Genomic DNA, 57671 nt, shown 5'->3' on the forward strand with positions numbered 1-57671 from the left:
CATTCGCCAGGCCAAACTCGCCCATACCGTAAATCAAACCAAAATTAATCGCCTTGGCTGACCGCCGCTGTTCCGATGTAACCTCATCGAGTGCCACGCCAAAAATTTCGGCAGCCGTTGCACGGTGAATATCCAGGCCATCGGCAAACGCTTTCTGCAAACTTTTATCGCCGGAAACATGCGCCATTACCCTCAATTCAATTTGCGAATAGTCGGCCGACACAATTTTCCCGCTTCTGGATATGAACGCCGCGCGGACCCGACGCCCTTCCGGTGTACGAACCGGGATATTCTGCAGATTGGGGTCGGATGATGCCAAACGCCCTGTAATGACCGCCGCCTGAGAGTAACGCGTATGCACCCGGCCGGTATCCAGGTTAATCATCTTGGGCAGTTTATCGGTGTAGGTTGATTTAAGCTTGGCCAGGCCGCGGTATTCCAGAATGACCTGCGGCAACGGGTAGTCGTGCGCCAGCCGGGTTAAAACTTCCTCGTCGGTAGAAGGAGCTCCACCGGCAGTTTTACGAACCACGGGCAATTTCATCGTGTTGAACAAAATTTCGCCCAGTTGCTTGGGAGAGTTCAAATTAAACGGCTGCCCCGCCAACTCATGCGCCTTTGCCTCGAATTCGGCCATTTTCCGCCCAATCTCACCACTTTGCTCACCCAGCAATTTCGCATCGATTAGAACGCCGTTGCGCTCGATTGTCGTGAGCACCGCCGACGCTTCCACCTCCAGCGCGTAAATGCGCTCAAGGTCGGAAGACGCTTTTATTTTTGGTGATAACACCTCGTGAAGCTGCCAGGTAAAGTCGGCATCTTCTGCGCCATAGAACGCCGCTTTTTCGACTTCCACCTGCTCAAAACCAATTTGCTTGGCCCCCTTGCCGCACAAATCTTCATAACTGATTCCTTTGCGCCCCAGCCAACGCTCGGCCAGTTCCTGCATGTTCACACGGCGATGGGATTCAAGAACATAAGCTTGCAACATGCTGTCGTGCACAATACCCGCCAGTTGAATTCCTTCATTCATAAACACATGCGCATCATACTTCGCGTTATGCAACAACTTAGGCGCTTTCTTGTTCTCCAGCCACGGGCGTAATCGATCCATGACTTCGTCAAACGGCAGTTGATCAACCTGATCGGGGCCGCTATGGCGCAAAGGTATGTAGCATGCTGTGCCCGCTGCCGTTGACATCGACATTCCCACCAACCGCGCGGCCATCGGGTCGAGCGACGTCGTTTCCGTATCCAGCGCCACTAACGGCGCAGACTCAATTCGCCCCAACCAGGTATCAAAATCCTTCCAGTCAAGAATCGTATCGTATTCGACGTTATCGGGCGCCGCAGGCGGGTCGGCCGCCACGCGACTGTCCTGGCTTGGCACCCGCTCTTCATCCCCTGTCAATTCGCGCAACCAGGTTCTGAAGCCGAATTCGTCGTACAACTGCACCAATTTTTCGTGATCGGGCTGTTTCGGAACCAAATCTGAGAAGTCATCAGCCAGGAAAGGGATATCGCAGTCTATCTTTACCGTTAATAATTGCCGCGTCATATCGAAATTAGGAATCGCGTTACGCAAATTCTGGCCCGCCACCCCTTTTATTTCATCGGCATGTTTTACAATTTCCTCGATTGACCCATATTGGTTAAGCCACTTGGCAGCCGTTTTCGGCCCCACTTTTTCAACGCCGGGAATGTTATCAACCGCATCGCCGGTCAGCATCAGGTATTCAACGATTTGGTCGGGGCGCACCCCGAATTTGTCGATCACCCCCTGAACATCCTGTTTCCCGCCGTTCATGGTGTTCACAAGCTCGACGTGGTCGTTAACCAATTGAGCCAAATCTTTGTCGCCGGTGGACACCACCGTGCGCACCCCCTTCTCGGTTGCACGATGCGCCAACGTGCCAATGATATCGTCGGCCTCAACCCCCGACACCGTTAACACGTGCCAGCCCATGGCCTTCACGGCTTCGTGAATCGGTTCGATCTGTAAAGCTAAATCGTCAGGCATGGAAGGCCGATGCCCTTTATACTCAGGGTAGATTTCGTCGCGAAACGTACTGCCTTTGGCATCAAAAATACAGGCAGCGTAATCTGCCTTGTAATCCTGAGACAGCCTCCGTAACATTGATATGACACCATACAAGGCTCCGGTTGGCTGACCCTTGGCGTTTCTAAGGTCAGGCAGCGCGTGAAACGCCCGGTACAGATAACTGGAACCATCAACAAGTAACAAGGTTTTTTTCATGAGTCGTAATAAAGTCGTACGTACGCCGGTTAACCGGCAGATCCCCGTGATTATGTCAGAGATGCAGACCGCTGCCGACACGCTTCAGGAAATTGGCTGGGGCGTAAGCGTTTTTGGCAGTGCCCGTATTAAACCAGACTCACCATACTACGCCATGGGCGAAGCATTGGGCACCAAATTGGCACAGGCCGGCCTGCCGGTTATCGCCGGTGGTGGTCCGGGCATTATGGAGGCCGCCAATAAAGGGGCTTACACGTCGGGCGGGCAAAGCATCGGCCTGAATATTAAACTACCCAAAGAAACCAAGAACAACGACTACCAAACACATAGTCTGCATTTTGAGTATTTTTACTCACGTAAAGCAACCTTTTTCATGCACAGTGCGGCGTTTATCGCTTTGCCCGGCGGCTTTGGTACGCTAGATGAACTATTTGAGGTTCTTACTTTAATCCAAACCGGCAAAATTCCACATGCCCCTATTATTTTAATAGGCAGCGATTATTGGTCCGGCTTGCTGAAGTGGATTGCCAACGAGCTTGAACCACGCCAGTTAATTGGGCCAAACGACCTGCAACTGATGACCATGACAGACGATATCGACGAGGCCATGCATACAATCCAGACATTCATGCAAAGCCAGGCCGATCAATTGGGATATGCTGCAATTATTCCTGAATAACGTCCCCACTCCGATCCCAGCCAGGAAACCGAACCGCGTGTTTCCTGCCCAATGAAAAACACCCCAAAACTTGAAACGATGTTCAGTTTTGGGGTGTGGTTCAATTTGGTCCGGCTTGTTTCTTCTTGTCGGCCCAATGCATTAAGTTAGCTTGTTACGGTTTCACGTGCCATGCGACGGCGCTCATGCTCTTGCAAATAGCGCTTGCGCAAACGAATCGATTTTGGCGTCACCTCAACCAACTCATCGTCATCGATAAATTCAACGGCATATTCAAGCGTAAGCTTAACAGGCGGCACCAAATCGATATGTTCATCTTTACTGGTCGTACGAATATTGGTTAGCTTTTTTTCCTTGATGGGATTAACCACCAAATCGTTGTCCCGGCTATGAATGCCAATAACCATGCCTTCATATACCGCCTCACCAGGACTGACGAACATACGGCCACGCTCTTGTAACTTCCACAACGCGTAGGCAACGGCATTACCGTTATCCTGACTGATCAATACACCGTTGCGTCGTTCACCAACCCCCCCTTCACGCATGGGGCCATACTCGTCGAAATTGTGGCTCATCAAGCCGGTACCACGGGTCAGCGTTAGAAACTCGCCCTGGAAGCCAATAAGCCCGCGAGCGGGGATGCGATATTCCAAACGGGTACGTCCGCGGCCATCTGATTGCATGTCAAGCAGATCACCCTTTCGACGCCCCAGCTCTTCCATAACGCCGCCCTGATGCGCTTCCTCAACGTCTACGGTTAGCAGCTCAAAAGGCTCCATTTTCTGCCCATCAACCTCTTTAATGAGGACTTGTGGGCGTGAAACAGCCAGCTCGTAGCCTTCACGGCGCATGTTTTCCAGCAGAATCGTCAAGTGTAATTCGCCTCGACCACGTACCTCGAACACCATATCGTCGTCGGTTGGATCCATGCGCAACGCAACATTCGATTTCAACTCCAGCTCAAGGCGATCGCGCAACTGACGGCTGGTAACGTATTTCCCCTCGCGGCCGGCCAAGGGCGAACTATTTACCATAAAGTTCATGGTTAGCGTCGGCTCGTCGATGCGCAACAAAGGCAATGGATCGGGTTGGGCGGGATCCATGACTGTACAACCAATACCGATTTCTTCAATGCCATTAATCAGCACAATATCACCGGCCTGAGCTTCGTCAACCAATTCACGCTCCAGGCCTCGAAATTTCAGCACTTGATTAATACGCCCCTTGATGGGCGCACCTTCAGGACCAAACTGAACCAGTACATCTTGAGCTGCTCTCACCCGACCACGATTAACCCGACCCACGCCGATCTTGCCGACATAACTGTTGTAGTCCATCGAAATAATCTGCAGCTGTAACGGGCCATCGGCATCGTCGTCACGCTCTGGAACATGTTTCAGAATCGCTTCGAACAGCGGTCGCATATTGCCGTCGCGCACATCGGGCTCGAGCCCGGCATAACCCGACAGACCCGATGCATAAACAATGGGGAAATCGAGCTGCTCTTCGGTTGCGCCTAATTTGTCGAACAAGTCGAACGTAGCGTTAATAACGTGATCAATACGGGCGCCGGGACGATCGATTTTATTGACAACCACAATCGGTTTAAGACCCAGTGCCAATGCTTTGCGAGTCACAAAACGTGTTTGCGGCATCGGCCCTTCAACGGCATCGACCAGCAATAACACACCATCCACCATCGACAAGACCCGCTCAACTTCCCCACCAAAATCGGCGTGACCGGGGGTATCAACAATATTGATATGCGTACCTTCGTATTCCACCGCACAGTTCTTCGACAAGATCGTGATACCTCGCTCACGCTCAATATCGCCTGAATCCATCACGCGTTCAGACACTTGCTGGTTATCACGAAAAGTACCCGACTGGCGCAATAGCTGGTCAACCAGAGTCGTCTTCCCGTGATCAACGTGGGCAATAATGGCAACATTACGCAACGCACGGCTCATAAATTCATCCTTTCTGTTTAGTGCCCGACGGCAGCAGGCCCTCGGGTAAATTTTCCGGCAATATCAACGCAGTTTGGGGCGTAGGCATTGCCTGTAAAGTATCCAAATCGACCGCATCCTGTAACTGAAACGGCCCGACGCAGGTGCGTCGTAATGCAACTAGATGAGCGCCGCAACCCAACATACGCCCAATGTCCTGTGCCAATGTCCGTATATACGTACCCTTGCTGCAATGCACATAAATGGTGGCTTGGCGCCCGTCAAATGCACGGGTTACAAGTTCACGGATTACGACCTGACGTGGCGGACGCTCTATTTCCACCCCTTTTCGGGCGTACTCATACAGCGGACGCCCGTCTTTCTTCAATGCCGAATACATTGGGGGAATTTGCGAAATTTCTCCCCGAAACGTCTCCAGCGCGGCCTCAAACCGGGCACGTTCAACCTCTTGAAAGTCCGATCCGGCCTGGCTAACGATATTTCCGGTCAAGTCTCCGGAGTCGGTCTCTTCACCGAACAACAACGTAGCTTCATATGCCTTATCGGCGGCAAGCATATTGCCGGCAATTTTGGTGGCACGACCCAGACAACAAACCAGTAATCCGGTTGCAAAAGGATCCAGCGTACCGGTGTGTCCAGCTTTACGCGCATCCAATGTGCGCTTGGCCCGCTGTAGTGCGTGATTACTCGACAAACCCTGAGGTTTATCAAGCAACAATACGCCATCGAGCAACTGCCCGCGTCGGGATGCCATCGTTAATAACTCTAAAGAAAATACGACAGCCCGAATCAGGACCGTTCGTCGGGTTCGTCGGGCTCGGCCCCAGCTTCGTGGGACCGCGGCGCATTGGCCTGATCGATAAGCCGCGAGAGCGCCAGGCCCCGCGCAAGCTGATCATCATGATGAAAGTGCAATGTGGGCACAGTGTGAATGTGCAACATTTTAAATAACAGCGAATGTAGCCAACCCGCTTTTTCGTCGAGCACTGCTTTAGCCGCCTCAGGCTCGGCACCCATCACGGTAAAGTATACCTTTGCATGAGCGTAATCGGCAGACAGCTCAACGCCGGTTAGCGTAATAAGCCCCGCCCGCGATACATCAACCTCGCGTTGGATCAGAATCGCAAGGTCTTTTTGTATCTGGTCAGCCAACCGCGTGTTGCGGCTGGTGGCGGGTTTTGACTTGTGACGTCCCATATTTACAGCGTCCGAGCGACTTCCTTGATTTCAAATACTTCAAGCTGATCGCCCACCTCAAGATCAATACTACTCTTCAAAGTAATACCGCAATCAAAGCCGGCTTTAACTTCTTTAACGTCATCTTTGAAGCGACGTAAGGAATCGATTGCACCTGTCCAGATGACAACATTGTTGCGCAACAAGCGTACTTGCGCGTCGCGGCGAACGACACCATCGGTAACCATACAACCGGCAATATTGCCGACTTTGGAAATAGTAAACACTTCGCGAATGTCGACCGAGCCGATCACCTCTTCACGCTGCTCAGGGGCAAGCATGCCCGACATGGCTTTGCGAACATCGTCGATAGCGTCGTAAATGATGTTGTAGTAGCGCAAATCGATGCCGTTGTTTTCAGCCAGCTTCTTCGCACTTTGTTCCGCGCGCACATTGAAACCGATAATGACGGCATTCGAAGCGATCGCCAGGTTCACGTCACTTTCAGAGATACCACCCACAGCAGCATGCACAACCTGAACCCGAACCTCTTCGGTTGAAAGTTTAAGCAATGACTGCACCAATGCTTCCTGCGAACCTTGAACGTCGGTTTTAACGATAAGCGCTAACGTTTGGCTGCCTTCGCCCATGTTTTCAAACATGGATTCAAGCTTGGCTGCCTGTTGACGTGCCAGCTTGACATCACGGAACTTGCCCTGACGGAACAAGGCGATTTCACGTGCCTTGCGTTCATCGGCCATCGCAATCACTTCATCACCGGCGGCCGGCACTTCCGTTAAGCCCTGAATTTCAACTGGAATGGACGGGCCTGCGGTGTTTACCGGCTTACCGTTCTCATTCAACATCGCGCGAACCCGACCATAGCTGGCTCCTGCCAAAATGGAATCGCCACGGGTTAATGTGCCGCTTTGAACCAATACAGTCGCAACCGGTCCTCGGCCCTTATCGAGTCGCGCCTCAATGACGATACCCTTGGCAGGCGCCTCTATAGGTGCCTTAAGCTCAAGGATCTCCGCCTGCAATAACACATGTTCAAGCAGATCATCGATGCCTTGACCTGTTTTGGCCGACACCGGTACGAAGGGCACATCACCACCATATTCTTCCGGCACAACTTCTTCCGAAATCAGCTCTTGCTTGACACGATCTGGATTAGCTTCCGGTTTATCGATTTTGTTCACCGCAACAACCAACGGAACGCCGGCAGCCTTGGCATGATGAACAGCTTCTTTGGTTTGCGGCATCACGCCGTCGTCGGCGGCCACCACCAAAATCACAATATCAGTCGCCTTGGCGCCACGCGCACGCATAGCCGTAAATGCCTCGTGACCGGGGGTGTCAAGAAAGGTAACCATGCCACGATCTGTTTTGACACTGTATGCACCAATATGCTGCGTAATACCGCCTGCCTCACCGGAGGCCACCTTCGCGCGTCGAATGTGATCAAGCAAAGATGTTTTACCGTGGTCAACGTGACCCATCACCGTGACAACAGGTGCGCGCGGCAAGGACTCGACCTGCACGTCCACCTCAGGCGAAACAAGGAAAGCCTCGGGATCATCGAGTTTCGCCGCAATAGCGGTGTGACCCAATTCCTCAACAACAATCATGGCCGTTTCCTGATCAAGAACCTGATTGATGGTCACCATTTGGCCCAGCTTCATAAGATGCTTGATAACCTCGGCCGCTTTAATTGCCATTTTATGTGCCAGATCGCCCACTGTGATGGTTTCAGGCACATGTATTTCACGTGCAATAAACTCAACGACTTGCGGCTCTTTGCGCTCGGGTTGAGCTTGACGGCTATTACGACCGCGACCGCCCTTGCCCGCCTTGCCGCCGGCACGCCATCCCTCACGGCCTGGCGGAGGCGCAGCAACTGCTTCGCGAGCCGCGGGCTTCTTGCGAGCACCGCCTTCTTCAACCCAACCGGCATCACCTGCACGACCTTTCTTGCCGTCGGCCGCTTTGCCGTCTTTCTTGCCTGCTTTACCTGCAGGCTTGTGCAAAGTACCGGATATGCCACCTTCGTCTTCAGGTGCCTTAAGCACTTTACGCGGACGATTTAACATTTGGCGCAGTGCTGCGGCTTCAGCTTCAGCCGCCTTACGGGCACGGTCACGTTCCTCATCGGGCGCATCGGTATCGTCTTGCGCAGCAGCGCGTTTCCCCGCGGGCGCCTTGGCCGCCACTTTCTTGGCGGCGACTTTTTTACCGGGCCCGGATGAGCCGACCTTATCATTCTCAGATTTAGCCCGGCGCTCAACCGCTTTTTGGGCCGCTTCTGTGTCCGCATCGGGCACTTCAGCAGTTGGCTCCACAGCCTCAGCCTTTGCCACCACCTCGGCTTCTTTAGCCTCGCCGGCGCTCTCTTGCTGACCTGTTTCGGTGACCTGATCGGAAACAGATGTCTCAGCCGTGTCGACCGTCGGCTCAGTGATGTCTTTAGGTTTAGCGTCAGCTTCCTCTTCTGTACCGGCAGCATCATCGTCACGAGTGTGATCATCAGCAACAGGCTGACTAGACACCGACTTTGCTTCCTCTGCGTCCTTTTCCTGCCCTTTGGCAGCGGTGGCGTCCACATCAGACGTTTCCGACGTAGATGCTGCACTTTCGACAGCCGCAGAATTTGCAGTTTGCTCGTGAGACACAGGAATATCGGTTACAGGCGCCGTCGTTTGCACATTCTGATCGTCATCTTTCCCTGCGGTTGTCGCATCAGCTTCTGAACCAGGCGCTTCGGCAGCTTTACGTGCGCTTTCAAGGTCAGTAGGTTCCCGCTTAACAAAAACCCGCTTCTTACGAACCTCAACCTGAATGGTGCGCGAACGACCGGAACTATCAGCTTGACGAATTTCTGACGTTTGACGTCTGGTGAGCGTAATTTTCTTTCCATCGCCGGCTCCTTTGGAGCGACGCAACGAATCGAGCAGTTTCGCCTTGTCTGCATCGGTGACACTATCGTCAACCGATTTCAAATCAACGCCTGCAGCGCGTAACTGCTCCAGCAGTGCGTCTGCGGGCATTTTCAGTTCAACGGCGAACTGGGCGACGGTGTTACTCGACATTCGACTCTCTCTTATACGACAACTTTATTCAATACATACGGGCTCAAAAACGAAGCGTACAAAGCTAGGCTTCATCGCTGAACCAATGCGCTCGCGCTTTCATGATCAATTCACTGGCTTCTTTTTCATCAAGTTCGCACATTTCCGACAACTCATCGGTAGCGAGTTCCGCCAAATCATCACGCGAAAACACTTCATGCTCAGCCAGACGGGCAGCCAACTCTGGGGTCATCCCTTCCAGCTCAAGCAACTCAGGTTCGGTACGCTGCACGCGCTCTTCCTGGGCAATTGCCTCGGTAAGCAAGGCGTTTCGAGCCCGGGAACGCAACTCATTGACCGTATCCTCGTCGAACGCCTCGATATCCAGCAATTCCTGGATCGGCACATACGCCACTTCCTCAAGGCCGGTAAACCCTTCATCTATAAGGATATCGGCCACCTCTTCATCAACATCAAGCCTGCTCATAAACATCTGACGCAACTCGGTACGCTCTTGCTCAAGGCGGCTTTGGCTTTCTTCCGGCGTCATGATGTTGATCTGCCAGCCCGTCAGTTCCGAGGCCAAACGAACATTTTGGCCTCGAGACCCGATTGCCTTGGGCAGGTTCTCTTCATCCACCACAACGTCCATGGCATGTTTGTCTTCATCGACAACGATCGACTCAACAGTTGCCGGTGCCAACGCGCCAATGACAAATTCGGCGGGGTCTTCCGACCACAAAACGATGTCTACTTGCTCACCGCCCAGTTCATTACGAACTGCGGTTACACGAGAACCGCGCATTCCCACGCATGTGCCGATTGGATCGATACGTTTATCGTAGGCCACCACCGCAATCTTGGCCCGCACACCCGGATCGCGAGCGGCAGCTTTAATTTCAAGCAAACCTTGCTCGATTTCAGGCACTTCGTTCTCGAACAACTGACGAATGAAGTCGGGCGCCGTGCGCGACAAGATGACCTGCTGCCCGCGTGCTGAATGATCGACACGCAGCACCCAGGCACGAATACGATCGCCCACACGGATGTTTTCTTTCGGGATCATTTCTGAGCGGGGCAGGCGCGCTTCGATTTTACCGGCCTCGATAATGACGTCACCTTTATCGATACGTTTGACCGTACCGGAGATAATGGTTTCGCCGCGTTCGAGGAAATCATTCAGCAATTGCTCACGCTCCGCATCACGGATACGCTGCAAAATTGCCTGTTTGGCAGCTTGTGCGCCAATACGCCCGAACTCCACAGGCTCAAGCGGCTCTTCAATATACTCGCCCACTTCAATATCGGGCACAATTTCCTGAGCCTCAGAAAACAATTCCTGTTGATCCGGCTCTTGAAGGCCGGCCTCGTCGGGCACAACCAGCCAACGCCGATACCCCTCGTGCGAACCTGTGTCCCTATCAATCGAGACACGAATGTCGGCGTCTTCCTTGAAACGCTTTTTCATGGCCGAAGCCAACGCGTTCTCAAGCGCACCAAAAACCACTTCGCGTGGTACGTTTTTCTCACGCGCCAAGGCGTCAACCAACAGAAGAATTTCGCGACTCATCGCTTTTTACCCTTGAAATCAAGTACGGGATCCAGTTTGGCACGATCAATGTCGTCCAACGTAAAACTAAGCTCCTCAGCCGGGCTTTTCTTTGATTTCGGCTCGAGTTCGAGCCGAAAAGCCATCGGGGAAGAGCCACCTGCATTCTCGTCGACACGCAGAACTCCGGAAAAAACCTTGCGATTATTAACCGGCTGGCGCAACCGAATCTCGATTCGCTCGTTGGCGAATCGAAAAAAATCCTGTTCCTGGCGAAGCGGCCGATCAACGCCCGGCGACCCCACCTCAAGACGTTGATAATCGATATTTTCAACTTCGAAAACGCGGGACAGCTGCTTGGAAACCATTTCGCAGTCTTCTATTCGCACACCACCCGGTCGGTCGAGCGTGATACGCAACAAACCCATGGGCGCACGTTCAATGTCGACGAGCTCCAAGTCGGTACCATGCAAGACTTCCTGCGTTAATGCGAACAGATCTGCCATAAATTCAAAAAAAAAGGGCTGTACACCAGCCCACTGTTATTACGCCTTCAAAAGGTTCGAGCAGATATTTTGCCCAACCCACAAGACCCATAAGACGCATTCAAGAATGCGTCGCTATACGCTCGCCTGTTGCGGCCGAAAACTATATAGCTGGTAAAGCCCTACATTCTAACAGATTTTCATAGAAATTCCTGTTTTCACGAAGGCTTACACAAAAAAACTTTATTTCAGCACGCCCAGACGAGACTCATGCGCCGATGCACCTTTGGGCTGCCAATCATCTCCTTTCGCCGGCCCGCGCCCGCCCTTGTTCCCACGACCGGGACGAGCGGGTTTGGGTGCCCCTGGGCGCGCATTGCGAGGGGCCGCTTTGCGAGATGGTGCCGGCCCTGCGGCCGCAGCGGGCTGCTTACGCCCTTTACGTTTTTTATTTTTATTGCCCCCTGGACCTTCAGGGTGACCATTGGGCAACCCACCGGATAACGTTAAGCCTGTGCCGTAGGGATCCGAAGGATACGACGCGCCCGTTGCCACCGCCGCGCGCCCTCCTGATAATTTACCCCGCCGGCTGATTTTCGCTCCGCTTAACCCATTGCGTTCCAATGTGCCAAACCCTGGCGGTAATGCGCTATCGTGCGAAATAGGCTGTTGCGAACTACGTCCGCGACGGCCTTGAGGCTGCTCTTCGCCATCGCGAATCAGGCCAAACTTAACCATCAACGCAGTCACCAACGTTGCGTCAAGCTCCTCCCAACGACCCCGGCGTAAATTGCGGGGAAGGATAATTTCACCAAAACGCGTACGAATAAGGCGGCTGACTGTAACACCCACCGCTTCAAACATACGTCGCACTTCACGATTCCGGCCTTCGGTTAGCATAACGCGGTACCAACGGTTACTGCCTTCACCGCCAAGAAACTCGAGCGAACCAAACTTTGCTTCACCGTCGTCTAACTGAATCCCCTTTACCAGCGACTTTTGTTGAGCTTCATCCAGTTCACCCAATACGCGCACGGCATATTCCCGCTCAGCACCATAACGAGGATGCATCAAACGATTAGCCAAGTCACCGGACGTCGTCAAAATAAGCAGACCCTCGGTGTTTAGGTCGAGACGCCCGACAGACAGCCATTTACCCACTTTCATTTTGGGCAATCGGGCAAAAACATTGGCACGACCCGCGGGATCATCATGACTGACAATCTCACCGGCAGGTTTATGATAAAGAATGACGCGCGGCGGCTTGGCCGGATTCCTGCGCGTAATGGGTTTGCCATTAACCCGAACCTGGTCGTTTGGCTTGACGCGCTGGCCGATATGGGCCGGTTCGCCGTTAACCGAAACACGACCAGCGATAATCAGTTCCTCCATTTCACGGCGGGACCCGATGCCGGCATCGGCCAGCACCTTATGCAGCTTCGGCGCAATAGCATCGCTACCCAAATACTTGCTGAGACGCTGCTCGGTTTTCTGTGCGGTATCAAGATAAGCTAGCGCGTTGTCGCTGTCTCCGTCAGGAGCGTCAACCTTTTTACGCGGCTTGCGGGGCGTACGTTTATTTGTAGTCCTGGGTTGCTGGGGTGCGCTCTGCTCGGCTTTCGGAGGCGCCTCACCCGCTTCAACCGTCGAATTTTGATCGGTTACTTCCGCATCGCCCCGACGACGTCGAAAAGGGGTACGCAGCTTTCGCCCTCGCCCTTTCGCGTTCGACGTGTTTTCTTTATTTTCGTTTTGGACGTCGATACCCTGCTTGGGCATCTCGGTGGTGGAATCGTTCATAAGTAAAAAGCAAACTCCGTTTTAATCAGAACTGCGTGTCGGCGAATCGGCTTCGCCTGTTTGTGATAAATCTTCTGAAGTGTCTGTCTCGATTTCATCAGCCCTTTCCATCGCCTGATCCGCCTGTTCACCAAGATCAAGACCTTCAAGGACATCCAGCGCCTCGTTCGACTCAACGGCAGGCAACTCGTCGAGCGAGCGTAAACCGAGATCATCCAGAAACTGTTTTGTTGTGCCAAACAAAGCCGGGCGACCGGGAGCATCACGATGCCCCAAGACTTCAATCCAACTGCGCTCCTCGAGCGTACGGATTATCTGAGACGACACTGTTACACCACGAATGTCTTCGATGTCGCCCCGGGTGACCGGTTGACGCCAAGCGATGATCGCAAGCGTTTCCAGAACCGCTCTGGAATAACGAGGAGGCTTCTCGGGATTAAGGCGTTCAAGGTATCGCTGCATTTCAGGACGGCTTTGAAAACGCCAGCCACTTGAAAGAGATACCAGTTCAAGACCCTTTTCTGCCCAGTCTAGCTGCAACAGAGACAACAACCTGCGGATGTCATCGGGAGAGACTTCCTCCGATGCAAAAAGTTTTCGCAGCTCTGTCGTGGACAACGGTGCATCGGCACACAATAGCGCCGTTTCAAGCACCCGTATGATTTCGTTATCTGTCATGTATTTGAATGAATTTAATTTTACGCTGTAATTGAAATAAGTGCACAACATTCAATAAAACATTGTGCACTATTTACCACGCGACTTGCTATGACCGTAATAGTACGTTAATATTATGTTTTCCCAGACGCGGGGTGGAGCAGTCTGGCAGCTCGTCGGGCTCATAACCCGAAGGTCGTAGGTTCGAATCCTGCCCCCGCAACCAAGAATCTGCACTAAAGCCTGCTTAATAGCAGGCTTTTTTGTTTGCAGCGTTCCCGGAAAAAACAACGCTCGGTTAATGACCAATAAAAATTTATAAATCAGAAGGCGTGCCAGGCCCCTGCCGCTCAAGCGCCCGCGCTTTGGCAAGTGCAGCCCCCATTACTCCCACACAAGCGGAAGGGGTTTGGCCGGTTTCACTATATTCATATCTATCGGCCAAAAATGGGTCCAGCACCAGCGCTCGTGCCAAAGAAATAGCATCCAGCGGCTCCGTTGTATGAACAACCACAGCCGCAAACGGCTTGATCTTACGATGCAACGCCTGTAAAAACACGTCGCGCAAAAGAGCCAACACCGGACCTTGCGCCTTACAGCAAAAGCAAACATACTCATTCAGCGAAAGCTGCCGCTGGTAATGCCATGCGGCACCCTTGGCTGTTTCAACCAACGACTCCGAGCAAGACAACAAGATGGCCGACTGCGCGTCATCTTTTTCAAACCATTGCCAAAGCGGATCAGCGCGCGCCTGGTCGTCGCTCTGGGCAACCAAAACGTGCAGCTTTATTCGCGTCATTACACTTACACCCAAAAAACAAGAGGCAGGCACTCTGCAAGCCGGCGCGCCATTCTAAAATAGGCCCGTTTTTTTACTATTTGCCAACCGAGCCAACTATTGTCTGAACAATACTCTTTAATTCGCGACCTGACAAAGCTGAATCGTCAAAGCTGGAATAAATTAGCAGGGAATCAACCCATGCTTCAGCTCGAGTTTCTGCAATTACTCACTCAAACACAATGTGCCTGCGAACAAACAGGCTGGGCGCCCCACTTCCTTGTACTGGAACGACATGGTGAATTGGCTGCCGCCATGCCAATGTATGTTAAGTCGCACTCGCGCGGCGAGTACGTATTCGATTACGCGTGGGCGCGGGCATTCATGCAACATGGCCTGGAGTATTACCCAAAACTATTAAGCGCTATCCCATTTACCCCCGTTCCCGGACCCAGGCTCCTGGCCACTTCGCACGAAGACCGCGTAAAACTGGCTATCGCTGCACAATCCATCGCACAACAAAACAACCTGTCATCAGTGCATATTCTCTTTCCAAACGACGATGACCGGGCTGCATTGCTTGAGGCCGGCTACATGCTCCGTGAAACAGTACAGTTTCATTGGCTGAATCAAGACTACGCGTCATTCGAACAGTTTTTGGCGTCGATGAATCAAAAGCATCGAAAAAAAATTCGCCAGGATCAGAAGAAAGTACAGAATGCCGGCATTACGTTCAAATGGCTCAGTGGATCAGACATCAACCTGGCCGACCTGTCTTTCTTTTATCAATGCTATGAAAAAACCTATTACGAGCACGGTAATCCGCCCTATCTGAGCTTCGATTTTTTCCAACAACTGCACGACGCGATGCCAAACAGCGTCATGTTGGTACTTGCAGAACGCGCCAATAAACCAATTGCTTGCGCGCTTAACCTGAAAACGCCCAACCGCATGTATGGGCGCTACTGGGGTAGCATGGAATTTATTCCAGGCCTGCACTTCGAAACCTGTTATTTGCAATCGATTGCTTATTGCATTGAGAACGGCATTGAGGTTTTCGAGGGCGGCGCACAAGGCGAACACAAACTTTCGCGAGGGCTGTTGCCTGTGAAAACGTGGTCGGCACACTGGGTTGGCGAACCTGGCTTTGCAAAAGCCATTGCCCGATTCCTCGACGAGGAAACCCAGGCGGTGGATCATTACGCCCAGGTTTTATCGACTCACAGCCCTTTTCGCAAGAGCACCTAATTACTGCGCCCAGCCGCTTGCGACCACTCAGGAGTCATCATTTTTCTTGTTTTGCGGCGCCGCAGGATTAAACGGAAACGTGGAAAACAAATTACGGGTTTGATCCTGCATCTGATCCTGCATTTGCACGAATAAATTTTTACTTTGATCGATGTACTGGCTCATCATGTTTTGCAACACCGGCGTTTGCACACTCATGAATTGCGTCCAGGCTTCAGGCCCTGCGGCTCCACCGTACAAATTTTTCGATTGTTCGGCCATCCCTTCCTGGATTTCAATGAAGGCTTTAATGTTCTTTTCCAGGAAAACACCCATTACCGACTGCATTGAGTTGCCGTAAAAACGAATAATTTGCGCCAGCGCATCGGCGGAAAACATCGGCATGCCGCCGGTTTCCTCTTCAAGAATGATTTGCAGCAGAATACTGCGGGTGAGATCTTCACCCGATTTGACATCGACCACAGTAAAAGACTCGTTGTCGAGCACAAGTTGCTTGACGTCGGCCAACGTAATGTAGGCACTGTTACGTGTATCGTACAACCGCCGATTGGGATATTTTTTAATTAACCGGCTTTTCGATTCGGCTGATTTTGCTGCTCTTGCCATAGTTGTCCATTATGAATTGAACTTAACCCATGTGCAGGCCGCCGTTCAGTGAAAAATCGGCACCGGTTGCAAAGCCCGCGTCGTCAGACGCGATCCATGCAATGATGGAACCAATTTCCTCTGGTGTGCCAAGGCGACGCACTGGAATCGTATTAACGATTTTCTCGAGAACATCCGGGCGCATTGCCCGAACCATATCTGTACCAATATAACCCGGGGATACCGTATTCACAGTAACGCCTTTGGCAGCGACCTCTTGGGCCAAGGCCATGGTGAAACCATGAATACCCGCCTTGGCGGTAGAGTAGTTGGTTTGCCCAAACTGCCCTTTCTGCCCATTAACGGAACTAATATTGATGATGCGACCCCACTGTCTCTCGACCATGCCTTCAATAACCTGCTTGGTCACATTAAACAAGCTATTCAAATTGGTGTCCATGACGGCGTACCAATCATCGCGTGACATTTTGCGAAATAGCCCATCACGCGTAATACCGGCATTATTCACAAGCACGTCGATAGGCCCGAGTTCAGTCTTAACCTTATTGAAAGCATCAACCGTAGAGTCCCAATCAGCCACATTCCCCATTGAGATGTGAAACTGATAACCCAGCGCGGCCTGCTCTTCGAGCCACTGCTGATAGTTACGTTTCGGACCACAACCGGCCACCACAGTGAATCCTTCTGTCGCCAGACGCTGGCAAATGGAAGTTCCAATGCCACCCATGCCCCCGGTTACATACGCTATTTTTCCGGCCATTTTTATCCCCTGCTTTAACTTTCGAAATCCTACACTGCCCGCAACCGGACGTAACGACCCGGCGCGGCTTCCACAGGATGATGTCTGGCATTACCCATGCGTTTGGTCGCGCGCTTTTTAACCCCGGAATGGTTTGCCAGCCAATCAGACCAATCGGGCCACCAGCTTCCGGGGTGCTCCTTGGCCTGGTCAAACCACTGTTGTGGGTCGCCAGGCTTTTTGGGCAAATCGGCCGTCCAGTATGAGCGCTTTTGCCGGGCGGGCGGATTCACGACCCCTGCAATATGCCCAGACGCGCCAAGCACGAATCGCTGGGTATTGGGCAACCATTTGGCACTGGCATAGGCCGATCGCCAGGGCACAATATGATCCTCGCGCGATCCATATAAATAAACGGGCATGTCTACTTTGCCCAAATCAACCGGCGTGCCGTCGACAGTCACCTTACCGGGTTGAACCAGGCTGTTTTCCAGATATGTGTGACGCAAATACCAGGCAAAGAACGGGCCCGGCAAGTTGGTGCCGTCGGCGTTCCAGTAAAGCAAATCGAACGCGGGTGGTGACTGCCCTTTCAGGTAATTGCTGACCACATAGTTCCACACCAATTCATTGGGGCGCAAAAACGAAAACGTGGACGCCAACTCGCGCGCCGACATTAGGCCGCCTTGCGCAAGCTGCAATTCGCGATAAGCCACATGCGCGTCGTCGACAAAAATATCCAGAATTCCCGTATCGGCAAAATCCAGAAAAGTCGTGAGCAGGCTTAGGCTATTAACCGGATTTTCGCCTCGCGCGCGCGCCACGGCCAAAGCGCTGGCCAACAAAGTTCCCCCAACGCAAAAGCCCAGTGCGTTGATTTTCTCTTCACCGGAAATATCGCGCGCGACATCAATAGCCTGCAATACACCGTGTTGCAGGTAGTCGGCCCACGTGGCTTTATCGATGCCATCAGTGTCGGCGGGTTGTGGATTACGCCACGAAATCATGAACACCGTAAAGCCTTGTTCGACCGCATACTGAACAAAAGAATTATCGGGCTGAAGATCGAGAATATAGTATTTGTTGATGCAGGGCGGCACCATGAGCAATGGTGTTTTATATACCTGCGCGGTTTGCGGCGCGTATTGAATTAACTGAAACAATGTATTTTCGTATACGACCTGGCCGGGTGTAACCGCCAGATTCACACCGACCTCGAAACGGCTTTCATCCGTTTGCGACATGCGCCCTTTTTTCATGTCTTCAAGGAAATTCGTCATTCCCTGAAGCAATGACATCCCCTTTGTCTCCAGCAGCGTTTGCTGTACATCGGGGTTTGTCGCCAAATAATTCGATGGCGCCACGGCATCAAGCCATTGCATGGCTGAAAATTTCAAACGCTCACGCTGATCTTCGGGTAGGTCGGCGGCATCAATCATGCGTTGCATGGTTTGTGTTGCCAGTAAATGCGCGTGCGCCAGAAAAAGAAAATTGGGATGCGCCTGCCAGGCTGAGCTGCTAAAGCGGCGATCTTTGGGAACCGTTAAAGCACCTGACTGTGCCTGCGCCAGCAAATCTTGCCAGCCAGACATGAATTCGCCCTGGAGTTGGGCCAGATTATCGGGGAAACGAGGTGAATTCATTACGACGACCTGCCTGCATTTTGTGATGTACCGGTTTCATAAGGATAGTGACCGCCATTGATGCACGTGTCAATTCGGGTTAGTCGGTAGCGCCGTTTAACCATGCCACCGTCGCCATTCGGCCGGTATGCGGCGTACGTCGATAAGAATAGAAAAGCGCCGATTCACGAAAAGTACAGTGACCGCTTAATTCGATATTGGCCACGCCCGCGGCCCACAGGCGATGACGCGCCAGCCCGGGTAAATCTGCCAGCCATTTTTGCCCAACGGCAGGATATTTGGCATAACGCTGCACAAAATAAACCGACGTCGACGCATCAGCGTCGACAAAAGCCGCACGCACTTCAGGGCCAACCTCGAAAGCAGGTTGCGAAATACCAGGCCCAATCCAGGCTCTTAAAACACTTTGAGGCTTTAGATGTTTTCGCATCGCCGCAATGGTATTTTCCAACACACCAGTTGCCAGGCCACGCCAACCCGCATGCGCAACCCCCAAAACCGAACCCGCCTCATCGGCCAGCACCACCGGCAGGCAGTCGGCCGTCAGTATGGCAAGCACGCATTGTGAACGGGTTGTCACAGCGGCATCGGCACATACAACAGACGACCTGCACTGACTCGGGGCGTCGCTGTTGAACTCCGCCACATCCACTCCGTGGACCTGCTCCAGCCATTGAGGAGGCCCTGGCAGCAAAGCCTCAAAACGCGCCCTGTTTAGAGCCACTTTCTCAACGTTATCGTTAACATGCGTTGCCAGATTCAGACTACTGTAGGGCTCCGCACTCACCCCGCCCTGTCGGGTCGAGCAGAAATAATGAACACCGGGCCAGGGCGTGCCGGTAATGCGTAACAGGCCCCCATTCATTTCTTCAACCATTTACCTTACTAACCTCGGTTTGTTTGACTTCATCTTGCTTATTACACATCCCACGACAGTTGTTCCATCACAGCCTTAAAGTCGGGCGGTAAAGGAGCCTCAAACGACACCGAAGCATCAGAGGCAGGGTCAATAAAGCTCAAGGCATGTGCGTGAAGCATTTGTCGCTGCGCGCCCGCAACACACCTCCCACCGTACAACACATCTGCGACAAGAGGATGACGAATACTCGCCATATGGACACGAATCTGATGCGTACGCCCGGTCTCCAGCTCGCACCGGACATGCGAAACAGCGTGGCCGGCAAGATCGCGTCCACGCCCAACAGGTGCGTAATGAGTAATGGCCTCTTTAGGCGCAATGGGCCGCTCCACAGTCATCTTCACCGGAACATGGGGGTCGCGTCCGATCGGACGATTAACCGTTCCTTTTTTCATGACATTTCCGTGCACCAAAGCAGCATAAACGCGTTTGACTGATCTGGCCTGCAAAAGACGTACAAGATGTGTTTGGGTTGTTTCATTGCGTGCTACAACCAATAAGCCGGACGTATCTTTGTCGAGCCGGTGAACAATGCCTGCCCGGGCCACGGACGCAAGTTCGGGAAAACGGAAGAGCAAACCATTCAGCAGCGTCCCGCTCCAGTTGCCCGCGCCAGGGTGTGTAACCAGGCCGGCAGGCTTGTTTACAACAACCCAATCCGGTGATTGCGCGACCACCTCGAAATCAACATTTTCAGGCGTAAATGCCTGCTGTTCAGGTGCCGGTTGCACATGAACTTCGATATGATCCCCCGGCCCCACTTTCTGTCGCACCTTAGCCGGGGTACCATTGACCCAAACCTGACCCGCCTCAACCCAACTTTGCAGGCGACTGCGGGAGTGCTCCGGAATATGTTGCGCCAAAACCTTATCCAACCTGTCGGGGCCGGCCGTAATGGGTAGCCGGAAAGTCAAAACCTCGGGGCTGGAATCAACGCATTGCATAATCTTTAGTAATATCTGTGTCAGGCATATCGACAAATCATATAATCTGCGTGCAATGCTAACACCAAGGATGCTTTTGTGACTCGCTCTACTCTGATGTTTTCTTTACCCCTGGGAATGTCCCGACTGTTCCGGCTGGCCGCGCTGTTCGCGTTTTCCGTCTTGCTCGCCGCCTGCGGATCGCTCAGCAAACCCGACGCCGACCCTACCGCCGGTTGGAGCGCTGAACGGCTTTACCGCGAAGCACGCATGGAAATGAGCGATTCAAACTGGACCGACGCGCGAACGCATCTTGAATCACTGGAAGCACGCTATCCTTTTGGGGGCTACGCCCAACAAGCGCTCATCGACCTTGCCTACGTAAACTGGAAGGACGACGAGCCCGAACAGGCTCTGGCGGCAATCGACCGCTTCCAGCAACAGTACCCGAACCACCCCGGTACCGACTATATGCTGTACCTGAAAGGGCTGATTACCTTCACTCCGCCCAGCGCGATATTTTCTTCTATCACCCAGCAAGACCCCAGCGAGCGTGACCCCAAAGGCCTGAGAGAGTCTTACGAAGCCTTCACCGAACTTATTCGCCGCTACCCCGACAGCCGCTACACCCCCGACGCAGAAAAGCGTGTAACGTGGCTGGTGAACACCCTGGCTGAAAATGAGGTGCATGTTGCCCAGTACTATTATGAACGTGGCGCTTACCTGGCTGCCATTAATCGCGCACAAACCGTCATTACCGACTTCAAAGGGGTACCCATCTCCGAGAAAGCCTTGTACATCATGTACATGGCATACGACAAGCTGAATATGCCCGAGCTGCGCGATGACGCCAAACGTGTACTGGACACCAACTTTCCAAACAGCAAATACTATGAACAAGGCCTGGACGCCTCACAGGGCAGTTGGTGGAATCCTCTTTACTGGTTCTAGCGCTTCAATTGATTTCGGCGCAATGTTGTTTTGCCATGAACACAAGAACCTGCTCAGGGTCTCGTGTTCGGGCAAACGGCGGTAAACCCCGCCACAATAGTTTTCCATAAGGCTTATCCACCAGCCTGCGATCAGCCACCATCAGCACGCCCCAATCAGACTCCGAACGAATTAAACGCCCCGCCCCTTGCTTCAACGCGACAGCTGCTTCCGGAAGTTGATATTCCATGAACGGATTCCCGCCCTCCTCACGGCATGCATTAAGCCGGGCCTCCAAAACAGGATCATCGGGCGGCGCAAACGGCAATTTGTCGATTGCCACCAAAGTAAGTGCTTCACCTGGTACATCAATCCCTTCCCAGAAACTGGCACTGCCCACCAACACAGCATTCTTCGACGCTTGAAAACGCTCCAGCAAGCCACGTCGCGAACCGACTCCTTGCTGCATTAGCAGACGATCAATACCGCGTTCGTCGAAAGCTTCTTTCAGCAACTCAGTAATACGATCTACCGCCCTTAAAGTTGTACACAACACCAACACTCCACCAGGCGAGGCTTCGATCAGGGGCACCAGTTGCTGAACAAACTGCTCAGTAAACGCGGGGGAATTAGGTAACGGCAAACTGGACGGCACCAACAACATACCCTGCGTTGCGTAATCGAATGGAGACTCCCAGCGCTCAGTGGCGGCGTCGTATAAACCCAACTGACGCTGAAAATAAGAAAAATCGCCGTTAACCGACAAAGTGGCCGACGTAAAAACCCATGATTGATCTGGGCGCCGAAAACGCGAGAACAATTGTGCCACTGACAACGGAGCGCTATGCAAGCGAAAATGCTGAGGGCTGGTTTCAACCCATCGAACCAGCGGTGTCGTTATTGGTTCTTGAGCACTCCCCGCATTCGCAGCCGCGCGAGCCCATTGGAACAAACGTGCCGCCAAATCTGTGCAGATTCGATGCACGGTCTGCAAATCAGGATGTTTTTCAGCGACAACAGCAAGTCGTTCATTGCACGCAGCAAGCACCTCATGTAATTGAGTCAGACCCTCGTGCACAGACTCTGCAGAAGGCATGGACTCGTATGTTGCTCTCTTGGCCGGTAAACGATCCACCGGGTCGACACGCAAACGCAATTCACGCGTCGCCTGCTGAATTTTCACATGCCATTGCGGCCAGTCAGTGGCCTCCCGCGCCTGAGCCAGCCCTACCGCCTCAACCTGACGTGCCAACTCGAGCAACTGATTCGACGACACACTACTACCCAGAAACCGCGTCGCGATGTCGGGAAGCTGATGCGCTTCGTCGAACACGACTAACTGCACCTCGGGCAGCAAATCAGTAATCCCTTCGTCGCGCAAAGCCAAGTCGGCCATGAACAGCGCGTGATTCACAACGATAACGTCTGCCTCCTGAGCTTGTCGTCTGGCCTTGTAAACAAAACACGACTTCAAATGAGGACACGTCTGGCCCAGGCAGTTATCACGCGTTGAAACCACACGGTTCCAGATATCTGCGTTATCGGGCACTTGCGTCAATTCGGCCTTGTCGCCGCTTTGGCTTTGACTTGCGAATACTTGTATATGCCTCAGCTGGGCGACCTCTTGACGCGACTTCAAAGCACGGTCGTCGTCTTGCAGACGTTCGAGATGATAGTGACACACGTAATTGCTGCGCCCTTTCAGTAGCGCGGCCGCAACCGGCAAAGCCAGCGCCTCTCGCAAACGCGGCAAATCGCGCCTATACAGCTGATCTTGCAATGTACGCGTACCGGTTGACACCAACACTTTGGCGCCGCTTAAAAAGGCGGGTACGAGATAAGCCCATGTTTTGCCCGTACCAGTACCTGCCTCCGCAATCAAAACGGAACGATCATGAACCGCCTGCTCAATTGCCTGCGCCAACGCCAACTGCGCCTGACGCGGACGATAACCGGACACCGAACGAGCAAGCGGCCCATCGTCGGCAAAGGTGGTAGCAAGTGCGTCGTCCAACATCAGGCAATCCTGTTCTACTCTGTCAAGACATAATCATAACTGGCGAAAAAGACTGAATTGCGCTCAATGTGGCAAAATGCCCCGCTTGAAGTTAATAAAGCCGTATCCAAAACATGTCGACAATTGCTGAAAACAAAACACCCGCCACCCAAACGCACCAGAGTGCCGGCCCGGATTTCATTATTGCGTTATTGGCTGAAGAGCTTAGTGTGCGCCCGGCCCAAGTGCGCACCGCTGTCGAGCTCATGGATGGCGGCGCCACCGTTCCGTTTATTGCCCGTTATCGGAAGGAAGCAACCGGTGGTTTGGACGACGGTCAGCTACGACAGTTGGAGGTTCGCTTATTGTATGTACGCGAACTCGAAGACCGCCGTCACACGGTTCTGGAATCGATCGAGCAGCAAGGTAAGCTAACAGAAGCGCTAAAACAAGACCTTTTGGCTGCCACGACAAAACAGCGCCTGGAAGACTTGTACGCGCCCTACAAGCCGAAACGTCGCACTCGCGCGCAAATAGCAATAGAAGCGGGGCTGGAACCTCTGGCAGACGCGATTCTGAACGATAAAGACAGCGACCCCTCTGCATTGGCAAGTGCTTATTTAAACGCTGAAGCAAATATCAATGACGACAAGGCCGCGCTAGACGGCGCGAGAGATATTCTGGCCGAGCGCTTTGCCGAGAATGCCGACCTATTGGCTCATATGCGTTCATACATAGAATCGAACGGCATGCTGTACGCGAAGGTAATTGACGGCAAAGAGCAGGAAGGCGCCAATTTTCGCGATTGGTTCAACTTTCATGAAACGCTCAAAAGCCTGCCTTCGCATCGTATTTTGGCGTTATTGCGTGGCCGCCAACAGGGTGTACTCGATTTGCGTATCGGCTTGAACCCCGACCTGGACGAACAAACGCCCCATCCCTGCATTACTCGCATCGCCGAATTTCTGCATCTGGGAGCCCGTTTCGACAACCAGGCGCCCGCTCGCGCCAAATGGCTGGGCGAAGTATGTCGTTGGTCGTGGCGGGTAAAGTTGCTGACCACTTTTGAAACTGAATTTATCGGGGTACTGCGTGAGCGCGCCGAACAAGAAGCCATTCACGTTTTCGCCAATAACCTGAAAGATTTGCTGCTGGCCGCTCCTGCGGGCCCCAAATCCGTCATCGGACTGGACCCCGGTATTCGGACCGGCGTAAAAGTAGCGGTAATCGACGCAACGGGCAAACTACTGGAAACAGCCACCATTTATCCGTTCGAACCAAAACGAGATCGTAAAGGCGCATTAACAACGCTGGCAACACTGGTAAAACGTCATCACGTTGAACTGATCGCCATCGGCAACGGCACCGCTTCGCGCGAAACAGAGCAATTGGCGGCCGAGCTGCAAGACCTGCTGCCCGAGTCTCACCCGACCCGTGTCATTGTCTCCGAGGCAGGCGCCTCGGTATATTCTGCTTCGGAACTGGCCGCTCTTGAGTTCCCCGACCTGGATGTCAGTTTACGTGGCGCGGTATCGATCGCGCGGCGCCTGCAAGATCCCTTAGCCGAGCTCGTAAAGATTGAACCTAAAGCCATTGGCGTAGGTCAATACCAGCACGACGTAAACCAACGGGAACTGGCACGATCGCTTGATGCGGTGGTTGAAGACTGCGTGAACGCCGTTGGTGTCGATGTCAACACCGCTTCGGCCGCTTTGCTAAGCCGAGTGTCCGGCCTGAATGCCGGCTTGGCGCGCCAAATTGTGGAATGGCGTAATGAAAACGGTGCCTTCCCCGACCGCAAGACCCTGCTGAAAGTACCCCGTTTTGGTGACAAGACCTTCGAGCAAGCCGCCGGATTTTTGCGTATTCCTGATGGCCAAAATCCGCTCGACGCCTCGGCGGTTCACCCCGAAGCCTATCCGGTCGTCGAACGCATTCTAAAGAAAATCAATGCCCAGGCAAAACAAATTGTTGGCCAACAAGGAGGGCTTAAAGGCTTGTCGCCAAGCGAATTCACTGACGAACGCTTCGGGCTGCCTACCGTAAAAGATATTTTCCAGGAACTGGAAAAGCCCGGCCGTGACCCACGACCCGAATTCAAAACAGCGCAATTCAAAGAAGGCGTGAACACTTTAAACGACCTTCAACCAGGCATGGTTCTTGAAGGTGTCGTAACCAATGTCGCCAATTTCGGGGCGTTTATTGATATTGGCGTCCACCAGGACGGCCTGGTGCACATTTCGGCGCTGTCGAACCGTTTTGTGAAAGACCCCCGCGATGTCGTGCGTGTGGGCCAAACCGTTCAGGTGAAGGTGATGGAAGTTGATCTAAACCGTAAACGCGTTGGCTTAAGCATGCGTCTTGATGACGTACCGGGTGACGCTCCAGGGGCGTCCAAGGCAACCGGCAAACCGATGCAATCCGGTCAGAAACGCGCGGCGGCTCCCAACAAAGCCGGCGGCCAGGCGCAACCGGCTAATAGCGCCATGGCGGCAGCGTTCGCCAAGCTCAAGCAGAAATAATAAGGTAACAAGAAACCGCAGGATTCCCCACCGCCTTATTCGGCGTCGTGATTCAACTGATGCACAACGTCGGCTACCGCTTTTAGTTGCTCATCAGACAAGCGACAGAAAATTTGCCCTTGCCACGTCAGCTGCCAAATACCCTCTTGAAACTGCCCCAAGGCACGCGGCCCCTGCTGCTTCAAAGCAGCCATGACTTGGCCCGCGTCTTTGGGTTGATCAAACGCTTCCGATAGAAGCAATTCTTCGCCTTGTGCAGACAGCAGGCGAAAATGGAACTTTCCATTCTCCCTGAAACTAACGAAACGCGCGCTACGGATTTTTGCTTTATCTTTCTTGCCGTCGCCGGCAGACGAAGCAGGTGCACGTAACCCCACTGCCTCGCGCAAACGCGTCATTAAATCGCCCGACTGCTTGCGTGCTTTCAACGCGCCGGCCTGCAAAATAGACTCGATGCTCGACGGGTCGGCCATTAATTGATTATATTTTTCGCGCATTGGCCCAATAATGGATTCCAGCAACTCATAGAGTTGCGTTTTTGCTTCACCCCAACCAAGACCTTCTTCAAGGGAACGGCGAAACGCACTGGCTTGATCCGGCGTCGCGAATGCGCGGTACAAGGCAAATACATGTGAGCTGTCGGGATCCTTGGACACACCCGGCTCACGCGAATCAGTCACGATACGCATAATTGCGTCACGCAAGGCTTTCGACCCACCTTCAAACAAGGGGATAGTATTGTCGTAGCTCTTGGACATCTTGCGCCCATCCAAACCCGGCAAGGTTGCCACCTCATCGTCAACCTGCGCCTCTGGCAACACAAAAAACGCCTCGCCCTTACCGTATAAATGATTAAAACGTTGTGCGATATCGCGAGCCATTTCAAGATGCTGAATTTGATCACGCCCAACGGGTACTTTATTCGCATTAAAAATAAGGATGTCGGCGGCCATAAGTACCGGATACGAAAACAAACCCATAGTCACACCGTCGTCGGGGTCCTCTCCTTTCTCGGTGTTCTGGTCTACTGACGCTTTATAAGCATGGGCACGATTCATCAGTCCTTTAGGCGTTACGCACGACAACATCCAGCACAGCTCGGTGGTTTCCGGAATATCCGACTGCCGATAAAAGGTGACTTTTTCGGGATCCAACCCTGCCGCAATCCAGGTTGCGGCAATTTCCAACCGCGAGCGCGCCACCCTTTCAGGATCTTCACACTTAATCAGCGCGTGATAATCAGCCATGAAAAAGAAGGCATCGACATCCGATTGGCGGCTTAACTCAATGGCGGGACGGATCGCGCCCGCATAGTTACCCAAATGCGGGGTGCCTGTTGTTGTAATACCGGTTAGAACACGAGTTGTCATGATAAAAATAAAAAATGATTCAATAAAAATGAGTGCACAACCGCACGCTAAAGCGTTACCGCTGCGCGTCGTTCGGCATCAAGATACTCACGCGACTGCATCTCAAGCAAGCGCGATACCGTACGATGAAACTCATTGGACATCGGCCCTTCAGTGTAAAGCGCTTCCGGCTCACACTCTGCGGAAATCAGTAACTTGACTTTATGATCATAAAAAACGTCGACCAACCATGTGAAGCGCCGGGCCTCCGAAGCCTGCCGTGCATCCATACGCGGCACATCAGACAAAATAACGGTTTGAAAACGGCTGGCTAATTCCAGATAATCGTTTTGCGAACGGGGCCCACCGCACATCGTGTCGAAATCGAACCACACAACGCTCCCCGCAAGTGCAACGGCCTTAAGCTGTCGATGCTCAACCGTGAGTACAGGTTTCTGAGGAGCGGTATCGGCCAAGCGGTCGAACGCCTCCTGCAGCGCCTCGCGTGTTTTGGTATTCAATGGAGTGAGATACATTTTGACCTGCTCTAATGCGCGGCGCCTGTAATCAACTCCCGTGTCCACGTTCACAACATCCAACCGTTCCTGAATCAATTTAATAGCAGGAAGAATACGATCGCGATGCAAACCATCCGGATACAAGGTGGACGGCTCGTAGTTGGACGTCATGACAAACGATGTTCCATTTTCGAACAGCTTAAGCAACAAACGATACAGAATCATGGCATCGGCCACATCCGACACATGGAACTCATCGAAGCAAATGAGGCGGTAGCGCTTGGAAATACGACGTGCAACCTCGTCTAAAGGATCTTGTCGGCCCTTGACTTCATCAAGCTGCCGATGAACACCTCGCATGAACTCATGAAAATGCAGTCGCCCCTTGCGTTTAAGCGGCACGGTGGCGTAAAAAGCGTCCATAAGAAAGCTTTTCCCCCGACCCACGCCCCCCCACATGTATACACCACGCGGGATGTCAGGACGACGGAACAGCTTGCGCAATGGAGACGAACGTGCCTGCTTATATATGACCCAGTCGTCATAAAACTGTTGCAGGCGATCAATTGCCGCTTCCTGTGCCTGATCGGCGCTAAACCCTCGTTCGCCTAACGCCTGCTGATAATATTCACGTACATTCATAAGAAAAGTTTTAACGCAAAAAGGGGCGAACCCGCCCCTTTTTGCAGCACATTACGACAACGTCGATAACATTAGAAATTAAGCGCGCGCTTATCAACCGCCAACGCGGCTTCCTTCATCGACTCAGATAAAGTTGGATGAGCGTGACAAATACGCGCAATGTCCTCAGCCGCGCCACGGAACTCCATGATGGTAACGGCCTCGGAAATCAGTTCGGATGCCGACGGCCCGATAATATGGACACCCAACACTTCGTCGGATTTGGCATCGGCCAGAATTTTCACAAAACCAGTGGTGTCACCCAGTGCGCGCGCGCGCCCATTGGCCATGAACGGGAAGGAGCCGGTATTGTACTGAACACCCTCTTTCTTCAATTGCTGCTCGGTTTTACCGACCCACGCAATTTCCGGTGAGGTGTAAATAACATTGGGAATCGTATCGAAATTCACATGACCATGCTGACCCGCCATGCGTTCAGCCACCGCCACGCCTTCTTCTTCGGCTTTATGCGCCAGCATGGGGCCGCGAACAACGTCACCCACCGCCCATACATTGGGCAAATTGGTGCGACAATCTTCGTCGACCACCACAAAGCCGCGCTCATCGAGCTTCAAACCGACGGTATCAACACCCAGGCCTTCAGTATGCGGGACACGGCCAATTGACACAACAAGACGATCAACCGAAATGGACTGCTCTTGACCTTTGGCATCGGTATAGGGAATGGTAATAGACTTGGCTGTCGTTTTAACTTCGCCGATTTTCACGCCGGTTTGAATGTTCAGACCTTGCTTGGTAAACACCTTAAGCGCTTCTTTTGCAACCGCCTGATCAGTGACTGGCAGAAAATCAGGCATGGCTTCCAGAACAGTCACTTCGGCCCCCAAACGGCGCCAAACGCTGCCCAGCTCAAGACCGATGACACCGGCACCGATCACACCCAGTTTCTTGGGTACCCCATCGATACGCAACGCGCCGTCGTTCGAAAGCACTTTCTTTTCATCAAACGGCAGGCCGGGCAATTCACGCGGAGCCGAACCCGTTGCGACCACCACATTTTTTGCGACGAGATCCTCTTCCTTGTCACCCGATACCTTGATAGACCAGCCACCATCGACCTTGGCAACGAAAGAGCCTGTACCATTGAAGTAGGTCACTTTATTCTTTTTGAACAAGTACAGAATCCCTTCGTTATTCTGCTTGACTACCGTTTCCTTGCGCCCCAGCATCGTATCCAGTTTCAAGCTTACGCCCTTCACGTCGATACCGTGTTCCGAGAAATGATGATTGGCTTGCTCAAAATGCTCTGACGATTGCAGCAAGGCCTTTGAAGGAATACAACCTACGTTAGTGCATGTGCCACCCGGTGCGGGCTTGCCGTCGGACGTTTTCCAGTCATCGATACATGCAACCGACATACCAAGTTGTGCCGCACGAATTGCCGCAATATAACCGCCGGGGCCGGCCCCAATAACTACTACATCAAAATTTTTAGCCATTGTTTATCCAATAAGTTTGGTAAGCCACAAATTAAACGTCGAGCAACAAACGCTGCGGATCTTCCAACGCTTCTTTCATTGCTACCAACGCCAGCACAGCTTCGCGCCCGTCGATAATACGGTGATCGTATGACAGTGCGAGGTAATTCATGGGGCGAATAACAATTTGGCCGTTTTCAACAACCGGGCGATCTTTTGTGGCATGGATACCCAAAATAGCCGATTGTGGCGGGTTAATAATAGGCGTAGACAGCATTGAACCAAACACACCGCCATTGGAAATTGAGAATGTTCCACCAGTAAGCTCTTCAAGCCCCAGCTTGCCATCGCGAGCACGTGCGCCGAAATCGGCAATTTGCTTCTCTATTTCAGCAATAGTTAATTGGTCGGCATTACGCAAAATTGGCACCACCAGGCCACGTGGGCTACCAACCGCAATACCAATGTCGAAATACCCATGATAGATGATGTCTTTGCCATCTACCGATGCATTAACAATAGGGTACTTCTTCAAAGCGGCAACCGCAGCCTTAACGAAGAAAGACGTAAAGCCCAGTTTTACACCATGCTCTTTTTCGAACTTGTCTTTGTAGCGCGCGCGGATATCCAGCACACCCTGCATGTTGACTTCGTTAAAAGTAGTCAGAATGGCGTTTTCTGACTGCGACTGAAGCAGGCGCTCGGCCACGCGAGCCCGCAGGCGGCTCATCGGTACGCGCTGCTCAGGACGACCGTCAAGCGACAGGCTGGTCGGTGCAGGCGCGGCCGCCTGTTGTTTCTTGGCACCGGCTTCAGCACTCATGGCATCGGCTTTGGTAACACGGCCACCACGACCTGAACCATCGACATCGGAAGGGTCAATGCCTTTTTCAGCCAAAATTTTACCGGCAGCCGGAGACGCCGCGGATGCAGCGGAGGACTTCGAGCCGGCAGCGGCCGGAGCACTTTCCTCTTTAGCAGGCGCCGCCTCTTGCTTGGCAGATTCCGCCTCTTTTGCCGGCGCTTCCTTGGGTGCAGTGGCCTTGCCTTCACTGTCGATACGCGCGAGCACCTCGCCGGAACCGACGGTGCTGCCGTCGCCTTTAACAATTTCGGACAAGACACCGGAGGCGGGCGCCGGCACTTCCAGCACAACCTTGTCGGTTTCTACTTCGATCAGGATTTCGTCGGCTTCCACAGCCTCGCCGGGTTTTTTCTTCCACTCGAGCAACGTTGCCTCTGAAACAGATTCCGACAATTGGGGAACGAGAACTTCTGTAATAGCCATAATATTTTGATTCCGTAATGTTAGATATGCGTTTATCGGGACTGGGCAACGCCCTTGAACTTATCGGCGAACGCCTGCTCAATAAGCGCCTTCTGTTGCTCAACGTGTTTAGCCAGATAGCCCACTGCCGGAGAGGCCGAAGCAGAGCGCCCTGCATAACCCAGGCGCTGACCGTCGGTCATGTTCTCGTACAGGTGATGCTGAATGTAGAACCACGGCCCTTGATTTTGCGGTTCGTCCTGCACCCAAATGATTTCTTTGGCGTTGGGATATTTCTGCAATTCGGCCTGGAATGCCTTGTGGGCAAAAGGATATAGCTGCTCAATACGCAAAATGACGACGTCATTACGTTCGCGCTCTTTGCGGGCATTCATTAAATCGTAGTACACCTTGCCCGAACAAATCAGCACACGTTTAACCTGCTCTGGATTGATGTCATCATGCGTCTCGCCAATAACCGGCATGAAATGCTTTTCAGCCAAATCAGTTAGAGGTGAAGTGGCGTCTTTGTTGCGCAGCAAAGATTTGGGCGTGAACAAAATGAGCGGTTTGCGGAACGGCCGGATCATCTGACGACGCAACACATGGAAAATTTGTGCCGCATTGGTGGGCTGAATGACCTGCATATTGTTGTCTGCACACAATTGCAGGAAACGCTCGATACGCGCCGAAGAGTGTTCGGGCCCTTGACCTTCATAGCCATGCGGCAACATGAGTGTCAGGCCGCATTGACGACCCCACTTGGCTTCACCCGAAGAAATGAATTGATCAATCACCACCTGGGCGCCGTTCACGAAATCGCCAAACTGGGCTTCCCAAATAGTTAGCGTATTGGGCTCAGCCGATGCATAACCATATTCGAACGCCAGAACAGCTTCTTCCGACAAGACCGAATCGATGACTGAAAATAGCGCCTGGTTTTCAGATACATTTTGCAGCGGGATATAAGCACCGTCATTCCAGCGCTCACGTTTCTGGTCGTGCAACACAGCATGACGATGGGTAAACGTGCCGCGACCTGAGTCTTGACCTGTGATTCGAATGGGATAACCCGACGCAACCAGTGTGGCAAACGCCAGATGCTCGCCCATGCCCCAATCCAGGGGCTGCTCACCCCGGGCCATTTTCTGGCGCTCACCCAACAAGCGCTTGACCAGCGGGTGTACAGTGAAATTATCAGGCACTGTGGTTATGCGCTCACCAATACGGGTAAGCTCGGCCAGAGGAATTGCCGTATCGGCTTGATCAGTCCATTTAGCATTCAGGAATGGAGACCAATCGGTTGCATATTTGTTCTTGTAATCGGTTAAAACAGGCTCAACTGTTTTTTGCCCGTCTTCCATGAGCTGACGATAGTCTTTGACCATATCATCGGGCTCATTGTCGGATAACACACCTTGCGCAATCAGTTTGTCGGCGTAAAACTTGCGCGTGCCGGGGTGCTGACCAATGCTTTTATACATCAGCGGTTGCGTAAGCGACGGCGTGTCTTGTTCGTTGTGACCCAGTTTGCGGAAACACACAATATCCACAACGACGTCGTGCTTGAACTGCCGGCGGTAATCGAGCGCCAACTCGGTGACGTAAACGACTGCCTCGGGGTCATCGCCGTTCACATGGAACACCGGGGCCTCAATCATTTTCACAACGTCGGTACAGTAAAGCGTGGAACGAGAGTCGCGCGGGTCGGACGTGGTGAAACCAATTTGGTTGTTAATCACGATATGGAATGTACCGCCCGTACCATAACCGCGCGTTTGCGCCAGGTTCAGCGTTTCCATTACAACGCCCTGGCCGGCAAAGGCGGCGTCACCATGCACCAGTACCGGCATGACCTGATCGCCTTCTTCATCATTGCGACGGTCTTGACGGGCGCGCACGCTGCCCTCGACAACAGGGTTAACAATTTCCAAATGAGAAGGATTAAACGCCAGCGACAAGTGAACAGGGCCACCACGAGTCGACAAGTCGCTTGAAAAACCGTTGTGATATTTGACGTCGCCATCGATAAGCACCTGGCTGTATTTGCCTTCAAATTCGGCAAATAGGTCGCCGGGCATTTTGCCCATGATGTTCACCAACAGGTTCAAACGCCCACGGTGCGCCATGCCCACGACAATTTCCTGCACGCCATTTTCACCGGCATGGTTCACAACTTCATCCATCGCGGCAATAAAGCTTTCCCCCCCTTCAAGAGAGAAACGCTTCTGGCCGACATACTTGGTATGTAAATACCGCTCCAGGCCTTCCGCTTCAGTAAGTTGCTTAAGAATATGACGCTTGCGCTCGGGCGCGTACGCCGGCACACCCAGGGTTGACTCAAGGCGTTCCTGAATCCAGCGCTTGGCTGCCGGATCGGAGATATGCATGAATTCGACACCAATTGAGCGACAGTAGGTGTCGCGCAATGCCTTGAGCATATCGCGCAAGGTCATGGTTTCGGATTTAGTAAAATACGTGTTCGTGGCCGAATAAACCTGGTCAAGGTCTGACTCGGTTAAACCGTAGAATGCCGGATCAAGCTCGGGTATATTCGGGCGATCCTGGCGCTTCAGTGGGTCGAGATCGGCAATACGTGCGCCCAGTGAGCGATACGCCGCGATAAGCGACTGAACGTAAACCTGCTTGCCGGCAAAGGCCAGGTCGGACTGCGCCGAGTGACGCACAAAGGCATTGTTTTTGGCTCGTTCGGCAAACGACTGCTGAATAGGTGCATGCGCTTGATCGCGGACACCTTCCTTGCCGTCAGGCGCAGGAAGATGCTGAAGCTGGTCGAAATAATTTCGCCACTCTTCTGCTACCGAACCGGGATTGTCGAGATAAGCTTCGTAGAGTTCCTCTACATAAGGGGCATTACTGCCGAACAGGTAAGAATTACTTAATGATTCAAGTTGTGATGACATATATTCGCTTCACCGATCGAGTGCTTCACTCGTTATGATGCAGGACAACCTTCCGCGACACGGCCAGACCGAATAGCGGATAGCGGGGGGCAGAAGGCAACGTACGACGCCTCAAGTGCCGTATTGCAAGTAAGTATAACCACAAACAAAATGGAATGTAACAGCCTGCCCCGAAAGACCGCGAATTTACAGGCGCAACGTTGAAATTAACTGACACCTGCGCCAAATTGGGGCATTTCGAGATGCATGCATTTTATATATGGTGTATTTTTTACGTTTCTTTTAATTTTTAAGATTGTTTCAGGAGCATCATTTTATGGACGCCAAGGCGGACCTTTCTAAACTGGCACTCGACTACCACGCCAACCCCCAGCCCGGAAAAATTTCCGTTACACCCACCAAAACATTGGCCAATCAAGACGACTTGTCTTTGGCATACTCGCCCGGGGTTGCGGTGGCCAGCATGGCCATTTACGAGGGCGGAGAAGAAGCGGCGGCCAAGTACACATCACGCTCCAATCTGGTCGGTGTAGTGACCAACGGGACGGCTGTTCTGGGCTTGGGTAATATTGGCCCGCTGGCGGCAAAACCCGTCATGGAAGGCAAAGGTTGTTTGTTCAAAAAATTCGCCGGTATCGACGTTTTCGATATCGAATTAGCTGAAAACGATCCTGATAAGCTGGTTGATATCATCGCTGCAATGGAGCCCACACTGGGTGGTGTCAACCTTGAAGACATCAAAGCGCCGGAATGCTTCTATATTGAAAAGAAGTTGCGCGAACGCATGAAAATCCCCGTCTTCCACGACGACCAACATGGTACCGCCATTATTTCAGCCGCCGCCATTCTGAATGGGCTGAAAGTGGTGAACAAAAAAATGGACGAGGTGAAACTGGTGTGTTCGGGGGCCGGTGCTGCAGCCATCGCCTGCTTGAACCTGCTGGTACATTTGGGCCTAAAGAAAGAAAACACCTACGTGGTTGATTCGCGCGGCGTAATTTGGGAGGGCCGTGACGAAAACATGGAACCCACCAAAGCCGCTTACGCCCAAAAAACCGATGCCCGCACACTGGCTGATGTCTGCGCAGACGCGGACGTGTTTCTAGGTTGCTCGGCACCCGGTGTACTGAAAGCGGAAATGGTCAAAAGCATGGCGGAACGTCCGCTCATTCTGGCACTGGCCAACCCCGAACCGGAAATACGACCTGAACTTGCGAAAGAAGTTCGTCCGGATTGCGTCATTGCAACTGGTCGTTCCGACTACCCGAATCAAGTGAACAACGTGTTGTGCTTCCCCTTCATTTTCCGCGGCGCCATGGATGTCGGTGCGACGGTCATTAACGAGGAGATGAAGCTGGCGTGTGTTAAAGCCATCGCCGAACTGGCGGAAGCAGAACAAAACGACGAAGTTGCAATGGCGTATGCGGGGCAGGAACTGAGCTTCGGGCCTGACTACATTATCCCGAAACCATTCGACCCGCGCCTTATTATCAAAATTGCGCCCGCAGTAGCCGAAGCCGCGACCGTTTCGGGCGTAGCCCGGCGCCCCATTGAAGACATGGAGGCATATCGGCAAAAGCTTATGAGCCTGGTGTACCACACCGGCCAGCTAATGCGACCTTTGTTCATGCAAGCCAAAAATGCGCCCAAGCGCGTTATCTACGCCGACGGTGAAGACGAACGCGTATTGCGCGCAATACAAACTGTGCTTGACGAAAACATTGCCAAACCGATTCTAATCGGTCGCCCGGCCGTCATTGACATGCGCGTGCGCAAATTTGGTCTGCGATTGATTCCGGGCGAGAACATCGAAATTGTGAATCCCGAAGACGATGAGCGCTTCCACGAAACCTGGACAGGCTACTACAAGCTTCAAGGGCGCAATGGCGTGACGCCTGAAATTGCCAAGGCAATGGTACGCAAGCACAACTCCCTCATCGGCGCCATGCTGCTCCAGCGCGGCGACGCCGATGCCCTGATTTGCGGTGTATCCAGCCGTTTTGACAACCAACTACGTTACATCGACGAGGTTATCGGCCTGAAGCCCGGCGTACAAACTTATGGGGCCATGAACGTTCTCATGCTGCCCGATCAAACGCTATTCATATGCGACACACACGTAAACGAAAATCCTTCAGCCGAAGAGATTGCCGAAATGACAATTCAGGCGGCTGCGGAAATTCTGCGTTTTGGTGTTGTACCGAAAATCGCCCTGCTCTCACATTCCAACTTCGGCAGTCGTCCAACGGAGTCTTCGCGCAAAATGTCCAAAGCACGGCAACTCATTAATGAACGTGCACCGTATTTGGAAATAGACGGTGAAATGCATGCCGATGCCGCCCTTTCAGAAAAAATTCGCAATAAAGCCTACCCCGACTCAACACTGAAAGGCCCGGCAAACCTATTGATCACACCGAACCTGGATGCCGGCAACATTACCTACAACATGTTGAAAATGACCGGAAGTAATGGCGTCTCCATGGGGCCCGTCTTACTTGGGGCGGCACGTCCGGTCCATATCCTGACCACAAGCGCCACGGTTCGACGTATTGTGAACATGACCGCACTGGCGGTTGTGGATGCCCAACAAGAGTCTCAAGCCAAACACGCTTCGAACACGTGATTGTCAGAGCGCAATAAAAGAGGCTGCCGGAATCATCTCGGCAGCCTCTTTTTTTTTAACATTTAGCTCCCGCCGGCTGCCTTAAAAGACACCTGGCGGGAGCAACCAATGTATAAAAATTAACGCTTAATGTCGCGAACCGCGGAACCCGTGTACAACTGACGCGGACGGCCAATTTTGTACTCAGGGTCGGACAACATTTCATCCCACTGAGCGATCCAGCCCACGGTACGAGCCAAAGCGAAAATAGCCGTAAACAATGGGGTGGGAATACCAATGGCACGCTGAACAATGCCCGAATAGAAGTCAACGTTCGGATAGAGTTTGCGGTCAACGAAGTATGGATCTTCCAGCGCAATACGCTCAAGCTCCATCGCCAGTTTGAACAAGGGGTCGTTTTCCAGGCCCAATGCTGTCAAAACTTCCTTGCATGTTGCCTGCATTAACTTGGCGCGTGGGTCGTAATTCTTGTATACGCGATGACCAAAGCCCATAAGACGAACGCCTGAAGACTTGTCTTTGACTTTCTCCATAAACTCGCCCACTTTAGCCACACCACCTTCAGCTTGAAGCTGCTCCAGCATTTGCAGGCAAGCTTCATTGGCTCCACCGTGAGCAGGGCCCCACAAGCAGGCTACGCCGGCAGCAATGGCCGCGAACGGGTTAGTTCCGGACGACCCGCACAAACGCACTGTTGAGGTGGACGCGTTTTGCTCATGATCGGCATGCAAAATGAAGATGCGGTCAAGCGCACGTTCAACCACTTCATTTACTTGATAGTCTTCGCAAGGCGTGGCAAACATCATGCGCAGGAAATTTCCGGTGTAGGAAAGATCATTACGCGGGTAGATGTAAGGTTGGCCTTGATTGTATTTGTATGCCATGGCCACCAGCGTAGGCATTTTGGCAATAAGACGAATTGCCGAAATTTCGCGATGACGTGGATTGGTGATGTCGGTTGAGTCGTGATAGAACGCCGACAATGCACCCACCAAACCTGTAAGCACTGCCATCGGGTGAGCGTCGCGACGGAACCCGCGCATGAACAACTGCAATTGCTCGTGCACCATGGTGTGGTGCGTTACCAGGCTATCAAAATCTTGCTTCTGCTTGTCATCAGGCAGTTCGCCGTTCAGGATCAGGTAGCTGACATCCATAAAGTCGCAGTTCTCAGCCAACTGCTCAATAGGATAGCCACGATACAACAACTGGCCTTTGTCGCCGTCGATGTAAGTAATGGCCGATTCGCACGAAGCCGTTGCCAGGAAGCCCGGATCGTAGGTAAACATTCCGGTTTGGCCGTACAGCTTGCGAATGTCAATAACGTCGGGCCCAATCGTGCCCTGGTACACCGGAAACTCAACCGATGCGCTATCGTCTGAGAACGATAGGGTGGCTTTTTTATCTGACAGTTGCATTACTTTTCCTCAAAAATTTACAGCTCCCGCATTTGCTTTACCAGACGCTGGATATCAGGCGTGTTGTACACCCCTTCCAGCTCCTTGCGGCCCAGCAATACGTCAAGCAAATCGTTATCGCCCATATCGAACAAACAGGTCAACGCGGCGACATCGGCAGTGGTTAGTTGAGTTTCGTACTGATCGAGAAACTTCGTGATGATCAGGTCGTTCTCCAACAAACCGCGTCGTGCCCGCCAACGCAGGCGGGCACGCTCAAGTTCAGTCAATTCTTTGCTCATACACTCACAGCACGTTAAATGCTGCGACGAACCAGCAATTCTTTGATTTTTCCGATTGCCTTGGACGGATTCAACCCTTTCGGACAGACTTCCGTACAGTTCATGATGGTATGGCAACGGAACAAACGATAAGGATCCTCAAGATTATCCAAACGTTCGGCCGTTGCTTCATCACGTGAATCGGCAATAAACCGGTAGGCCTGCAACAAACCTGCCGGGCCAACGAACTTGTCGGGGTTCCACCAGAACGACGGGCAAGACGTTGAACAACAGGCACAAAGAATGCACTCATATAAGCCATCGATCTCTTCACGGGCCGCCGGCGTTTGCAGGCGTTCGCGCTCTGGAGGAGGCTGATCGTTGATCAGGAACGGCTTAACCGAATGGTACTGATTGAAGAAATGTGTCATGTCGACGATCAGATCCCGCACCACCGGCAACCCGGGCAGTGGTCGCAGCACAATGGGCTGCTTCAACTCGCGCAGGTTAGTGGTACAAGCCAAACCATTACGGCCATTGATGTTCATTGCGTCGGAACCACATACCCCTTCACGACATGAACGACGAATAGCCAGACTGTCGTCGACATCATTCTTGATCCGCACCAAGGCATCGAGCAGCATTTTGTCGGTTGGCTGCAGCTCAACCTCGAGTTTCTGCATGTACGGACGCTCGTCCTTGTCGGGATCGTAGCGATAAATTTCAAACTTGACGATACGTTTTTCGCTCATTTCAATTCCTGCTTAGAAGGTCCGTGCCTTGGGTGGGACGCTTTCAACCGTTAACGGCTGCATTTGAACCGGCTTGTAATCGAGCTTGCCGCCGTTGGAATACCACATGGTGTGACGCAACCAGTTTTCATCATCACGATCGGGGTGATCGCTCAAGGCGTGGGCACCGCGGCTTTCCGTACGGTTTGCCGCCGACTTGATCGTGGCCCTGGCCACTTCAATCATGTTGGTAACTTCCAATGCTTCGATACGCGCTGTATTGAACACTTTGGACTTGTCTGAAAAATACAGGTTGTCAACGCGTGGCACCAGCGCCTCAATGGCATCAACACCCTTGTTCAGCAATTCAAGCGTGCGGAATACACCGCAATGGAACTGCATCGCATTGCGCATATCGTTGCCGACGTCCTGCGATTTCTCTCCGGAGGTGCGGCGTTCCAGCTTATTCACGCGGTCAAGGGAGTAATCGATACTGGACTCGGGAATGGTCTCGTGTGCATGTTGGCGTTCAGGGTGAGCATCCACAATATGATTGCCCGCTGCACGGCCAAAGACAATAAGATCCAGCAAGGAGTTCGTACCCAGACGATTGGCGCCGTGAACCGAAACGGCGGCGCACTCACCAATGGCATACAAGCCGTTAACCACCTTCGACTCGCCATTGTGCGTTTCGAGCACCTGGCCATGGTAGTTCGCAGGAATGCCGCCCATTTGGTAGTGAATGGTCGGCACGACGGGGATCGGCTCTTTGATGGGGTCGACGTTGCCAAACTTGATGGCAATTTCACGAATGGAAGGCAAACGCTTGTTGATAACATCGGCCCCCAGGTGATCGAGCTTCAGTAATACGTGATCGCCATTGGGGCCACAACCACGACCTTCCTTGATTTCCTGGTCCATGGAGCGGGAGACAAAATCGCGTGGCGCCAAATCTTTCAGTGTGGGCGCGTAACGTTCCATGAAACGCTCGCCGTCTTTGTTCAGCAGAATACCGCCCTCACCGCGCACCCCTTCTGTAATGAGCACGCCGGCACCGGCCACACCCGTTGGGTGGAACTGCCAAAACTCCATGTCTTGCAACGGAATACCCGCACGCGCGGCCATACCCAGGCCGTCACCCGTGTTGATGAACGCATTGGTGGAAGCCGCCCAAATGCGACCTGCTCCGCCTGTGGCCAGCACTGTTGTTTTGGCTTCCAGAACGTAGATATCACCGGTTTCCATCTCCAGCGCGGTAACGCCCAGCACGTCGCCGGCATCGTTACGCAACAAATCGAGGGCCATCCACTCTACAAAAAACTGAGTACGTGCAGCCACGTTGCGCTGATAAAGCGTGTGCAACATGGCATGACCGGTACGGTCGGCCGCCGCACAGGCACGCTGCACAGGCTTTTCACCGAAATTAGCCGTGTGGCCACCGAACGGACGCTGGTAAATAGTGCCATCGGCGTTACGGTCGAACGGCATACCAAAGTGCTCAAGCTCGTAAACCGCATTAGGCGCCTCACGGCACATAAACTCGATTGCGTCTTGATCGCCCAGCCAGTCGGACCCTTTCACGGTATCGTACATGTGCCAATACCAGTGGTCTTCGCTCATGTTGCCCAACGAAGCGCTAACGCCGCCCTGAGCTGCGACCGTATGAGAGCGAGTAGGAAATACCTTGGACAACACCGCAACCGATAAACCCGCTTGCGCCAGTTGCAAGGAGCAACGCATGCCGGACCCGCCGGCGCCTACAACCACCACATCGAACTGGCGGCGAGGTAAGGATTTTTTGACAGCAGTCACGGTTTATAGACTCCAAAGAACTTTAGCGAAATAAACAACAGAACCAATCAGCCACAAAACAGTCAGCACCTGAAGGAAAAGGCGCAGGCCTGCGGAAGTGACGTAGTCCATCCAGATATCGCGAACACCAATCCAAGCGTGCCAGGCCAGTGACAAAAACGCCAACGTTGCCAGCAACTGCCCTGCAGGTATTGCACCCAATTGGAAAGTGAACAAATTCTGCCAGCTTTCGAAGCTCATGCCCGACGTGAACAGAACCCCGAAAAACAGAACCAGCGTGTAAACGGCCATGATGATGGCGGTACAACGCTGTACGATGAAATCAAATGTGCCGTAATGGGCACCCACAACCAAACGTTTAGTACCAATACGTTCCTGAGTAGCCATTACCAGACTCCAAACAATTTAAGACCGAAGATCAATGTAAGTGCCAAACTGACACCAAACACCACGCCGGCGCTCTTCTGAGCGGAAACCTTGTCCATGCCAATATGCAGGTCAAGAATCAAGTAGCGAATGCCGGCACAGAAATGGTGTAAATAACCCCAAATAAGAACCAGCAACACCAACTTGAACAACGGGTTGGAAACCCAGCCTTGGATGGACGCGAATGATTCGGGCGACGTCACGCTAAGGGCGAACAACGGCACAATAACCAGCGGCAAACAGAGAAAAAGCAATGCGCCGCTGACGCGGTGCAAAATAGAAGACTTGCCTGCCAAAGGCAGATGGTAGCTGAGAATCTGCGGCACGCTTAGATTGCGGTACTGCGGACGCGGCTTGGAAGCTGAATCGGACATGATGGCCTCGAGGTTAAACAAACAATTTATTGCAAAATGCTATTAGTATTTTCGCTTATTTCCGGGAACGGGATCAAATACAGTAACAAATCAACTTAACGTATTACGGTAATGAAACCGGTCGGTAAGGTATAAGCCCCTTCTTAATTCCATAGGACGATCGCCGTAAGTGAACGACACACGCTCAACCTGGAGCACCGGACTTCCTGAAACAATATTCAAAAGCCCGGCCTGATCGTCGGAGGCGGCAACCGCCTTGATTTTCTCTTCGGCCCGCACCATGCTCACCCCATACTCTGACTCAAAAAGGGCGTACAAAGGGCCACGATAACGGGTCAACGATTCGGCCGTTAGCCCTTTGAATACAACGGCAGGCAACCAGATATCGTCCAGAATAGTGGGTGTTTGCTCAAAAGACAGCACACGACGCACGTTCACCACAGTATCAGATGGACGCAAATCCAATAATCGCGCAATATCAACCGGCGCCTTGATGCGCCTGCAGTCGATGATACGACTGCTTGAGGGCTTGACTTTACCGTCGTCGGGGGTAAGCCGCAAAAAACGAAACCGCACTTTTGCCTCGTTGTGCGTCGCCACAAAAGTGCCTTTACCCTGCCGGCGAATCAGTAAATGATCGGCGGCCAGCTCATCAATAGCCTTACGCACGGTTCCCTGGCTGACATTAAACCGCGCGGCCAGCTCGAACTCGCTGGGAATCGCCTCACCCGGCTTCCATTCACCCTGATCAAGGCTCTGCAATAGCAGTGCCTTGATTTGCTGATACAACGGGCTATACGCCGCGCTACTTGCCGCGCGACCCGCCATAACCGCATCGTCGATGGAAGAATGATCAGCCATACTTGTAACAGGATTCTGTGCCTAGCACCGGATTCGAAAACGCCCGCCATTCTCGCACGCTTCGCGTTTTCTGTCTAATACTCTTTTGTCTTATATAAGATATAAGATAGTTGACGGCAGGGGTAATTTCCACTAATCTTCAAACGATTTAAACTGCAGGGTTGAGTTACCACATTTAATTCTGTTCTCACCTTTTTCGGAGATTTGCTCATGTCAAAACCCGCCATGCGCGTTGCCGTAACCGGCGCTGCCGGCCAAATTGGTTACGCTCTTTTGTTCCGCATCGCTTCCGGCGAAATGCTGGGTAAAGACCAACCGGTTATTTTGCAACTGCTGGAAATTCCAGATGAAAAAGCCCAAAAAGCGCTGAAAGGCGTCATGATGGAACTGGACGACTGCGCATTTCCGTTGCTTGAAAGCATGACAGCTCACAGCGACCCACGTGAAGCGTTCAAAGACGCCGACGTTGCTTTGCTGGTTGGCTCACGCCCTCGCGGCCCCGGCATGGAACGCAAAGACCTGCTGCAAATGAACGCCAAAATTTTCACCGAGCAAGGCAAAGCATTGAATGACGTTGCTTCGCGCAATGTGAAGGTTCTGGTTGTGGGTAACCCCGCCAACACCAATGCTTACATTGCCATGAAGTCGGCCCCCGACCTGCCCGCTGAAAATTTCACCGCCATGCTGCGCCTGGACCACAACCGCGCCTTATCGCAGCTGGCCGAGAAGTCCGGCAAGAAAGTAGCCGACATCGAAAAACTGATCGTGTGGGGCAATCACTCGCCCACCATGTACCCCGACATCCGTTTTGCCACAGCGAACGGCGACAAGCTTGCCGAAGTCATCAATGACGACGCCTGGAACCGCGACACCTTTATTCCTACCGTCGGTAAGCGCGGCGCCGCCATCATCGAGGCACGTGGCCTGTCTTCAGCCGCATCCGCCGCCAATGCCGCCATTGATCACGTGCGCGACTGGGTGTTGGGCTCAAACGGCAAGTGGGTCACCATGGGCATCCCCTCAGATGGCTCCTACGGTATTCCCGAAGGCATCATGTACGGCTTCCCGGTTACCACGGAAAACGGTAAGTACAAAATTGTTGAAGGGCTGGACATCGATTCGTTCTCACGCGAGCGCATGGACAAAACCTTGAACGAACTGCTTGAAGAGCGCGACGGCGTTAAAGACCTGTTGAACTAATCGCAGGCCTTTTGCGCCAGGTAGCAATACCTTCACACTAAAGGCCTCGTCATGAGGCCTTTTTTTCAGGTGATTAAATTTATGCGTACCCCCCCTTCCGCCGGCACCCGATTTCGTACCGCCCTTTCTCAAGAAACACCGCTTCAGGTGATTGGCGCGATCAACGCCAACCATGCCCTGCTTGCTCAACAAGCGGGGTTTCGCGCCATTTATTTATCGGGCGGTGGCGTAGCGGCCGGCTCGCTGGGCATGCCCGATCTGGGCATTAATACGCTAGACGACGTATTAACCGACGTGCGCCGCATTACCGATGTGTGCGAAGTGCCGCTCATGGTCGACATCGATACCGGCTTCGGCCCTTCGGCGTTTAATATCGCCCGCACCATTAAAAGCCTGATCAAGTTCGGCGCGGCGGCCTGCCACCTTGAAGACCAGGTGGGCGCCAAGCGCTGCGGCCACCGGCCCGGCAAAGAGATTGTGAGTACACAAGAAATGGTTGACCGGGTAAAGGCGGCGGTTGATGCACGCACCGACCCTGAGTTTTTTATTATCGCGCGCACCGATGCCATTGCAGTTCATGGCGTCGAAGCAGCGCTTGAACGCGCCCAGGCGTGCGCCCAGGCCGGCGCCGATGCAGTATTTGTGGAAGCCGCCTACGATCTTGACACCTACCGCCGATTCACCCAGGCTTTGTCTGTGCCGGTGTTGGCCAACATTACCGAATTTGGCCAAACCCCGTTGTTTTCCTCCGAAGAACTAGGGCAAGCGGGTGTTGGCATTGTGCTGTATCCGCTGTCGGCATTTCGCGCCATGAATAAAGCGGCACAAACCGTCTACTCCGCTATCCGCCGCGACGGCCACCAACGCAGTGTGGTCGACATGATGCAAACCCGTGAAGAGCTTTACCAGTCTATTGGCTACCACGAATACGAGTCCCGACTTGATCAACTTTTTCAACGGCAAAACGAACCAAAATAACAACCCGCCACACAACACGTTATCACCACGCCATTTCAACCATCGCGCCTTAGAACGCTCAGGAGACACACCATGGCTACATCACGCATACGCAAAAACAAGTCTGCCACAACTCAACAAACAGCCCACGCCGCGGCAGCGCCTGATCAAAACACCCCTGCGTCCGCCGGGCCCAAGCCCAAGAAATCCGTTGCACTATCGGGCGTCGTGGCCGGCAACACCGCGCTATGCACCGTGGGTCGCAGCGGCAACGACTTGCACTACCGCGGCTACGACATTCTGGATATCGCGGAAACCTGCGAATTCGAGGAAGTCGCCTATTTGCTGATTCACGGCAGCCTGCCCACCAAAGTCGAGTTGCAAGCCTACAAAGCCAAGCTGCAACGTTTGCGCGGGCTACCCTTACATGTACAACAGGTTCTGGAAGCCTTGCCGGCAGCCAGCCACCCCATGGATGTCATGCGAACCGCCGTCTCAGCCCTGGGCTGTGTCTTGCCCGAGAAAGACGACCACAATCTGGCTGACGCGCGCGATATCGCCGACCGTTTGCTGGCCTGCCTGAGCTCGGCCTTACTTTACTGGTATCACTATAGCCACCGCGGTGAAATGATCGATGTCGTGACCGACGACGACAGCATTGGCGGTCATTTTCTGCACCTGCTGCATGGTGAAAAACCCAGCAAGGAATGGGTGCGCGCCATGCACACCTCGCTTATTTTGTATGCCGAGCACGAATTCAACGCTTCCACCTTCACGTGCCGCGTGATTGCCGGAACGGGATCCGACATGTATTCCGCCATTGCCGGTGGCATTGGTGCCTTGCGCGGCCCCAAACACGGCGGCGCCAACGAGGTGGCCTTCGATATACAAAAGCGCTACGACACCCCTGAACAAGCCGAAGCCGATATTCGTGAACGGGTTGCCAACAAAGAAGTCATCATTGGGTTCGGACACCCGGTGTATACCGTCTCCGACCCACGTAACGAAGTCATCAAAAAGGTCGCGAAAAAACTGTCCCAAAGCACCGGTGACACCAAAATGTTCGAGATTGCCGAGCGGCTCGAGTCGGTGATGTGGGATGCCAAGAAAATGTTCCCCAACCTGGACTGGTTCTCGGCCGTGTCGTACCACACCCTGGGGGTGCCCACCGCCATGTTTACACCGTTATTCGTACTAGCGCGCACAGCCGGCTGGGCCGCGCACATTATCGAGCAACGCATCGACAACAAGATCATTCGCCCCACAGCCAATTATGTAGGCCCGGAAAATCGCAAGTTCGTGCCCATTTCGCGCCGCAAGCGTTAATACTTATCAGGATTACTTTATATGTCTGCCGACACGACTCATATCTCCAATGTGCGCCCCCAACCCGACCAGGTTTTAAGCGACATTGCCGATTATGTTCTGAACTACACCATTCAAAGTGAGCTGGCCTACGAAACGGCCCGCAACTGCCTAATTGATACGCTAGGTTGTGGCCTTGAAGCGTTGGAATACCCTGCATGCACCAAACTGCTGGGGCCCATTGTGCCCGGCACCACAGTCCCTCACGGTGCCAAAGTGCCCGGTACGCAGTTTCAGCTTGACCCGGTTCAGGCGGCCTTTAACATCGGCACAATGATTCGCTGGCTCGATTTCAATGACACGTGGCTGGCCGCCGAATGGGGCCATCCCTCGGACAACCTGGGCGGTATCCTGGCCACCGCCGACTGGCTCTCGCGTACCGCCGTTGCCGCAGGCAAGGCACCGCTGACCATGCACGATGTTCTTACCGCCATGATCAAGGCGCATGAAATTCAGGGTTGTATTGCGCTGGAAAACTCATTCAACAAGGTCGGACTCGATCACGTAGTATTGGTCAAGGTGGCCTCTACGGCCGTTGTAGCCCACATGTTGGGATTGAACCGCGACGAGATCATTAATGCGCTGTCGCTGGCCTGGGTCGATGGGCAGAGCCTGCGCACTTATCGTCATGCACCCAATACCGGCAGCCGCAAAAGCTGGGCCGCCGGCGACGCCACCAGCCGCGCGGTTCGCCTGGCGCTTATCGCTCAAACCGGCGAAATGGGTTACCCCTCGGTGTTGTCGGCCAAAACCTGGGGGTTTTATGACGTCCTCTTCAAAGGGCAACCCTTCAAGTTCCAGCGCCCCTACGGCAGCTATGTCATGGAGAACGTGCTGTTCAAAATCTCGTTCCCGGCCGAATTCCACTCGCAGACAGCGGTGGAATGCGCCATGCAGATTCATGAAACGCTTAAGCAGAACGGCAAGTCGGTTGATGACATCAAGCGCATTACCATCCGCACACACGAAGCCTGCATTCGCATCATCGACAAAAAAGGGCCTCTGAACAACCCGGCCGACCGCGATCACTGCATTCAGTACATGGTTGCCGTGCCGCTTCTATACGGACGCCTGACCGCAGCCGACTACGAAGACAGTGTTGCCCACGACCCACGCATTGACGAACTGCGCGACAAGATCGTATGCGTGGAGGACACCACATTCACAACCGACTATCACAACCCGGAAAAACGGGCGATTGCCAACGCCTTGAAGGTCGAGTTCAATGACGGCACCGCCCTTGACGAAGTGGTGTGCGAATATCCCATTGGCCACAAGCGTCGTCGTGAAGACGGCATTCCGTTACTGGAGGCCAAATTCCGTACCAACCTGGCACGCCGCTTCCCCGAGAAGCAACAACAACGCATTCTGGACGTGTCGTTGAATCAGACACAACTGGAACACATGCCGGTTCACGAATACGTTGATCTGTACGTAATTTAGAATGAATAGAACTTATGTCTTATATAAGATATAAGACATTTGCCTGAATACAGGCGAAAGCTTACAATTATGTTTTTCCCTCATCTTCGATCAAAGGGCAAGTCACATGCTGGATAACTACCGCCAACACATTGCTGAACGCGCTGCGCTTGGCATCCCCCCTCTTCCTTTGTCTGCTCAACAAACGGCAGACCTCATCGAATTGCTGAAGAATCCGCCTGCCGGTGAAGAACAAAACCTGGTCGAGCTGATTACCTATCGTGTACCAGCAGGCGTTGACGACGCCGCCAAGGTTAAAGCATCTTACTTGGCCGCCGTTGCTTTCGGCACCGAAAAATGCCCTTTGATTACGCCTGAAAAGGCAACTGAACTGCTGGGCACGATGTTGGGCGGCTATAACATTCAGCCACTGATCGACCTGCTCGACAACGAAGCGCTGGCCGCCATTGCCGCGAAAGGCCTTAAGAGCACGCTCCTGATGTTCGACGCTTTCCACGATGTGCAAGAGAAAGCAGCAAAAGGTAATGCCTACGCGAAAGAAATTTTGCAAAGCTGGGCCGACGGTGAATGGTTCACACAGCGCCCGGAAGTGCCTGAGAGCCTCACACTAACTGTGTTCAAAGTAAGCGGCGAAACGAACACCGACGATCTCTCGCCTGCGCCCGACGCCTGGAGCCGCCCCGACATTCCCCTGCACGCACTTGCGATGCTGAAGAACCCGCGCGATGGCATTGAACCGGACGAGCCCGGCAAAATCGGCCCGATCAAGCTCATTCAGGAACTGAAAGAGAAAGGTAATCTGATTGCCTACGTGGGCGACGTGGTGGGGACCGGTTCTTCGCGCAAATCAGCCACCAACTCGGTATTGTGGTACACCGGCCAAGACATACCGTTCGTGCCCAACAAACGTTTTGGCGGCGTCTGCCTGGGCAGCAAAATTGCCCCTATTTTCTACAACACCATGGAAGATGCCGGCGCCCTGCCTATCGAGCTTGACGTTTCCGAAATGGAAATGGGCGATGTCATTGAGCTGCGTCCCTATGAAGGCAAGGCCCTGAAAGACGGTAAAGTTATTGCCGAATTCCAGGTTAAGTCTGAAGTCTTGTTCGACGAGGCGCGCGCCGGCGGCCGCATCCCCTTAATCATTGGTCGCGGTCTCACGGCCAAAGCGCGTGAAACGTTAGGCCTGCCCCCTTCCACCTTATTCCGCTTGCCCAGCAACCCTGAAGACAGCGGCAAAGGCTTCAGTCTGGCGCAGAAAATGGTGGGGCGCGCCTGTGGCTTACCTGAAGGCCAGGGTATTCGCCCCGGCACTTACTGCGAACCCAAGATGACCTCGGTCGGTAGCCAGGACACCACCGGTCCCATGACGCGCGATGAGCTAAAGGATCTGGCCTGCCTGGGCTTCTCGGCCGACTTGGTCATGCAATCGTTCTGCCACACAGCCGCTTACCCCAAACCGGTTGATATCAAAACCCACCACGAGCTGCCTGACTTCATCAGCACTCGCGGCGGTATTTCCCTGCGTCCGGGCGACGGCATTATCCACTCGTGGCTGAATCGCATGCTACTGCCCGACACGGTAGGCACCGGCGGCGACTCACATACCCGTTTCCCGATCGGTATCAGTTTCCCTGCCGGCTCCGGCCTTGTGGCTTTTGCGGCTGCAACCGGCGTCATGCCGCTGGACATGCCCGAATCGGTGCTGGTTCGTTTCAAAGGCGAAATGCAGCCCGGCGTAACGTTGCGCGATCTGGTTAACGCCATTCCCTACTATGCCATTCAGGAAGGATTGCTTACGGTTGAAAAGAAAGGCAAGAAAAACATTTTCTCGGGCCGCATCCTGGAAATTGAAGGCTTGCCGAAACTGAAAGTGGAACAAGCCTTCGAACTATCCGACGCCTCAGCTGAGCGCTCCGCTGCCGGTTGTACCGTTCGCCTCGATAAAGAACCCATTATCGAGTACATCAACAGCAACATCACCATGTTGAAGTGGATGATTGCCAACGGTTATGAAGACAAACGCACCATTGGCCGACGCATTAAGGCCATGGAAGCCTGGCTTGAGAACCCTGAGCTGCTGCAACCCGACGCCGACGCAGAGTACGCCGCCGTTATTGAAATCGATCTGGCCGACATTCACGAACCCATCGTGGCCTGCCCGAACGACCCAGACGACGTTAAAACCATGTCCGATGTAGCCGGCACACCGATTGACGAAGTGTTTATTGGTAGCTGCATGACCAACATCGGCCATTTCCGTGCTGCGTCCAAATTGCTTGAAAACAAGCGCGACATTCCCGTTAAGTTGTGGGTTGCGCCGCCCACCAAAATGGACCAAAAGCAACTAACCGAAGAAGGACACTATGGTGTTCTGGGCACCGCCGGTGCCCGCATGGAAATGCCGGGCTGCTCGCTATGCATGGGTAATCAGGCACAGGTACGTGAAGGCGCAACGGTGATGTCAACCAGTACCCGAAACTTCCCCAACCGCTTGGGCAAAAATGCCAACGTGTTCCTGGGGTCGGCCGAGCTGGCTGCGATTTGTTCACGTCTGGGCCGCATCCCTACCAAGGAAGAGTATTTGGCCGACATGGGCATTCTCACGCAACATAGCGGCGAGATCTATCGCTACATGAACTTCGATCAAATCGAGGACTTCACCGAAACAGCCAAAACCGTCAATATCTAATCCTTTTATCCAGGGTTAAATACAGACTCCCCCGCCCGTATACCGGGTGGGGGATTTTTACTTTCGGCACGCGTTACACTATTACTGTTATTTACCCCGAAACACTCATGGCCTTGACCAATAAAATGCCCCAATCCCGCCTTTCCGTCGATGTTCGCCGCCTGCTCGAACTCACAGAAGCCCTGACATTGTCGGGAAGCCGGCTGGAAGACCTTTACTGGGAAGAGCAGCTTAAGCAGCTGATAGGCAAGCTTTACAAAAGCCGCAAAAACCGGCATGTGGAAACGGCGCTCGATCAGCTTATTCCAAATAAAATGCAGGCCTACGAGATTTTGGTAGAGCTGGCCGAAACATTCTCTGAATCAACTGAAATTCACGAGAAAGCCGATTACGACGTTCTTCTGGTCAGCGCACCCATCCTTATCTGGACCCGCTATCAATTGCCGTTGCCGACCCCTTTGCAACGCAAAGATTTTGACCTGATCGAAGCCGCATTCCGCGAGCATATTGCTGCGCCACAGGCTTGTGTCGCGTTGCTGCCGCAAGTCATTAGTTTCGAGCAAATGCCGCAATCGTTCCAGGATACGGCACGCCTAACCCAGCAATTGGGCAAGCAAGCGGTCACCGGCGAGGTTAAGCCTATTGAAATCACGCCGCTGGCGCATACAGAAGGCATGCTGGCCGACGCCCGATTTATCATTGCGGCCATTGCAGTCCCCAAAGGGCAGCCCGTATTTCATTGGCAAACACCATCAGCACCTGCGGTGCAATCGCGCGCGCAAAGCCTTCAAAACTGGCAGCAGTCGATTGAGCCTTGCTTTAATCGGCTTTTCGCCGGCTGCACAATCGACTACCAGCAACCGGAAGCGTTTTTTGTCAGCAGCCGTGAAGCAGACCGGCGCATTCGCCCATTGGCACTCAAGGCAGCTGCCATCTGGCTGCAAAACGCAGCTAATCTGAATGGGTCGGATATTCGTGCAACCATTGTCGGATGCGGTGAAAGCATCATTGAAGAATATCGGGTCGGCTTCACCACGCGCCAATCGAATCAGGTTATTTACGGTTGTGTCTGGCCCATTCTCAGCAAAGAAGAAGCCAACCTCAATAATGAAGGCTTGCCGGATATCCCGGACCATATTGCCGAACAGCTTGCTGAGGTCGGAATTAAGGAAGTCAAGCGTCTGAATGGGCTTGCCCAGGGCGAAATATGCGATGATTGCGGTGCGCCTTTCTTCCCCAATACGCTGGGCGAAATGATGCATCCCGAACTGCCCGAGGAAATTGATCTCGAGCCGCGCCACTTTCATTAATTTGCCATGCCCGGTGTACCGGCGCATGTCGCCGTAACAACCCCCTCTTTGTTAATCGATTTGTTTTGCCAGGTTGTCGACAATTACGGCGATATCGGAGTGTGCTGGCGCCTGGCTCGAAGCCTCACAGAAAAAACACCCCATCGCGTCAGGTTATGGGTCGACAATCTGACCGCATTTCAGCGTCTGGAGCCTCGAATTGATCATTCAGGATACCAGGCACTCTCCAACCAAATTACCCTATGGCATTGGGAGCGCATTCACCAGGTGGAACAAGCCGGTGATGTTGTCATTGAGGCCTTTGGCTGCGATTTACCCGCCCCCTTTTTGCCCAAAATGCTGGAGCAAAACAGCTTATGGATCAATCTGGAGTACCTGAGCGCTGAAGATTGGGTAAATGACTGTCACGGTATGCCGTCTTTGCAGCCCAACGGCTTGCGCAAATATTTCTTTTTCCCTGGCTTTGCGCCTGCAACAGGGGGATTATTGCGCGAACCGGACCTCCTTGAGCGTCGCGACAACTGGCGGGCAACGCCCAATCTGCGATGGTCTCAACTGAAAGAGCTGGGCGTTCCCGCTGAACTATGCGACATGCTTCTGCACGGCGGGCGCCAGGTGTTTTTATTCAATTACCCAAACGCACCAACCACCGCATTGGTGCGCGCGCTAAACACCGACTCGAAACCAGCGGTTATTCTGCAGCCACACGAAAACGGCACGCATGCGTCGCAGCTTGCATCCTATGTCCATCTGGTCAAGATCCCCTTTGTGCCTCAAGTGCACTTTGATACCTTGCTTTGGGGCAGTGACCTGAACTTCGTACGGGGGGAAGACTCTCTCGTGCGTGCGATATGGGCAGGTACTCCGTTTATCTGGCATATTTATCCACAGGAAAGTAACGCACACCTGCTTAAATTATCCGCCTGGTTGAACAAGAGTCCTTTTGATGAACACGTTAAACAATTGCAAATGGCTTGGAACCATGCAGACGCCGCCGGTTGCGAGGATATCATCAGCGCCTTGGTCAGCCGCCCTGAGCACTGGCAAGCCTGGTGCCATTCCTGTCAGCAATGGGCTTCAGATTTGGCGCGACAAGCCGATTTAGCCACGAACTTACTCCAGTTTTTTACGCTTCATGCAGGAACGCGTTAAAATAATTGGCTTTGGGTTGTGCCGGCGAAAACTGTACGATGTTTTCTTTTGGCAAGCGAACAAAACACGACCCCATTTTCTATCCCCGGAGTTTTAATACATGAAAACCGCACAGGAACTGCGCGTAGGCAACGTTGTTATGGTGGGCAACGAACCATTGGTTGTACAAAAAGCTGAATACAACAAGTCGGGCCGCAATGCGGCGGTCGTCAAATTGAAGTTCAAAAATTTGCTGTCGGGTTCCGGCAGCGAGTCGGTTTATAAAGCGGACGAAAAATTCGACGTTGTCATTCTCGACAAAAAAGAATGTACCTACTCCTACTTCGCCGATCCCATGTACGTATTCATGGATGAAGAATACAACCAGTACGAAGTGGAAGCCGACAGTATGGGCGACGCACTTGAGTATCTGGAAGAAGGCATGACTGTTGAGGTTGTATTCTACGAAGGACGCGCTATTTCGGTTGAACTGCCCACTATCATTGTGCGCGAAATCACCTACACCGAACCGGCTGTGAAAGGAGACACATCGGGCAAGGTATTGAAACCGGCAACGATCAACACCGGCAAGGAAATCAGTGTTCCCCTGTTTTGCAATATTGGCGACAAAATTGAAATTGATACGCGCACAAGCGAATACCGCAGCCGCGTAATGTAAGCAGCACGTTACTGCATGCGGTCGTCGTCGAGATAGTCGGGAACGGGTAACACAGTTACCCCTTCTTCGGCCAAAGCAACACGCTCTTCCTGCGTTGCCGTCCCCCGAATAGGTCGCTCTTGGGTTTCCCCGTGATGCATGCGCAGCGCCTCTTCGGCAAACCGCGCTCCCACATTTTCAGTATTACGCACAATTTCACGCACTTGTTGCATAACTTGTGCCTGCAATTTGGCTAATTGCTCCATGGCCGGCGCGGCCAATGCCTGCTCACCCGAAGCCGCCGCAGAGGCCCCGGCTAACTTGGCAGCCTGTTCCAGCCCTGTTTCCTGGCTACGGCCACGATTAATACGGGCTGCCGTCAATTTTTTGTTGACGTTGGCGCTATTGCAAACGGGGCACGATAATAAGCCGCGCTCTTTCTGCGATTCGAAGCCGTCTTGGGAACCAAACCAGCCTTCGAATACGTGCCCGAGTTCACATTGAAGGTCAAATACTTTAAGTGTCATATAGCGCCATTATAAGCGAGGTCCACCCTTTCGGGCGCACGACCTGAGCGCTATGTTGTGGAAAACCCGCTTACAAGCGCGGCACGGCAGCCAACAACCGTTGGGTTTGCGCATGTTGGGGCTGTTGCAGCACCAATGCGGCGTCATTCATTTCAACCAGCTTGCCGCCGTCCATAATGGCGATACGATCGGATAAGTACTCCACGACACCAAAATTGTGTGTAATAAACAAATATGCCATCTCAAGTTCATTCTGCAACGTTTGCAGCAGTTCAAGAATTTGCGCCTGAACCGAGACATCAAGCGCCGATGTCGGCTCATCGCAAATCAGCACCTTCGGCTCTACAGCCAAGGCGCGTGCAATGGCAATGCGTTGCCGCTGACCGCCCGAGAACTCATGTGGATAACGCGTCACCGTATTAGCCGGCAAACCAACGCGATCAAGTAAATTGCGAATACGATTTGCACGTTGTGTTTTATCAAGCTCAGGCCGCAATGCCGCCACGCCCTCTTCAAGGATATCGCCTACGACCATGCGCGGGTCCAGCGACGCATACGGATCCTGGAAAACAATTTGCATCGATTGACGCAATATGCGTAATTGACGCCGGTTGGCACTAAAAAGCGACTTACCGGCAAGCAGCACTTCCCCTTGAATTCGTGCCTGTTGGTCAAGCAAACGCATCAGGGCCTTGGCAGTCGTCGTTTTCCCGCAACCCGACTCGCCCAACAAGGCCAGGGTCTCCCCGGCGTGGAGATCGAAAGAAACGTCTTCCACGATGGGTTTATACGCAAGCACACGGCGCAACAAACCACCACGCTGAGGGTAAGCGACCGACAAATTTCGCACTTGCAGAACGGGAGGGCCGGCACTCCTGGTGCTCGATCCGTCCCCGGACTCAACAACGCGTTGTCCGGTCACCAATGAGCGACCCCGTTTCTCATACGCAGGAATAGCATTGATTAATTGCCGCGCATAAGCATGTTGAGGATTATCAAAAAAGGAATCCACCGAGCCGGTTTCCACAATCTCGCCCTGTTTCATAAGTGCCACGTAACGCGCCACTTTTTTCACGATGGCCAGATCATGCGTAATCAACAAAATCGCCAGACCCATTTCATGTTGTATATCCGCCAGCAAATGCAGAATTTGTCCTTGCACCGTGACATCAAGTGCCGTGGTGGGTTCATCAGCAACCAACACTTCCGGTTCGGCAGCCAAAGCAATGGCAATCATGATGCGTTGCTTTTGCCCACCCGAAAATTGAAAGGGATAATCGTTAATCCGTTTCTCCGCTTCGTGAATCCCGACACGATTCATCCAGTAAATAGCGCGTTTGCGCGCGGCTTGCCCACGATAGGATGTGTGCGCGAGCAACGTTTCAACAATCTGGCGCCCCACCGGCATGACCGGATTCAAGCTGGTGGCAGGCTCTTGAAACACCATGGCCAATTGCCCGCCTCGAACAACTCGCATGCGCGACTCAGACAACTGATTCAGATCGGTTGAGCCAAGCTTCACCGTACCGGAACTAATGCGAGCGGCCTCAGGCAGCAAGCGCAGCAACGCCATTGCCGTCATACTTTTGCCACAACCTGATTCACCCACCAAAGCAAACGTTTCACCCCGGCGCAGGGCCAAATCAAGTAGATGAACCGCATTATGAACACCCGCCTCCGTTTGCAGTTGCACCGACAACTTTTCAATCTGGAGCACCCAGTCGTTTTGATCAAGCCGGGAAGTTGCCATCGCCTGACTCATGAACGCTCCTTTGTCATCATAGGCTTGGCATGCATAGGCTGAAAATTGCGCATGCGCGGATCAAAGGCCTTTTGCACCGCATCGGCAAAAATGTTTGCCGCCAACACCAACGCCAGCATAAACACAAACGCTGCCAGCAAGTTCCACCAAATCATAGGGTCACGGGACATCTCGGTACGGGAAGCATCAATCATGGTGCCGAACGAGGCCATGCTTGGATCCACACCAATACCCAAGTACGACAAGACCGCCTCATAAAGCACCAGACCTGAAAACTGTAAAACCATGGTAATGAGGACAATATGCATGACATTCGGCAGCAAATGGTGACGCATGATGCGCCAATGCCCCACCCCAAACGCCCTCGCCGCCTGCACATACTCCAGCTCTCGAAGTTTCAAAACTTCGGCCCGCAGCAAACGACACAAACCAGCCCAACCGGTTAAACCCAAAATCAGGCACAGCAGAAAAAGACGCAAATCGGCACGCGCAGTCACGGTGGGGAACGCCTCCGGGTGCGTATCAATGTAAACCTGCATCATGAGCACACATGCGGCAATTAACAACACACCGGGGATAGAGGTTAACGTGGTATACAAATACTGAATGGCATCGTCTACCCGCCCTTTGAAATATCCGGCCGAGATGCCGAACAACAGAGCCGGCGGCAGCATGGCCAGTGTTGTAAGCGTCCCGATAACCAATGCCGTTCGCACACTTTTCAGCGCCTGCTTCATCACGTCGTTACCGACGCGATCGGTTCCCAATACGTGATAATCCATGCTCAAGGCAACCAAAACACCAGCCACCAACAGAATCACAGTTGCGGTAAGCCACATGGCACGAACCGGGATATCGATATCGCGCCGCCACCAGCGCATGAACGCATCGTGCATGGAACTTGCGTGACGCCGCTGCAGTAACGTTAGCAACACAGCCAGCACAATACTCAAGCCTGCCCCAACCAGTGCACCCAGCGCCGCCCGCATCCCAAGGTCGCGGTAATGTAATGCGTCCTCTTTCAGTTGCGTGCCGGCGTTCTTCAAGCGCGGATAATCCCGCACCGGTTCGTCGTTGATAATTTGCGTTTCTTTGGTGAACTGACGAATCGCCAGCGGCGCGGAATAAGTGGCTTCAGGTTGGCTCAGCTGGGTCCAGGTCATCATGTCGTCCAGTGCCGAGCGCAGCACCGGTGCGTAAACCGGGCCGCTATCAGCGCCCCCACCAGGCAAACGAGGGCGATAGTGCACGGAATCCAATACCGCCACCAGCGTGAACAAAAACAGCACTACTGCCGCTGACATGGCCGATGCTGAACGACCTACTTGAGCCCAGGCGGCGCGCAAAGCCGGGGTACGTCTGACATGTAACGCGTAAAGCACCACCCCCGCCACCAGTGCCAATACAAAAATATCCGTCCAGAGAAAAACAAATTTTGGCATGGCGCTACTCGAATCGAACGCGGGGATCAGCCAGCGTATAAGAAATATCTGCCAACAATAACCCCACGATATATAACGCCGAGCCCAAGAACACCATAGCCCGCACAATTGAGAAATCCTGGGCGTTGATGGCGTCGATGGTATAACTGCCCAAACCCGGAATACCGAAGAACGACTCGGCAATCAAGCTGCCCATAAACAATAATGGAATAGCCGACACGGTGCCCGTGAGAATCGGCAGCATCGCATTGCGCAGCACGTGGCGGAACAACACAATATGCTCAGCTAAACCTTTAGCCCTGGCCGTGCGCACATAATCTTTACCGATTTCCTCGAGAAAAAGTGTGCGATAAAACCGCGACTCGCTGCCCAAGCCGGAAACAACGGCCACCACGACCGGCAAAACCAGAAACCGTAAACTATCCCACCCGTCGGTAAACCCCGAATACGGCACCCAGCGCAGCACTTTGGCGAACAACCACTGGCCGGCAATAATGTAGAACAACCCGGAAATGGATAAGAGCACAACGCACACGACCACGCCGGCAAAATC

The 57671-nt window shown here is 53.1% G+C and carries 44 protein-coding genes, 1 tRNA gene and 1 pseudogene (2 of these 46 cut by a window edge); 14 read left to right on the forward strand and 32 right to left on the reverse strand.

Going from position 1 to position 57671, the window contains the following annotated elements; all coding sequences use genetic code 11:
- On the reverse strand, window positions 1-2257 hold the 5' portion of the coding sequence (polA, locus tag CJO09_RS08855) for a DNA polymerase I (protein ID WP_119442048.1). Its footprint begins 461 nt before the window's first position; only the first 2257 of its 2718 coding nucleotides appear in the window; it begins with the start codon at window positions 2255-2257; the stop codon falls past the left edge of the window.
- Between polA and CJO09_RS08860 the strand changes: the two genes are divergently transcribed.
- On the forward strand, window positions 2256-2936 hold the full coding sequence (locus CJO09_RS08860) for an LOG family protein (protein ID WP_119442049.1): 681 nt from the start codon (window positions 2256-2258) through the stop codon (window positions 2934-2936). The two genes, polA and CJO09_RS08860, sit on opposite strands and share 2 nt — an antisense overlap.
- A 146-nt stretch (window positions 2937-3082) precedes the next feature.
- Here the strand turns inward: CJO09_RS08860 and typA are convergent, their stop codons facing one another.
- The 8 genes and pseudogenes from typA to scpB all read right to left on the reverse strand — a co-directional run.
- On the reverse strand, window positions 3083-4909 hold the full coding sequence (gene typA / locus CJO09_RS08865; protein WP_119442050.1) for a translational GTPase TypA: 1827 nt from the start codon (window positions 4907-4909) through the stop codon (window positions 3083-3085).
- Window positions 4910-4913: 4 nt separating this feature from the next.
- Window positions 4914-5663, reverse strand: a complete 750-nt coding sequence (truB, locus tag CJO09_RS08870; protein ID WP_119442051.1) for a tRNA pseudouridine(55) synthase TruB — start codon at window positions 5661-5663, stop codon at window positions 4914-4916.
- 35 nt (window positions 5664-5698) lie between these two features.
- Window positions 5699-6106, reverse strand: coding sequence for a 30S ribosome-binding factor RbfA (gene rbfA / locus CJO09_RS08875; protein WP_119442052.1), 408 nt, complete (start codon window positions 6104-6106; stop codon window positions 5699-5701).
- Window positions 6107-6108: 2 nt separating this feature from the next.
- On the reverse strand, window positions 6109-9174 hold the full coding sequence (infB, locus tag CJO09_RS08880; RefSeq protein ID WP_119442053.1) for a translation initiation factor IF-2: 3066 nt from the start codon (window positions 9172-9174) through the stop codon (window positions 6109-6111).
- 64 nt (window positions 9175-9238) lie between these two features.
- A complete protein-coding gene (gene nusA, locus CJO09_RS08885) occupies window positions 9239-10723 on the reverse strand; it encodes a transcription termination factor NusA (protein ID WP_114421830.1) in 1485 nt (494 codons plus the stop codon).
- A complete protein-coding gene (gene rimP, locus CJO09_RS08890; protein WP_114421829.1) occupies window positions 10720-11208 on the reverse strand; it encodes a ribosome maturation factor RimP in 489 nt (162 codons plus the stop codon). Before rimP ends, nusA begins: the two co-directional genes overlap by 4 nt.
- Window positions 11209-11430: 222 nt before the next feature.
- Window positions 11431-12987, reverse strand: coding sequence for a 23S rRNA pseudouridine(2605) synthase RluB (gene rluB, locus CJO09_RS08895; protein WP_119442054.1), 1557 nt, complete (start codon window positions 12985-12987; stop codon window positions 11431-11433).
- 27 nt (window positions 12988-13014) lie between these two features.
- Window positions 13015-13665 (reverse strand): annotated as a pseudogene (gene scpB / locus CJO09_RS08900) (SMC-Scp complex subunit ScpB); the annotation flags it as partial.
- A gap of 128 nt (window positions 13666-13793) precedes the next feature.
- Between scpB and CJO09_RS08905 the strand changes: the two are divergent.
- A tRNA-Met gene (locus CJO09_RS08905) sits at window positions 13794-13870 on the forward strand.
- Window positions 13871-13960: 90 nt separating this feature from the next.
- Here CJO09_RS08905 and CJO09_RS08910 read toward each other — a convergent pair.
- Complete coding sequence (locus CJO09_RS08910) at window positions 13961-14443, reverse strand: hypothetical protein (protein WP_119442055.1); 483 nt, start codon at window positions 14441-14443, stop codon at window positions 13961-13963.
- Window positions 14444-14542: 99 nt separating this feature from the next.
- On the opposite strand from CJO09_RS08910, the gene CJO09_RS08915 reads away from it, so the two are divergent.
- The gene (locus tag CJO09_RS08915) at window positions 14543-15670 is read left to right on the forward strand and encodes a GNAT family N-acetyltransferase (RefSeq protein WP_119442056.1); all 1128 of its coding nucleotides are present in this window, start codon (window positions 14543-14545) and stop codon (window positions 15668-15670) included.
- A 27-nt stretch (window positions 15671-15697) separates the two neighbouring features.
- Here CJO09_RS08915 and phaR read toward each other — a convergent pair whose 3' ends face one another.
- The 5 genes from phaR to CJO09_RS08940 all read right to left on the reverse strand — a co-directional run bounded on the left by phaR (window position 15698) and on the right by CJO09_RS08940 (window position 20521).
- Window positions 15698-16276, reverse strand: a complete 579-nt coding sequence (phaR, locus tag CJO09_RS08920; RefSeq protein ID WP_114421824.1) for a polyhydroxyalkanoate synthesis repressor PhaR — start codon at window positions 16274-16276, stop codon at window positions 15698-15700.
- A gap of 22 nt (window positions 16277-16298) precedes the next feature.
- Window positions 16299-17036, reverse strand: a complete 738-nt coding sequence (gene phbB / locus CJO09_RS08925) for an acetoacetyl-CoA reductase (RefSeq protein WP_119442057.1) — start codon at window positions 17034-17036, stop codon at window positions 16299-16301.
- A 29-nt stretch (window positions 17037-17065) separates the two neighbouring features.
- A complete protein-coding gene (locus CJO09_RS08930; RefSeq protein WP_119442058.1) occupies window positions 17066-18658 on the reverse strand; it encodes a PHA/PHB synthase family protein in 1593 nt (530 codons plus the stop codon).
- Between the two features lie 79 nt (window positions 18659-18737).
- Window positions 18738-19535 carry a peptidoglycan editing factor PgeF gene (gene pgeF, locus CJO09_RS08935; RefSeq protein WP_179950530.1) on the reverse strand — a complete coding sequence of 266 codons (798 nt, stop codon included), beginning with the start codon at window positions 19533-19535 and terminating at the stop codon, window positions 18738-18740.
- Window positions 19536-19576: 41 nt separating this feature from the next.
- Window positions 19577-20521: an RluA family pseudouridine synthase gene (locus CJO09_RS08940; RefSeq protein WP_119442059.1), complete on the reverse strand. Its 945-nt coding sequence runs from the start codon at window positions 20519-20521 to the stop codon at window positions 19577-19579.
- Window positions 20522-20638: 117 nt separating this feature from the next.
- Between CJO09_RS08940 and CJO09_RS08945 the strand changes: the two genes are divergently transcribed.
- Entirely contained in the window at window positions 20639-21451 is an 813-nt protein-coding gene (locus CJO09_RS08945; protein WP_228276234.1) for an outer membrane protein assembly factor BamD, read from the forward strand.
- A 4-nt stretch (window positions 21452-21455) separates the two neighbouring features.
- Here CJO09_RS08945 and yoaA read toward each other — a convergent pair whose 3' ends face one another.
- Entirely contained in the window at window positions 21456-23447 is a 1992-nt protein-coding gene (gene yoaA, locus CJO09_RS08950) for a DNA repair helicase YoaA (RefSeq protein WP_119442061.1), read from the reverse strand.
- A gap of 113 nt (window positions 23448-23560) precedes the next feature.
- On the opposite strand from yoaA, the gene CJO09_RS08955 reads away from it, so the two are divergent.
- Window positions 23561-25948, forward strand: a complete 2388-nt coding sequence (locus tag CJO09_RS08955; RefSeq protein WP_119442062.1) for a Tex family protein — start codon at window positions 23561-23563, stop codon at window positions 25946-25948.
- A gap of 35 nt (window positions 25949-25983) precedes the next feature.
- On the opposite strand, the gene CJO09_RS08960 is transcribed toward CJO09_RS08955, so the two are convergent.
- The 5 genes from CJO09_RS08960 to CJO09_RS08980 form a co-directional block, all read right to left on the reverse strand.
- Entirely contained in the window at window positions 25984-27318 is a 1335-nt protein-coding gene (locus CJO09_RS08960) for a tryptophan--tRNA ligase (RefSeq protein WP_119442063.1), read from the reverse strand.
- 47 nt (window positions 27319-27365) lie between these two features.
- Window positions 27366-28457, reverse strand: coding sequence for a cell division protein ZapE (gene zapE / locus CJO09_RS08965; protein ID WP_119442064.1), 1092 nt, complete (start codon window positions 28455-28457; stop codon window positions 27366-27368).
- A gap of 71 nt (window positions 28458-28528) precedes the next feature.
- A complete protein-coding gene (gene lpdA, locus CJO09_RS08970; protein ID WP_119442065.1) occupies window positions 28529-29956 on the reverse strand; it encodes a dihydrolipoyl dehydrogenase in 1428 nt (475 codons plus the stop codon).
- 31 nt (window positions 29957-29987) lie between these two features.
- Window positions 29988-31223, reverse strand: a complete 1236-nt coding sequence (gene odhB / locus CJO09_RS08975; protein WP_119442066.1) for a 2-oxoglutarate dehydrogenase complex dihydrolipoyllysine-residue succinyltransferase — start codon at window positions 31221-31223, stop codon at window positions 29988-29990.
- A gap of 32 nt (window positions 31224-31255) precedes the next feature.
- On the reverse strand, window positions 31256-34126 hold the full coding sequence (locus CJO09_RS08980) for a 2-oxoglutarate dehydrogenase E1 component (protein WP_119442067.1): 2871 nt from the start codon (window positions 34124-34126) through the stop codon (window positions 31256-31258).
- A 316-nt stretch (window positions 34127-34442) separates the two neighbouring features.
- On the opposite strand from CJO09_RS08980, the gene CJO09_RS08985 reads away from it, so the two are divergent.
- A complete protein-coding gene (locus tag CJO09_RS08985) occupies window positions 34443-36749 on the forward strand; it encodes an NADP-dependent malic enzyme (protein WP_119442068.1) in 2307 nt (768 codons plus the stop codon).
- Window positions 36750-36868: 119 nt separating this feature from the next.
- Here the strand turns inward: CJO09_RS08985 and gltA are convergent, their stop codons facing one another.
- The 7 genes from gltA to CJO09_RS09020 all read right to left on the reverse strand — a co-directional run bounded on the left by gltA (window position 36869) and on the right by CJO09_RS09020 (window position 42631).
- Entirely contained in the window at window positions 36869-38167 is a 1299-nt protein-coding gene (gene gltA / locus CJO09_RS08990; protein WP_119442069.1) for a citrate synthase, read from the reverse strand.
- Between the two features lie 17 nt (window positions 38168-38184).
- Complete coding sequence (locus tag CJO09_RS08995) at window positions 38185-38448, reverse strand: FAD assembly factor SdhE (RefSeq protein ID WP_114421810.1); 264 nt, start codon at window positions 38446-38448, stop codon at window positions 38185-38187.
- Between the two features lie 14 nt (window positions 38449-38462).
- On the reverse strand, window positions 38463-39179 hold the full coding sequence (locus CJO09_RS09000; protein WP_114421809.1) for a succinate dehydrogenase iron-sulfur subunit: 717 nt from the start codon (window positions 39177-39179) through the stop codon (window positions 38463-38465).
- Between the two features lie 12 nt (window positions 39180-39191).
- The gene (sdhA, locus tag CJO09_RS09005) at window positions 39192-40970 is read right to left on the reverse strand and encodes a succinate dehydrogenase flavoprotein subunit (protein ID WP_119442070.1); all 1779 of its coding nucleotides are present in this window, start codon (window positions 40968-40970) and stop codon (window positions 39192-39194) included.
- A 3-nt stretch (window positions 40971-40973) separates the two neighbouring features.
- Window positions 40974-41357 carry a succinate dehydrogenase, hydrophobic membrane anchor protein gene (gene sdhD / locus CJO09_RS09010; protein ID WP_114421807.1) on the reverse strand — a complete coding sequence of 128 codons (384 nt, stop codon included), beginning with the start codon at window positions 41355-41357 and terminating at the stop codon, window positions 40974-40976.
- Window positions 41357-41770 (reverse strand): succinate dehydrogenase, cytochrome b556 subunit, encoded by a 414-nt coding sequence (gene sdhC, locus CJO09_RS09015; RefSeq protein WP_114421806.1) that lies wholly within the window; start codon window positions 41768-41770, stop codon window positions 41357-41359. Before sdhC ends, sdhD begins: the two co-directional genes overlap by 1 nt.
- 90 nt (window positions 41771-41860) lie before the next feature.
- Entirely contained in the window at window positions 41861-42631 is a 771-nt protein-coding gene (locus tag CJO09_RS09020; RefSeq protein WP_119442071.1) for a GntR family transcriptional regulator, read from the reverse strand.
- Window positions 42632-42841: 210 nt separating this feature from the next.
- On the opposite strand from CJO09_RS09020, the gene CJO09_RS09025 reads away from it, so the two are divergent.
- The 8 genes from CJO09_RS09025 (at window position 42842) to efp (ending at window position 53408) form a co-directional block, all read left to right on the forward strand.
- On the forward strand, window positions 42842-43831 hold the full coding sequence (locus CJO09_RS09025; RefSeq protein ID WP_119442072.1) for a malate dehydrogenase: 990 nt from the start codon (window positions 42842-42844) through the stop codon (window positions 43829-43831).
- An 81-nt stretch (window positions 43832-43912) separates the two neighbouring features.
- Complete coding sequence (gene prpB, locus CJO09_RS09030) at window positions 43913-44809, forward strand: methylisocitrate lyase (RefSeq protein ID WP_119442261.1); 897 nt, start codon at window positions 43913-43915, stop codon at window positions 44807-44809.
- Between the two features lie 72 nt (window positions 44810-44881).
- Complete coding sequence (gene prpC, locus CJO09_RS09035; RefSeq protein WP_119442073.1) at window positions 44882-46114, forward strand: bifunctional 2-methylcitrate synthase/citrate synthase; 1233 nt, start codon at window positions 44882-44884, stop codon at window positions 46112-46114.
- Between the two features lie 21 nt (window positions 46115-46135).
- Entirely contained in the window at window positions 46136-47596 is a 1461-nt protein-coding gene (locus CJO09_RS09040) for a bifunctional 2-methylcitrate dehydratase/aconitate hydratase (RefSeq protein WP_119442074.1), read from the forward strand.
- A 106-nt stretch (window positions 47597-47702) separates the two neighbouring features.
- Entirely contained in the window at window positions 47703-50288 is a 2586-nt protein-coding gene (acnB, locus tag CJO09_RS09045) for a bifunctional aconitate hydratase 2/2-methylisocitrate dehydratase (RefSeq protein ID WP_119442075.1), read from the forward strand.
- Between the two features lie 107 nt (window positions 50289-50395).
- Entirely contained in the window at window positions 50396-51598 is a 1203-nt protein-coding gene (locus CJO09_RS09050; RefSeq protein WP_245961275.1) for a DUF2863 family protein, read from the forward strand.
- A gap of 6 nt (window positions 51599-51604) precedes the next feature.
- A complete protein-coding gene (gene earP, locus CJO09_RS09055) occupies window positions 51605-52750 on the forward strand; it encodes an elongation factor P maturation arginine rhamnosyltransferase EarP (RefSeq protein ID WP_119442076.1) in 1146 nt (381 codons plus the stop codon).
- 100 nt (window positions 52751-52850) lie between these two features.
- The gene (gene efp / locus CJO09_RS09060; RefSeq protein ID WP_114421799.1) at window positions 52851-53408 is read left to right on the forward strand and encodes an elongation factor P; all 558 of its coding nucleotides are present in this window, start codon (window positions 52851-52853) and stop codon (window positions 53406-53408) included.
- Between the two features lie 8 nt (window positions 53409-53416).
- Here efp and CJO09_RS09065 read toward each other — a convergent pair whose 3' ends face one another.
- From CJO09_RS09065 to CJO09_RS09080, 4 genes are all read right to left on the reverse strand, one after another.
- The gene (locus CJO09_RS09065; protein WP_119442077.1) at window positions 53417-53914 is read right to left on the reverse strand and encodes a DUF1178 family protein; all 498 of its coding nucleotides are present in this window, start codon (window positions 53912-53914) and stop codon (window positions 53417-53419) included.
- A gap of 70 nt (window positions 53915-53984) precedes the next feature.
- Complete coding sequence (locus CJO09_RS09070) at window positions 53985-55676, reverse strand: ABC transporter ATP-binding protein (RefSeq protein ID WP_245961276.1); 1692 nt, start codon at window positions 55674-55676, stop codon at window positions 53985-53987.
- Window positions 55673-57118 (reverse strand): ABC transporter permease, encoded by a 1446-nt coding sequence (locus CJO09_RS09075; protein WP_119442078.1) that lies wholly within the window; start codon window positions 57116-57118, stop codon window positions 55673-55675. Before CJO09_RS09075 ends, CJO09_RS09070 begins: the two co-directional genes overlap by 4 nt.
- Window positions 57119-57122: 4 nt before the next feature.
- A protein-coding gene (locus CJO09_RS09080; protein WP_119442079.1) for an ABC transporter permease crosses the window boundary here: on the reverse strand, window positions 57123-57671 show its 3' portion. 429 nt of this gene lie beyond the right edge of the window; 549 of the gene's 978 nt are visible here — the last part of the coding sequence; the start codon falls outside the window, past its right edge; it ends in the stop codon at window positions 57123-57125.

Origin of the sequence: Neopusillimonas maritima (assembly GCF_003576595.1) — a bacterium.
Taxonomy (GTDB): Bacteria; Pseudomonadota; Gammaproteobacteria; order Burkholderiales; family Burkholderiaceae_B; genus Neopusillimonas; species Neopusillimonas maritima.

Bases quoted from the DNA above. Each gene is read 5' to 3' on its own strand.
- CJO09_RS09040 (WP_119442074.1), top strand. From the start codon at position 46,136: ATGTCTGCCGACACGACTCATATCTCCAATGTGCGCCCCCAACCCGAC.
- nusA (WP_114421830.1), bottom strand. From the start codon at position 10,723: ATGAGTCGCGAAATTCTTCTGTTGGTTGACGCCTTGGCGCGTGAGAAA.
- rluB (WP_119442054.1), bottom strand. From the start codon at position 12,987: ATGAACGATTCCACCACCGAGATGCCCAAGCAGGGTATCGACGTCCAA.
- lpdA (WP_119442065.1), bottom strand. From the start codon at position 29,956: ATGGCTAAAAATTTTGATGTAGTAGTTATTGGGGCCGGCCCCGGCGGT.
- pgeF (WP_179950530.1), bottom strand. From the start codon at position 19,535: ATGGTTGAAGAAATGAATGGGGGCCTGTTACGCATTACCGGCACGCCC.
- sdhC (WP_114421806.1), bottom strand. From the start codon at position 41,770: ATGTCCGATTCAGCTTCCAAGCCGCGTCCGCAGTACCGCAATCTAAGC.
- prpB (WP_119442261.1), top strand. From the start codon at position 43,913: ATGCGTACCCCCCCTTCCGCCGGCACCCGATTTCGTACCGCCCTTTCT.
- sdhD (WP_114421807.1), bottom strand. From the start codon at position 41,357: ATGGCTACTCAGGAACGTATTGGTACTAAACGTTTGGTTGTGGGTGCC.
- CJO09_RS08995 (WP_114421810.1), bottom strand. From the start codon at position 38,448: ATGAGCAAAGAATTGACTGAACTTGAGCGTGCCCGCCTGCGTTGGCGG.
- CJO09_RS08910 (WP_119442055.1), bottom strand. From the start codon at position 14,443: ATGACGCGAATAAAGCTGCACGTTTTGGTTGCCCAGAGCGACGACCAG.
- odhB (WP_119442066.1), bottom strand. From the start codon at position 31,223: ATGGCTATTACAGAAGTTCTCGTTCCCCAATTGTCGGAATCTGTTTCA.
- prpC (WP_119442073.1), top strand. From the start codon at position 44,882: ATGGCTACATCACGCATACGCAAAAACAAGTCTGCCACAACTCAACAA.
- rbfA (WP_119442052.1), bottom strand. From the start codon at position 6,106: ATGGGACGTCACAAGTCAAAACCCGCCACCAGCCGCAACACGCGGTTG.
- CJO09_RS08940 (WP_119442059.1), bottom strand. From the start codon at position 20,521: ATGCAATGCGTTGATTCCAGCCCCGAGGTTTTGACTTTCCGGCTACCC.
- CJO09_RS09025 (WP_119442072.1), top strand. From the start codon at position 42,842: ATGTCAAAACCCGCCATGCGCGTTGCCGTAACCGGCGCTGCCGGCCAA.
- CJO09_RS08955 (WP_119442062.1), top strand. From the start codon at position 23,561: ATGTCGACAATTGCTGAAAACAAAACACCCGCCACCCAAACGCACCAG.
- CJO09_RS08945 (WP_228276234.1), top strand. From the start codon at position 20,639: ATGTCCCGACTGTTCCGGCTGGCCGCGCTGTTCGCGTTTTCCGTCTTG.
- phaR (WP_114421824.1), bottom strand. From the start codon at position 16,276: ATGGCAAGAGCAGCAAAATCAGCCGAATCGAAAAGCCGGTTAATTAAA.
- infB (WP_119442053.1), bottom strand. From the start codon at position 9,174: ATGTCGAGTAACACCGTCGCCCAGTTCGCCGTTGAACTGAAAATGCCC.
- CJO09_RS08860 (WP_119442049.1), top strand. From the start codon at position 2,256: ATGAGTCGTAATAAAGTCGTACGTACGCCGGTTAACCGGCAGATCCCC.
- truB (WP_119442051.1), bottom strand. From the start codon at position 5,663: ATGGCATCCCGACGCGGGCAGTTGCTCGATGGCGTATTGTTGCTTGAT.
- CJO09_RS08930 (WP_119442058.1), bottom strand. From the start codon at position 18,658: ATGAATTCACCTCGTTTCCCCGATAATCTGGCCCAACTCCAGGGCGAA.
- CJO09_RS08960 (WP_119442063.1), bottom strand. From the start codon at position 27,318: ATGACAACTCGTGTTCTAACCGGTATTACAACAACAGGCACCCCGCAT.
- zapE (WP_119442064.1), bottom strand. From the start codon at position 28,457: ATGAATGTACGTGAATATTATCAGCAGGCGTTAGGCGAACGAGGGTTT.
- CJO09_RS08985 (WP_119442068.1), top strand. From the start codon at position 34,443: ATGGACGCCAAGGCGGACCTTTCTAAACTGGCACTCGACTACCACGCC.
- typA (WP_119442050.1), bottom strand. From the start codon at position 4,909: ATGAGCCGTGCGTTGCGTAATGTTGCCATTATTGCCCACGTTGATCAC.
- earP (WP_119442076.1), top strand. From the start codon at position 51,605: ATGCCCGGTGTACCGGCGCATGTCGCCGTAACAACCCCCTCTTTGTTA.
- CJO09_RS09000 (WP_114421809.1), bottom strand. From the start codon at position 39,179: ATGAGCGAAAAACGTATCGTCAAGTTTGAAATTTATCGCTACGATCCC.
- phbB (WP_119442057.1), bottom strand. From the start codon at position 17,036: ATGGCCGGAAAAATAGCGTATGTAACCGGGGGCATGGGTGGCATTGGA.
- CJO09_RS09075 (WP_119442078.1), bottom strand. From the start codon at position 57,118: ATGCCAAAATTTGTTTTTCTCTGGACGGATATTTTTGTATTGGCACTG.
- efp (WP_114421799.1), top strand. From the start codon at position 52,851: ATGAAAACCGCACAGGAACTGCGCGTAGGCAACGTTGTTATGGTGGGC.
- CJO09_RS08980 (WP_119442067.1), bottom strand. From the start codon at position 34,126: ATGTCATCACAACTTGAATCATTAAGTAATTCTTACCTGTTCGGCAGT.
- yoaA (WP_119442061.1), bottom strand. From the start codon at position 23,447: ATGTTGGACGACGCACTTGCTACCACCTTTGCCGACGATGGGCCGCTT.
- acnB (WP_119442075.1), top strand. From the start codon at position 47,703: ATGCTGGATAACTACCGCCAACACATTGCTGAACGCGCTGCGCTTGGC.
- CJO09_RS09020 (WP_119442071.1), bottom strand. From the start codon at position 42,631: ATGGCTGATCATTCTTCCATCGACGATGCGGTTATGGCGGGTCGCGCG.
- CJO09_RS09070 (WP_245961276.1), bottom strand. From the start codon at position 55,676: ATGAGTCAGGCGATGGCAACTTCCCGGCTTGATCAAAACGACTGGGTG.
- gltA (WP_119442069.1), bottom strand. From the start codon at position 38,167: ATGCAACTGTCAGATAAAAAAGCCACCCTATCGTTCTCAGACGATAGC.
- CJO09_RS09065 (WP_119442077.1), bottom strand. From the start codon at position 53,914: ATGACACTTAAAGTATTTGACCTTCAATGTGAACTCGGGCACGTATTC.
- CJO09_RS09050 (WP_245961275.1), top strand. From the start codon at position 50,396: ATGGCCTTGACCAATAAAATGCCCCAATCCCGCCTTTCCGTCGATGTT.
- rimP (WP_114421829.1), bottom strand. From the start codon at position 11,208: ATGGCAGATCTGTTCGCATTAACGCAGGAAGTCTTGCATGGTACCGAC.